The 57,671-nt window shown below is 41.7% G+C and carries 54 protein-coding genes and 1 tRNA gene (2 of these 55 running past the window's edge); 6 read left to right on the forward strand and 49 right to left on the reverse strand.

The window, feature by feature from the left end:
* The 7 genes in view from NQ488_12180 to NQ488_12210 are tightly spaced (at most 56 nt apart) and all read right to left on the reverse strand, a layout consistent with a single transcriptional unit that may run on beyond the window.
* A protein-coding gene (locus tag NQ488_12180) for a hypothetical protein (protein ID UWN95296.1) crosses the window boundary here: on the reverse strand, nt 1-576 show its 5' portion. Its footprint begins 21 nt before the window's first position; only the first 576 of its 597 coding nucleotides appear in the window; it begins with the start codon at nt 574-576; the stop codon falls past the left edge of the window.
* 56 nt (nt 577-632) lie between these two features.
* Nucleotides 633-1,544, reverse strand: coding sequence for a ribonuclease Z (locus NQ488_12185; GenBank protein ID UWN97161.1), 912 nt, complete (start codon nt 1,542-1,544; stop codon nt 633-635).
* A gap of 16 nt (nt 1,545-1,560) precedes the next feature.
* Nucleotides 1,561-2,001: a ribosomal protein S18-alanine N-acetyltransferase gene (gene rimI / locus NQ488_12190; GenBank protein ID UWN95297.1), complete on the reverse strand. Its 441-nt coding sequence runs from the start codon at nt 1,999-2,001 to the stop codon at nt 1,561-1,563.
* On the reverse strand, nt 2,002-2,715 hold the full coding sequence (tsaB, locus tag NQ488_12195) for a tRNA (adenosine(37)-N6)-threonylcarbamoyltransferase complex dimerization subunit type 1 TsaB (GenBank protein UWN95298.1): 714 nt from the start codon (nt 2,713-2,715) through the stop codon (nt 2,002-2,004).
* Nucleotides 2,712-3,146 carry a tRNA (adenosine(37)-N6)-threonylcarbamoyltransferase complex ATPase subunit type 1 TsaE gene (gene tsaE / locus NQ488_12200; GenBank protein UWN95299.1) on the reverse strand — a complete coding sequence of 145 codons (435 nt, stop codon included), beginning with the start codon at nt 3,144-3,146 and terminating at the stop codon, nt 2,712-2,714. The genes tsaB and tsaE overlap by 4 nt, the downstream gene beginning before the upstream one ends.
* A 32-nt stretch (nt 3,147-3,178) precedes the next feature.
* A complete protein-coding gene (locus NQ488_12205) occupies nt 3,179-3,682 on the reverse strand; it encodes a YcxB family protein (GenBank protein ID UWN95300.1) in 504 nt (167 codons plus the stop codon).
* A gap of 32 nt (nt 3,683-3,714) precedes the next feature.
* Complete coding sequence (locus tag NQ488_12210) at nt 3,715-6,072, reverse strand: RNA-binding transcriptional accessory protein (GenBank protein ID UWN95301.1); 2,358 nt, start codon at nt 6,070-6,072, stop codon at nt 3,715-3,717.
* Between the two features lie 134 nt (nt 6,073-6,206).
* Between NQ488_12210 and NQ488_12215 the strand changes: the two genes are divergently transcribed.
* A complete protein-coding gene (locus NQ488_12215) occupies nt 6,207-6,719 on the forward strand; it encodes a DUF4190 domain-containing protein (GenBank protein ID UWN95302.1) in 513 nt (170 codons plus the stop codon).
* Nucleotides 6,720-6,867: 148 nt separating this feature from the next.
* Here NQ488_12215 and NQ488_12220 read toward each other — a convergent pair whose 3' ends face one another.
* From NQ488_12220 to NQ488_12235, 4 genes are all read right to left on the reverse strand, one after another.
* The gene (locus tag NQ488_12220) at nt 6,868-8,181 is read right to left on the reverse strand and encodes an aspartate kinase (protein UWN95303.1); all 1,314 of its coding nucleotides are present in this window, start codon (nt 8,179-8,181) and stop codon (nt 6,868-6,870) included.
* Between the two features lie 30 nt (nt 8,182-8,211).
* The gene (locus NQ488_12225; GenBank protein UWN95304.1) at nt 8,212-9,429 is read right to left on the reverse strand and encodes a homoserine dehydrogenase; all 1,218 of its coding nucleotides are present in this window, start codon (nt 9,427-9,429) and stop codon (nt 8,212-8,214) included.
* 29 nt (nt 9,430-9,458) lie between these two features.
* The gene (locus tag NQ488_12230) at nt 9,459-9,899 is read right to left on the reverse strand and encodes an ACT domain-containing protein (GenBank protein UWN95305.1); all 441 of its coding nucleotides are present in this window, start codon (nt 9,897-9,899) and stop codon (nt 9,459-9,461) included.
* Nucleotides 9,900-10,168: 269 nt separating this feature from the next.
* Nucleotides 10,169-10,345: a hypothetical protein gene (locus tag NQ488_12235; protein ID UWN95306.1), complete on the reverse strand. Its 177-nt coding sequence runs from the start codon at nt 10,343-10,345 to the stop codon at nt 10,169-10,171.
* Nucleotides 10,346-10,893: 548 nt separating this feature from the next.
* Between NQ488_12235 and thiW the strand changes: the two genes are divergently transcribed.
* Together thiW and thiM are read left to right on the forward strand one after the other, a co-directional pair.
* Nucleotides 10,894-11,616, forward strand: coding sequence for an energy coupling factor transporter S component ThiW (gene thiW, locus NQ488_12240; protein UWN95307.1), 723 nt, complete (start codon nt 10,894-10,896; stop codon nt 11,614-11,616).
* A 13-nt stretch (nt 11,617-11,629) separates the two neighbouring features.
* Nucleotides 11,630-12,463, forward strand: coding sequence for a hydroxyethylthiazole kinase (gene thiM / locus NQ488_12245; protein ID UWN95308.1), 834 nt, complete (start codon nt 11,630-11,632; stop codon nt 12,461-12,463).
* On the opposite strand, the gene NQ488_12250 is transcribed toward thiM, so the two are convergent.
* From NQ488_12250 to secA, 6 genes are all read right to left on the reverse strand, one after another.
* On the reverse strand, nt 12,376-13,104 hold the full coding sequence (locus NQ488_12250; protein UWN95309.1) for a zinc dependent phospholipase C family protein: 729 nt from the start codon (nt 13,102-13,104) through the stop codon (nt 12,376-12,378). The genes thiM and NQ488_12250 overlap by 88 nt on opposite strands.
* A 105-nt stretch (nt 13,105-13,209) precedes the next feature.
* The gene (locus NQ488_12255; protein ID UWN95310.1) at nt 13,210-13,800 is read right to left on the reverse strand and encodes a thiamine phosphate synthase; all 591 of its coding nucleotides are present in this window, start codon (nt 13,798-13,800) and stop codon (nt 13,210-13,212) included.
* Nucleotides 13,778-15,301 (reverse strand): 4-alpha-glucanotransferase, encoded by a 1,524-nt coding sequence (gene malQ / locus NQ488_12260; GenBank protein ID UWN95311.1) that lies wholly within the window; start codon nt 15,299-15,301, stop codon nt 13,778-13,780. Before malQ ends, NQ488_12255 begins: the two co-directional genes overlap by 23 nt.
* Nucleotides 15,302-15,303: 2 nt before the next feature.
* Entirely contained in the window at nt 15,304-15,783 is a 480-nt protein-coding gene (locus NQ488_12265) for a chemotaxis protein CheW (GenBank protein UWN95312.1), read from the reverse strand.
* Nucleotides 15,784-15,813: 30 nt separating this feature from the next.
* Nucleotides 15,814-16,936 (reverse strand): peptide chain release factor 2 gene (gene prfB, locus NQ488_12270; protein ID UWN95313.1). Its coding sequence is split into 2 segments (ribosomal slippage): nt 15,814-16,860 and nt 16,862-16,936, totalling 1,122 coding nucleotides; the frame shifts between segments, so codons are not numbered across the junction.
* A 32-nt stretch (nt 16,937-16,968) separates the two neighbouring features.
* Nucleotides 16,969-19,536, reverse strand: coding sequence for a preprotein translocase subunit SecA (gene secA / locus NQ488_12275; protein ID UWN95314.1), 2,568 nt, complete (start codon nt 19,534-19,536; stop codon nt 16,969-16,971).
* Nucleotides 19,537-19,817: 281 nt separating this feature from the next.
* Between secA and NQ488_12280 the strand changes: the two genes are divergently transcribed.
* Nucleotides 19,818-19,964, forward strand: coding sequence for a hypothetical protein (locus tag NQ488_12280; GenBank protein UWN95315.1), 147 nt, complete (start codon nt 19,818-19,820; stop codon nt 19,962-19,964).
* 387 nt (nt 19,965-20,351) lie between these two features.
* Here NQ488_12280 and NQ488_12285 read toward each other — a convergent pair whose 3' ends face one another.
* The 15 genes from NQ488_12285 to NQ488_12355 all read right to left on the reverse strand — a co-directional run bounded on the left by NQ488_12285 (nt 20,352) and on the right by NQ488_12355 (nt 36,846).
* A complete protein-coding gene (locus NQ488_12285) occupies nt 20,352-21,428 on the reverse strand; it encodes a hypothetical protein (protein ID UWN95316.1) in 1,077 nt (358 codons plus the stop codon).
* A 10-nt stretch (nt 21,429-21,438) separates the two neighbouring features.
* Nucleotides 21,439-22,527: a hypothetical protein gene (locus NQ488_12290; protein ID UWN95317.1), complete on the reverse strand. Its 1,089-nt coding sequence runs from the start codon at nt 22,525-22,527 to the stop codon at nt 21,439-21,441.
* A 10-nt stretch (nt 22,528-22,537) separates the two neighbouring features.
* Nucleotides 22,538-23,629, reverse strand: coding sequence for a hypothetical protein (locus NQ488_12295; protein ID UWN95318.1), 1,092 nt, complete (start codon nt 23,627-23,629; stop codon nt 22,538-22,540).
* 23 nt (nt 23,630-23,652) lie between these two features.
* On the reverse strand, nt 23,653-24,462 hold the full coding sequence (locus NQ488_12300; GenBank protein UWN95319.1) for a hypothetical protein: 810 nt from the start codon (nt 24,460-24,462) through the stop codon (nt 23,653-23,655).
* 341 nt (nt 24,463-24,803) lie between these two features.
* Entirely contained in the window at nt 24,804-25,334 is a 531-nt protein-coding gene (gene raiA / locus NQ488_12305) for a ribosome-associated translation inhibitor RaiA (GenBank protein ID UWN95320.1), read from the reverse strand.
* 489 nt (nt 25,335-25,823) lie between these two features.
* The gene (gene fabG, locus NQ488_12310; GenBank protein ID UWN95321.1) at nt 25,824-26,588 is read right to left on the reverse strand and encodes a 3-oxoacyl-ACP reductase FabG; all 765 of its coding nucleotides are present in this window, start codon (nt 26,586-26,588) and stop codon (nt 25,824-25,826) included.
* Nucleotides 26,578-27,750 (reverse strand): DUF3880 domain-containing protein, encoded by a 1,173-nt coding sequence (locus tag NQ488_12315; protein ID UWN95322.1) that lies wholly within the window; start codon nt 27,748-27,750, stop codon nt 26,578-26,580. The genes fabG and NQ488_12315 overlap by 11 nt, the downstream gene beginning before the upstream one ends.
* Before the next feature lie 174 nt (nt 27,751-27,924).
* The gene (locus NQ488_12320) at nt 27,925-28,305 is read right to left on the reverse strand and encodes a PAS domain-containing protein (protein UWN95323.1); all 381 of its coding nucleotides are present in this window, start codon (nt 28,303-28,305) and stop codon (nt 27,925-27,927) included.
* A 74-nt stretch (nt 28,306-28,379) separates the two neighbouring features.
* Nucleotides 28,380-29,702 (reverse strand): M18 family aminopeptidase, encoded by a 1,323-nt coding sequence (locus NQ488_12325; GenBank protein ID UWN95324.1) that lies wholly within the window; start codon nt 29,700-29,702, stop codon nt 28,380-28,382.
* Nucleotides 29,702-30,856 carry a DUF4317 domain-containing protein gene (locus NQ488_12330; GenBank protein ID UWN95325.1) on the reverse strand — a complete coding sequence of 385 codons (1,155 nt, stop codon included), beginning with the start codon at nt 30,854-30,856 and terminating at the stop codon, nt 29,702-29,704. Before NQ488_12330 ends, NQ488_12325 begins: the two co-directional genes overlap by 1 nt.
* Nucleotides 30,857-30,934: 78 nt before the next feature.
* Nucleotides 30,935-31,005, reverse strand: a tRNA-Gly gene (locus tag NQ488_12335).
* Nucleotides 31,006-31,044: 39 nt separating this feature from the next.
* Nucleotides 31,045-32,388 carry an MATE family efflux transporter gene (locus NQ488_12340; GenBank protein ID UWN95326.1) on the reverse strand — a complete coding sequence of 448 codons (1,344 nt, stop codon included), beginning with the start codon at nt 32,386-32,388 and terminating at the stop codon, nt 31,045-31,047.
* 30 nt (nt 32,389-32,418) lie between these two features.
* Nucleotides 32,419-33,027, reverse strand: coding sequence for a cytidylate kinase-like family protein (locus NQ488_12345; GenBank protein ID UWN95327.1), 609 nt, complete (start codon nt 33,025-33,027; stop codon nt 32,419-32,421).
* A 99-nt stretch (nt 33,028-33,126) separates the two neighbouring features.
* On the reverse strand, nt 33,127-35,283 hold the full coding sequence (gene nrdD / locus NQ488_12350) for an anaerobic ribonucleoside-triphosphate reductase (protein ID UWN95328.1): 2,157 nt from the start codon (nt 35,281-35,283) through the stop codon (nt 33,127-33,129).
* Between the two features lie 165 nt (nt 35,284-35,448).
* Nucleotides 35,449-36,846: a deoxyguanosinetriphosphate triphosphohydrolase gene (locus NQ488_12355; GenBank protein ID UWN95329.1), complete on the reverse strand. Its 1,398-nt coding sequence runs from the start codon at nt 36,844-36,846 to the stop codon at nt 35,449-35,451.
* A gap of 284 nt (nt 36,847-37,130) precedes the next feature.
* On the opposite strand from NQ488_12355, the gene NQ488_12360 reads away from it, so the two are divergent.
* Complete coding sequence (locus NQ488_12360; protein ID UWN95330.1) at nt 37,131-38,306, forward strand: cation:proton antiporter; 1,176 nt, start codon at nt 37,131-37,133, stop codon at nt 38,304-38,306.
* Here NQ488_12360 and NQ488_12365 read toward each other — a convergent pair.
* The 15 genes from NQ488_12365 to NQ488_12435 form a co-directional block, all read right to left on the reverse strand.
* Nucleotides 38,278-40,788 (reverse strand): hypothetical protein, encoded by a 2,511-nt coding sequence (locus NQ488_12365; protein ID UWN95331.1) that lies wholly within the window; start codon nt 40,786-40,788, stop codon nt 38,278-38,280. The two genes, NQ488_12360 and NQ488_12365, sit on opposite strands and share 29 nt — an antisense overlap.
* Nucleotides 40,789-40,805: 17 nt before the next feature.
* Nucleotides 40,806-41,792 carry a Gfo/Idh/MocA family oxidoreductase gene (locus tag NQ488_12370; GenBank protein UWN95332.1) on the reverse strand — a complete coding sequence of 329 codons (987 nt, stop codon included), beginning with the start codon at nt 41,790-41,792 and terminating at the stop codon, nt 40,806-40,808.
* Nucleotides 41,793-41,794: 2 nt separating this feature from the next.
* Nucleotides 41,795-42,754, reverse strand: coding sequence for a DnaJ domain-containing protein (locus tag NQ488_12375; GenBank protein ID UWN95333.1), 960 nt, complete (start codon nt 42,752-42,754; stop codon nt 41,795-41,797).
* 23 nt (nt 42,755-42,777) lie between these two features.
* Nucleotides 42,778-43,176, reverse strand: coding sequence for a hypothetical protein (locus tag NQ488_12380; GenBank protein ID UWN95334.1), 399 nt, complete (start codon nt 43,174-43,176; stop codon nt 42,778-42,780).
* Nucleotides 43,177-43,210: 34 nt separating this feature from the next.
* The gene (locus NQ488_12385; GenBank protein ID UWN95335.1) at nt 43,211-43,468 is read right to left on the reverse strand and encodes a heavy-metal-associated domain-containing protein; all 258 of its coding nucleotides are present in this window, start codon (nt 43,466-43,468) and stop codon (nt 43,211-43,213) included.
* Between the two features lie 166 nt (nt 43,469-43,634).
* A complete protein-coding gene (locus tag NQ488_12390) occupies nt 43,635-44,489 on the reverse strand; it encodes a TPM domain-containing protein (GenBank protein ID UWN95336.1) in 855 nt (284 codons plus the stop codon).
* Nucleotides 44,476-46,128 carry a Trm112 family protein gene (locus tag NQ488_12395; protein ID UWN95337.1) on the reverse strand — a complete coding sequence of 551 codons (1,653 nt, stop codon included), beginning with the start codon at nt 46,126-46,128 and terminating at the stop codon, nt 44,476-44,478. The genes NQ488_12390 and NQ488_12395 overlap by 14 nt, the downstream gene beginning before the upstream one ends.
* Before the next feature lie 118 nt (nt 46,129-46,246).
* Complete coding sequence (locus NQ488_12400) at nt 46,247-47,548, reverse strand: TRAP transporter large permease (GenBank protein UWN95338.1); 1,302 nt, start codon at nt 47,546-47,548, stop codon at nt 46,247-46,249.
* Nucleotides 47,548-48,531 carry a TRAP transporter substrate-binding protein gene (locus tag NQ488_12405; GenBank protein UWN97162.1) on the reverse strand — a complete coding sequence of 328 codons (984 nt, stop codon included), beginning with the start codon at nt 48,529-48,531 and terminating at the stop codon, nt 47,548-47,550. Before NQ488_12405 ends, NQ488_12400 begins: the two co-directional genes overlap by 1 nt.
* A 648-nt stretch (nt 48,532-49,179) precedes the next feature.
* Nucleotides 49,180-49,779 carry a hypothetical protein gene (locus NQ488_12410; GenBank protein ID UWN95339.1) on the reverse strand — a complete coding sequence of 200 codons (600 nt, stop codon included), beginning with the start codon at nt 49,777-49,779 and terminating at the stop codon, nt 49,180-49,182.
* 7 nt (nt 49,780-49,786) lie between these two features.
* Entirely contained in the window at nt 49,787-50,929 is a 1,143-nt protein-coding gene (locus tag NQ488_12415; protein ID UWN95340.1) for a DUF262 domain-containing protein, read from the reverse strand.
* Between the two features lie 12 nt (nt 50,930-50,941).
* Complete coding sequence (locus tag NQ488_12420) at nt 50,942-53,308, reverse strand: N-6 DNA methylase (GenBank protein ID UWN95341.1); 2,367 nt, start codon at nt 53,306-53,308, stop codon at nt 50,942-50,944.
* 446 nt (nt 53,309-53,754) lie between these two features.
* Entirely contained in the window at nt 53,755-54,606 is an 852-nt protein-coding gene (locus NQ488_12425; protein ID UWN95342.1) for an IS3 family transposase, read from the reverse strand.
* Nucleotides 54,603-54,971 (reverse strand): hypothetical protein, encoded by a 369-nt coding sequence (locus NQ488_12430; protein UWN95343.1) that lies wholly within the window; start codon nt 54,969-54,971, stop codon nt 54,603-54,605. The genes NQ488_12425 and NQ488_12430 overlap by 4 nt, the downstream gene beginning before the upstream one ends.
* 292 nt (nt 54,972-55,263) lie before the next feature.
* Nucleotides 55,264-56,532, reverse strand: a complete 1,269-nt coding sequence (locus NQ488_12435; protein ID UWN95344.1) for a plasmid recombination protein — start codon at nt 56,530-56,532, stop codon at nt 55,264-55,266.
* Between the two features lie 61 nt (nt 56,533-56,593).
* Here NQ488_12435 and NQ488_12440 point away from each other — a divergent pair, with 61 nt between their 5' ends.
* Complete coding sequence (locus NQ488_12440) at nt 56,594-56,728, forward strand: hypothetical protein (GenBank protein UWN95345.1); 135 nt, start codon at nt 56,594-56,596, stop codon at nt 56,726-56,728.
* A 183-nt stretch (nt 56,729-56,911) separates the two neighbouring features.
* On the opposite strand, the gene rpsI is transcribed toward NQ488_12440, so the two are convergent.
* Both rpsI and rplM read right to left on the reverse strand, forming a co-directional pair.
* Nucleotides 56,912-57,322, reverse strand: coding sequence for a 30S ribosomal protein S9 (rpsI, locus tag NQ488_12445; GenBank protein ID UWN95346.1), 411 nt, complete (start codon nt 57,320-57,322; stop codon nt 56,912-56,914).
* Between the two features lie 28 nt (nt 57,323-57,350).
* On the reverse strand, nt 57,351-57,671 hold the 3' portion of the coding sequence (rplM, locus tag NQ488_12450) for a 50S ribosomal protein L13 (protein UWN95347.1). It continues 108 nt past the right edge of the window; 321 of the gene's 429 nt are visible here — the last part of the coding sequence; the start codon falls outside the window, past its right edge — the gene reads right to left on this strand; the stop codon is at nt 57,351-57,353.

The raw sequence follows: 57,671 nt of genomic DNA on the forward strand, positions 1-57,671 counted from the left end.
AGAAGTTGCAAGCTCCCAATACAGAATCTTCCATCTGCCATCGTCATCTTTTCTCATCTTATAGCTGTGGTATGCATTATTAAGGCTGTTGCCCTCTCTCACAAAATAAAGAACCGTACCTATTGCATATGATTTGCCCGCAATAGTCTTATATTCAAAATTAACAGAACTGTCAACCTTATAATCTGACACATATCTTCCAAGCGACCTGTAATTATCTACATCAGCCTTGAGGGCATCAATATACTCCTGATCCGTCTGCTTTCCCTTAAGTTCATTATCAAAAAGCTTACGTGCCTGCATTCCCAGCTTTTCAACCTGTTCGTCAGTTGTGCCGGATGCATAAAATGCCTGTGTTATACGGGCATAAAGCTTAAGCACGTCCCTAGGTGATTCAGGATAATTATTATCAATATCAAGCGTTACAAGCTCCGCTGCTGATGAATTGCCTGATGTCGCAACAGTATTCTCCTGCTTGCCTGAATCTGAGTTACGGTTGGAAAGATAATAATAGTATCCGAGAACAAGTGCAGCCATGATAACCACAAGTACTATCGTTTTAACGTGTTTTTTCATACAAACCTCCGTTCTGCAGGATCGAATCCTGCACAAATCCTGCGTATGTCCGAATATTATTCCTGTTCAAAACCAAGCTCTACGGACAATCCGTCCTTGCCTGCTCTTGTGGCAGGAAATATATCGGTTGCGCTGCGTATATATTCTTTCGGTCTGACAAGAGACGGACTGTAATGTGTAAGCCACATCTGCTTCACTCCCGCTTCCTTTGCGAGCTTTGCCGCCTCTGAGAATGTCATATGCTTATATTTGCGTGCATTGCCGTCTTTGTCATTATCTCCGTACATTCCCTCACATATGAACAGATCCGCACCCGATGCATTCTCCGCAATAGCTTTCACAGGTCTTGAATCAGTACAGTACGTTACTTTAATTCCTTTTCTTGACTCTCCCATTACCATGTCAGGCGTATATACATTTCCATCTGATTCAACCGTCTGTCCATGCTGGAGTCTGTTCCAGCAGCTCTTTGGTATTCCTCTTGCTACTGCCTGTTCAACATTGAATCTTCCGGTCCTTGCTATGCTTACCGAGTAGCCATAGCATGTAACGGCATGATTAACCTTAAATGCATCGATTATATATCCGCTGAGTTCAAAATGCTCCTGTGGATTCTCAAGCTCGATACATCTGATCTCAAACGGCAGTTCAGGCGCAATAACTCTCAGGGCATTCACGACTTTGGTAAGCCCCTTTGGACCTATTATAGTCAAAGGCTCCGTCCTGTCAGCATTGCCCATGGTCAGCAGCAGTCCCGGAAGACCGCTTATGTGATCCGCATGAAAATGTGTAATGCACAGAATATCAATAGGTTTAAAGCTCCAGCCTTTCTCTTTTACCGCCACCTGCGTTCCCTCACCGCAGTCTATCAGAAGACTGCTGCCGTTGTACCGCAGCATAAGCGATGTGAGCCACCTTCCCGGAAGTGGCATCATTCCGCTCGTTCCGAGCAAACATACATCAAGCATCATTACTCCTTCATTCTTATAATATCTTAGACATTACATATGCGTCTTCTACCGGCTTTTCGTAGAAATTCTTTCTCACTCCTATATTGTGGAAGCCTTCTGTCTCATACAGATGCTTTGCAGCCTCATTACCTGCGCGTACTTCGAGGAAGAATATATTAACATTCTTTTCAAGTCCGCGTTTTACAAGTTCCTGCATAAGCGCACGCGCAATGCCATTCTTTCTGTAATGTTCATCAACTGCGACATTGACTATATTTCCTTCTCCGAGTACCGTCCACATACCGCAGTATCCGGCAATTCTGCCGTCTGTTTCGCATACAATATAAACATTGTCAGGTGTATTCATCGCATCCTGAAGTGATTTTCTTGACCACGGAATTGAAAAAATGCTTTTCTCGATTGCCGAAACCTCATCAAGATCTCTCTCTTCCATCTGCCTTATAGTCCAGTCCATCTATGCCTCATTCCTGTCTGCGCGCTCACGTTCCGCCTGTGAAGGTCTCAGATAGTCAGGAACATGTTCAGCCGCATCTGCCGCAAGCCCCATATTGGCAAGCTGTACGCCTCGTACGGCAACACTTGCTGCTCTCGGCATTACATTGTGATCCGCCGCTATTATTGCATCAATGTTAAGTGCTGATTCTATCAGTTCTCTGTACATATATACGGCATCACCTGCAAATACGACCGGACGCCCAAGCTGATTAAGCTTTTCCATAACCTCCTGCGCTGCAAGCAATGACTGATTCATTATAATCTCCAGGTTTCCGCCATCATTGTAGTTGAAGCGGTATATTCCCGCGTATACATTGCCCCTTCTTGCATCCATTATAGGACATACAATACGGTCTGTTCCGGATACATTCATAGCCAGTCCCTCAAGCGTCGGGACAGATACCACCGGCTTACCCAGAGCAAGACCTATTCCCTTGCCTGTAGCAGAGCCTATTCGTAATCCCGTAAAAGACCCCGGTCCTGCAGATACTGCAATAAGGTCTATGCTCTCAACGGGTGTCCCCGTCATAGTACAGATACTGTCTATCATCGGAAGCAGTGTCTGCGAATGCGTCTGTTTAAAATTAGTACTGTATTCAGCCGTAACAGTATTATCCGTAAGTATTGCTGCAGATGCTGTTACCGATGAACTTTCAATTGCTAATACTCTCATAATTCATTAAGTCCTCTGACTGTTATTTTACGATAATCAAATCCTTTATCAAGCACTTTTTCAATAGTTATCATTATCGTCTCCTGCGGAAGCAGTTCCGCAATAAGGTGCCCCCATTCAACAAGGCATACGCCGTCTGAGAAAAAATATTCCTCATAACCTATCTCATCCATCTCCGTCACATCACCAATGCGATAGACATCAAAATGATAGAACGGCAGTCTTCCTCCATTATACTCCTGCACAATTGTAAATGTAGGACTGTTGACAGGCTCCGTTATTCCAAGCCCGGCTGCAAATCCCTGTGTAAATACCGTCTTGCCAACCCCCAGGTCGCCATCCAGACAGTATATCTGTCCCGGACAGGCTCCGACCGCAAGTTTTTTACCAAGATTGTAAGTATCTTCTGAACTAAACGATTCAATTATCATTATCTGTCAGCCCCGTTTCTATTCCACATAAACTATTTTATTGAAACTTTATATCTGCCAATACCATCAGTCATGACCTTACGTATATCCGCAAGTTTATCTGTAACTTCATTCTTTGGTATTATATTGGCTCTTGTAGGTGTAAAGTAGATAAGTATACATCTGCCCGTATCCTTCACCCTGTATACACGTTTCCATTCAACATGTGCTTCATCTTCACCCATCTTCACCGTTATTCCGCTCTCATCAAGCAGATAATGCATAGGTTTTGCAAACTGCTCCGAAGCAGCTGCCTTCTTAGAGTGAGTTACCAACTGCAACGGTATCACCACAATGAAAACAATTCCAAACAGCAGTGCAAGCAGTGCAAATGTCAGACTCATTGTGTCCTGATGCATAACGGCGTATACGCCAAGTCCAAGCATCATAAGCCCCAGAATTATCTCACACCACCCACTGAGCGAGTGATATTTGTGGTAGAACTTATAGTTCATAATATCATCAGCTTTAACATTTATATCAAATTCAACCTTCACTATTAATCTCCATTCTACAGGCACGTATCCTGCTATTTAAAAAACTTGCTGAGTCTGCTTAAGTCAAGCTCGCCGTTACTGCCGGACCGGTTATTGTTACCGCCATTGCGTCCGTTGTTCCTTCCCCTTGTGCCATTCTTAGAGTTACCGCTGCCCTTATGTCCTGAACGCTTCTGCTCTCTTGCAGCATCAGCCTTGGCATAAGCAGCTTTGGCAGCTTCCGGTCTTCCGGTAAATGCATCCGTATTCTCGTCAATCCGCATTGTAAGTGAGATTCTCGCCTTGGCTGCATCTACATCAAGCACCTTGACATCTACTATATCACCGACGCTTACGGCATCAAGAGGATGCTCTATTCTTCTGTTGGAAATCTGTGATATATGTACAAGTCCGTCCTGATGCACTCCTATATCAACAAACGCACCAAAATCAATCACATTGCGAACCGTTCCCTTGAGTATCATTCCCGGCTTAAGGTCCTTCATATCAAGAACATCCTTACGCAGAATAGGCTTCGGCATAGACTCTCTCGGATCTCGTCCCGGCTTTTCAAGTTCCTTTACAATATCTTCAAGTGTAATCTCACCTACCGAAAGCCGCTCCGCCATCTCCTGCATGCTGTCAATCTTACTGTGAAGCTGCGCAAGTTCGCCGGACGTAATTGCATTAACATCATAACCAAGCAGCTTAAGAAGCTGTGCCGCAGCGTCATAACTCTCAGGATGTACACTTGTTGAATCAAGCGGATTATCTCCTCCCTGTATTCTCATAAATCCTGCACACTGCTCGTATGCCTTAGGTCCAAGCTTCGCCACCTTAAGAAGCTGCTTTCTGTTGGTAAATCTTCCGTTCTTCTCTCTGTAGTCTACAATATTCTTAGCTACCGTCTTGGATATACCCGAAATGTATTCAAGCAGTGAAGCTGATGCCGTATTAAGATCAACTCCGACCTGGTTAACGCAGTCCTCTACAACTCCGGTAAGTGCTTCTCCGAGCTTCTTCTGGTTCATATCGTGCTGGTACTGTCCGACACCTATTGACTTAGGATCAATCTTAACAAGCTCTGCAAGCGGATCCTGAAGACGGCGTGCTATAGAAACCGCACTTCTTTGTGCAACATCAAAATCAGGGAATTCCTCTGTTGCAAGCTTACTTGCCGAATATACTGAAGCTCCGGCCTCGTTAGTTATTACATACTCTACACTGTCATCCAGTTCCTTAATAAGGTCAACTATAATCTGTTCCGACTCTCTTGATGCAGTTCCGTTACCTACCGATATTACAGAAACTCCGTATTTTTTGATGAGCCTCTTAAGCTCTGCCTTCGCTTCTGCCACCTTATTATGTGGCTCTGTAGGATATATCACCTTCGTATCAAGTACCTTGCCCGTAGGGTCTACAACTGCAAGCTTGCATCCTGTACGGAATGCAGGATCCCAGCCAAGTACAACCTTGCCTGCAATAGGCGGCTGCATGAGAAGCTGGTGAAGGTTCTTACCAAACACCTTAATAGCTCCCTCCTGTGCATCATCTGTAAGGCTGCTCCTTATCTCCCTTTCAATCGCAGGTGCTATAAGTCTTGAATAGCTGTCAGCTATTGCTTCTGTTATAACAGGAGTTGTAAATTCATTCTCACCCGTCAGTGTCTTTTTCTCAAGATATCTGAGTATTCTGTCCTCAGGTGCTTCTATCTTAACTGTAAGGAACTTCTCATCTTCTCCTCTGTTAATTGCAAGGACTCTGTGTCCTGCTATTCTGCTGAGAGGCTCCGAAAATTCATAATACATCTCATATACAGACTCCGCCTTTTCATCCTTGGCAGCCGTAACAAGAGTTCCTTCCTTCATCGTAATATCTCTTATATATGTTCTGTAATCCGCCACATCAGAAATGCGTTCCGCAATTATATCCTTAGCTCCATCTATTGCATCCTTAACACTCTTGACCGTATCGTCATTAACATAGCCTGCTGCATTCTGCTCCACAGGCTCTGCTGCATTCTGCTCCATGATATAATCTGCAAGCGGTTCAAGCCCTTTCTCCTTAGCTATTGTTGCTCTTGTTCTCTTCTTCTGCTTATAAGGTCTGTAAAGATCTTCGACAAGAACCATCGTCTCTGCCTGAAGTATCTGTGCCTTAAGTTCATCAGTAAGCTTTCCCTGCTCCTCTATTGATGAAATAACAGCTTCTTTTCTATCTTCAAGATTGCGAAGATACTTAAGCCTCTCGTCAAGATTACGAAGCACCTCATCATTCATGCTTCCCGTAACTTCTTTACGATATCTGGCTATAAACGGAATCGTACATCCTTCATCTATAAGTCCGACAGCCGCTTCAACCTGGCTCACTTTAACATTAAGTTCTTCCGCAAGTTTCTTATTAATATCCATTATGTCCTCCAGTGCCGGATAGCTCCGGTAATTTGCATATATTATACCAAAAACACCGATTGTTTGCAATCAATAGCCATTTTTGGTATAATACATGGAAATAACACCGGATTTATCCCCGGTGCAGAACAGACATGCCCATAAAGCGGACAGGAACGGAGATTAAGATGGACGATTATAACTACGATGAGAATGATAATACAATAAACCAGCAGCCACAACAGACTCCACCACCAATGCAGCAGCCACAGCAGCCTTTTTACCAGATGCCTCCACAGATGCAGCCGGTTCCTCCAAGACCTAAGAATGGTTTTGCAACTGCTTCGCTTGTATTCGGTATACTTGCAGCTCCCGGTTGTATGACCGTGTGGTTCGGAATCATATTTGCCGTTATTGCAATTGTATTTGCAATCATATCCAGAATTAATGTTGGTCATTTTGATGGCAAGGCAACCGCCGGACTGACACTCGGAATGATATTTCTGATATTATCACTGCTCCTGTTCTGGATGGTTCTTGTAATGTTACAGAATCCCGAATTCATGGAACAGATGAATTCTATTATGCAGCAGTACCAGCAGGAATACAGCATTCCATATGATGGTACATCAGGCAACACACTTCATATTATGAATATTTTCAGATAATATCTAATATCCATTCCGGTATTTAACATATTATGCAAAGCGTGCCATATAACAAAAACAGCAAAAAGCTTCCGCCGCCGGCAATTCATCAATCATGAATCGTCCGTGCAGCGGAAGCTTTTTAATTTAGATTTTTATTTTGACTGATTTACTTCTGGATGAAGAGGTCATAGATAGCTCTGATTGCATCCTCAAAATATCTGTTGCGCACACCAATGATGATATTAAGCTCACTTGAGCCCTGATCAATCATCTTAATGTTAATCTTAGCATTGGCAAGTGCTCCAAGAATATTGCTTGCAATACCTGAGTTATTACGCATTCCGCGTCCAACAACAGCAATAAGTGCAATGTCTGCCTCAAGATCTATTGAATCAGGCTGCACCGCTCTGTGCAGCTCAGCAAGCACCTTCTGCTCCTTATCAATAAATTCGTCCTTATGTACAACAATTGTCATTGTATCAATTCCTGAAGGCATATGTTCGAATGAGATACCGTTTTCCTCAAACACCTGAAGGACTTTACGTCCAAAGCCTATCTCAGAATTCATCATGTCCTTCTCAATATTGATTGCAACGAAGTCCTTCTTACCTGCAATACCTGTGATGATGTGCTCAGGATTATGACATGTATTCTCAACTATCATTGTTCCTGCATCCTCAGGTGCATTAGTGTTACGGATATTAATCGGAATTCCTTCCTTACGCACAGGGAAGATGGCATCCTCATGAAGTACTGAAGCACCCATGTATGAAAGCTCACGAAGCTCTTTATATGTAATTATTGTAATTCCCTTAGGATTCTCAATAAGTCTTGGATCAGCCATAAGGAAACCTGATACATCCGTCCAGTTCTCGTATACATTAGCACTTGCAGCCTTAGCTACAATTGAGCCTGTTACGTCTGAGCCGCCTCTTGAAAATGTCTTAACGCTGGCATCAGGCTTTGCACCATAGAAGCCCGGAATAACTGCACGTTCTGTCTTTGCAAGCTTTGCTGAGAGCACCTTCTGTGTCTTATCAGCATCAAAAGCTCCATTCTTATCAAAGAAAATTACTGTAGCTGCATCAATGAACTCATATCCGATATAATTAGCCATAACTATACCATTAAGATATTCACCTCTTGATGCTGCATAGTCCTTACCTGCCTTAGCAGCAAAATTCTTCCTGATAACAGTAAATTCTTCATCAAGTGAAAGCTTAAGCTTAAGTCCATGGATAATCTCCATGTATCTTTCCTTAATCTCCTTAAGTTCCTTATCGAAAGGCTTGCCTTCCTCTGCAAGCGCATAGCACTTGTAAAGCATGTCCGTAACCTTTGTATCTTCCTTAAAACGCTTACCCGGTGCAGAAGGAACAACATATCTTCTATCCGCATCAGCCTTAATTATGTCTCCGACCTTCTTGAACTGCTCAGCACTTGCGAGTGAGCTTCCGCCGAACTTTACTACCTTTATCATCCTCATATCCTCCTGTTTATATGTTCTCAATTAACCCTCAATACGGATTCTGTTAAGAACACCTTCTACCTTTGACTCTGCATCTGCAAATGCCTTCTCGCTCATAACCTCAGTAACAAATCCAAATTCATTATCAAGTCCGTCGACCATTACTACATCTACATTGCCGAACGCATTCTTGACCTCTGTAAGCTTATCATTAACTGTTCCTGAAACTCTTACAAAGAACTTTCTCTTGAAATCCGATATATCGCCAAGCTCAAGCTTAGTTGAACTCCATACCGTCATTACATTCTTGCCCATATGCTTTGCGCAGTCCACGATATCCGACACAACAGCACTGGCTGTAGGAAGCTTTCCTGCACCTGCACCGAAGAACATTACATCTCCAAGGACATTGCCATTGATATAGATGCCGTTAAGCACTCCGTTAACGCTGTAGAGTGGATGTGATTCACTTATCATAAACGGTGCTGTCATTGCATATACAACATCATCTACCTTATGGCTTGTAGCAAGAAGCTTGATTGCGTATCCCATCTTATCTGCATATTTGAAATCCGTATCCGTAATCTTTGTGATACCTTCTGTGTAGATATCCTCAAAATCAACCTGTGAACCAAATGCAAGTGATGTAAGAATTGCAATCTTACGGCACGCATCATAGCCTTCTATATCAGCCTCAGGATTACGCTCTGCATATCCTTTCTCCTGTGCATCCCTAAGAGCCTCATCAAACTTAACTCCCTTTCTCGACATCTCTGTAAGCATGTAATTGGTTGTACCATTAAGAATACCTGTTATCTGAGTAATCTCATCCGCAGTAAGTGACTGGTTAAGAGGACGGATAATCGGAATACCGCCGCCAACGCTGGCCTCAAACATGAAGTTAAGGTTGTTCTTCTTGGCTATCTCAAGAAGTTCTGCACCATGCTTTGCAACAAGTGCCTTATTAGATGTACATACACTCTTGCCTCTTGCAAGTGCTTCTTTTACAAATGTATACGCAGGCTCAATTCCGCCCATTACCTCAACAACAACATTAACTTCCGGATCATCAAGAATTATATTAATGTCATGCACAATCTTGCTCTGTATCGGGTCACCCGGGAAATCCTTAAGGTCAAGCACATACTTTATCTCGATATCCTGACCTGCTCTCTTATTAATAGCTGCCCCATTCGTATTGATGACCTCGACAACTCCTGAACCAACTGTGCCATAACCTAAAATTGCTACTTTAACCATACTACTACCAAAACCTTTCATTAATATTATTACTCTCTTGAAAGTATCTTAAGATACCTTACGCCTTCCATCTGCTCTATATCTTCTATCATCTTAGAAGAATCACCGGTGATCGGAAGGATATCAACACTGAGTGTAAGTGAAGCAACACCGTTAATCGGTATTGTCTGATGGATCGTAAGTATGTTAGCTTTGTACTCCGCCACCTTACCGAGCACTTGTGACAGCAGCCCCGGTGTATCATCCATCGAAAGGACAAATGTAATTGTTCTTCCACGCACATTGTCACGGAACGGAAAAATGTCTTCTTTATATTTGTAATAAGAACTTCTGCTTATTCCAACCTGTTCAGTTGCCTCAGCTATGGAAATCTTCTTATTCTCAAGCAGGCGGTTAACCTTGGCTACTTTAAGCAGCACCTCGGGCAGAGCCTTCTGCTTTACAACATAGTATTTAATATCTTCTGGCATTGCACCCTCCATTAATGTATGCAGTAGAAATACATTTGTCTACCTGAGAAAGAATGATACCATAGATTGTATACAAATGCAAGTTTTTAGTTGGAATTTGCAATGTATTAAAACGCAAACAAGCAGATGACCCTAATCTGTTAAAGATTAGGGTCATCTGCTTACCTCTACGCGCTACGTTACTTAGACATCCATGTTCTGCAATATTCCGTTACTCATCCCGGTCCGGTGAAGCTCTCGCCGCCTTCCCTGATTACATATCCGATAATTCACTTCAGTTCAATGAAGCTCTCGCCATTGTTCCTGTTCATTATTGTTATTGCCTGAATATAAGATTCTCTCAATCCGATGAAGCTCTCGCCATCTTCTCTAATCATCCTATCTTCTACCGTTCCTAAGTCGGATGAAGCTCTCGCCATCTCTCCCGGTCTTGTATTCTTGAACACTTTGTTGTGATGTCCTTTTGTGATTATAATAATACACAAAGCAATTTAATTTGTCAATATATTTTTTAAATATTTTTAATTAGTTATTTAATTAACAAAGATATTGCATATTGTGTATACAATATTCAATTTCAGCCATTTATCACTTGACATTCATTCCTTTTCCAATATAATTAAATATGTCTTCTATCCGCACACTATACGGATGCAATGAAAGGGGGAGCGCCCTGGCATTGTTACAGAAGACAGTCATAAGCGTCAGCTTTGTGATTGCAGCGATGGGAGTCTGTGTTTCAGATTGAGAGGAAGCTTTCAAGCTTCGACCGGCATTTATAATAATATTATCTGCAGTGCGTTGGAGAAGATTTCCTCTACATTTGCCGCTAATCACACGTAAGACTGTACAGTCTGATATAACTTCCGAAGCAGGACCTGACACATTGAACAGGATGCACGGATTTCCGGTTAATGTATTTTAGTGAATGTAAGAATATTTTCAGCGTGCCGCACAGGCACTTTTTTTGTGCCGGAAGAAAGGAAGGTTTGTTATGGAAGGAAATCAGAAACTGTTCAAGATGGTATTTTTGGCCTTTATGGTCGCATTGGGTGTCGTCATATCGCCTATTCTGCGTGTTGAGGGAATGTGCCCGATGGCGCATTTTATAAACGTCACATGTGCTGTGCTTATGGGACCTTATTGGGCATTCCTTTGCGCACTTCTTATCGGTATAATAAGAATGGCTGTTATGGGAATCCCTCCTCTTGCTCTTACAGGTGCAATATTCGGTGCATTTCTTTCAGGAATGTTCTATCGTCTGTCCAAGGGTAAGCTTGTATGGGCTTTCCTCGGTGAAGTTATAGGAACAGGAATTATCGGCGCTATTATATCTTACCCTGTTATGACATTTATATGGGGACGTTCAGGACTGACATGGTTCTTCTATGTTCCGTCATTCATAGCGGGAACTCTTATCGGTGGAAGTATAGCTTTCATTTTCTTAAGACAGCTTGTAAAAGCCGGACTTCTCACCAAGTTCCAGAGAGCTCTCGGATCGGCTACATACGGCAATGAATCAGACGTAAAGAATAATGCAATTGCAATTGGATTACTGGGATTCATCGCAAGCCTTGTAACAGTTGTAATCGTTCACAATTTTGTACCAAATCCATCAGCACTGGTAAACAATCTCAAATATATAATAGCTGCTGTGTTCATAGTTATCGCCGCAATTTATTATGCCCTTAACTTCAGGAAGGAAGCAGTTCAGTAAAACGGAGACTTTCATGAATTTTCAAAATGTTGACATTAAGAAAATAAAAGAAATAAGGGAGCACACGTTATCATGTGCTCCTCTTATTCATTGTATAACCAACCCGATATCTATTAATGATTGCGCCAATACGGTGCTTCTTACGGGTGCTAAGCCGATTATGGCAGAACATCCTGACGAAGTCGCCGGGATTACGGCAATCGCAGGTGCTCTCGCAGTGAATCTGGGCAATATAACCGACGCACGCATGAAGTCAATTATCATAGCATCGCAGGCTGCCGCAGATAAAGGCATTCCTGTAATTATCGACATGGTAGGAATTACATGCAGTACGTTAAGGCTTAATTATGCCCACAATTATCTTGAACGCTTCCGTCCATCAATAATAAAGGGAAATCTCGCCGAGATTAAGGCTTTGTGCAACGAGGCATTTGAATGTATAGGGATTGATGCCGTTGGTGATGAAGACGTGACAGATTCCGACTGCTCTATAGTATGTTCTCTGGCTGCCGCAAGACATTGCGTCGTAATGGCAACAGGAAAAACCGATATAATCTCTGACGGAATTAATGTATGGCTGATAAAAAACGGAAGCCCGAAGCTTCCGCTCATAACAGGAACCGGCTGTATGCTCAATGTCCTTACAGCGAGTTTTCTTCCGTCAGCAGCTCCCTCTGATGCAGCAGTTACGGCATGCATCATGCTCGGTGTGTGCGGAGAGATTGCCGAGAGAACTGCCGGCAGCTTGCTTGGCAGCTATCATATCGCACTGCTGGATTCACTTTCATCCGTAACTGACAGTGATTTAGCGCAGAGTGCACGTGTTATACGTTCAACAGCCCGCTGAATGAATTCATAATTTTCTTCATATGTGAACACCTTTGGCTCCTCATTTTTATGGGGAGCTTTAAAATTTTTGTCTATTATATAATTCTTGCTTTTTATCAGTTCTTCTTTCGTAATATATCCTTCTATCATGTAATTATTTTCCGATTGTATTGCTTCAAGGATGCTGCATGAAAAATCATATTTCCTCAAAAGTCTCCAATCGTTAAGATCTACATCGTGTCCAAACATTGTAAAATATTCTTTGTAATCAGGCACAGCCTGTTCACGCCTGAAAGCTTCAACATGTCTGTCACGCACAGTAAGAATAAATATCTCATCCGCCAGCATATGTGTCACATAGCCGAGATACAGCTCATAATTGCTGTGATTATCCACAAGAAAATGTCTTGCAAAATTCTCAAACCTGCTTCTGTAAAGTCTGAAATTCTCAGGTTTTGCAAGTTCATCCTCTGGAATTCCGTCTTTAAAATGCGTATGCTTTTTCATCTCTCTTACATAGCCTTCTCTTGCCATTATGGCATCCGGCGCAAGATTGCCGCAATAAAAAAGCGCCCTGTTATGAATACACGATAATATGTCCTCAGGCATCGTCTTGAGCAGCATATCCGCAATAACAAGATGTGTTATAGTTCCAGCCATCAGCCCTCATTTCCGCACACTTTTCAGACGTAAGGAATCTGTGCCAAGTGCGCACAGGCACAAATCCCGTGTGTAAAAAATCAGGTGTCAGGCTGATTTTTTATGCTAGAGCCTCATCATGTGTGACATCATACACACTGCCGATGCCCCGGCATCAAGTGCACTCCTGTAATTATCAGGAGATATTCCGCCAATAGCATACACCTGTACTCCCTTTGGAACACATATGCTGCATATATTCTTAAGGAAATCCAGCCCACGCGGTGTTAGCCCTTTTTTACAGTCTGTTGCAAATACATGTCCTGCCGTTACATACGACGCACCAAATCTGCAGGCCTCTAATGCCTGCTCTGCCGAATGTACGGATGTGCCTATCGTGTCAAACCGGCATTGCCTGAATTCCTGTTTATCATAACATTCTCCCAGCACATCCAGTGGCAGATGTATGGCACCAGAACCGCATTGTGCTGCCTCCCGCCAGAAATAGTGCGGTATTGCTTTAACTTTGTGCACACTGCATATATCCCTGACACGGACAAACAGCTCTTTGTATTCCTGCGGTGCAAGGTCTTTTTCTCTCACAATAATCTTATTCACACCACTCGATGCAACAACCTCAATCTGTTCAAAATAGTCTCTAACGCACAAGTGGCGGTTAGTAACCGCCACTACATCACTCATTATTAATTCTTCCATAAATACCTGCCAGATGTCTCATATTACGGGCATGCTCACTTGTTAGCTGTCCCTTGACCAGTCTCCATTGCCAGTTACCCCCCATAGTTGAAGGAGTATTGATTCTCGCTGAATTATCAAGGCACAATATATCCTGAACCTGGAATATAACAGTATCCGCTACGCTTGCATAAGCTGCACGGAAGCTTGCCCTGACCATCTCTTCCGGCGTGTCTGCATCGAGATATTCCCGTGCATACTTAAGTTCATCATCAGAATGTTCCGTAAAATACCCATACAGTGTCTCATTATCATGAGTTCCGCCATATACAACCAGATCTCTTGTATAGTTATACGGCAGATGCGGATTCCTTCTGTTACCGTCAAATGCAAATTCAAGAACCTTCATTCCCGGATAACCGTTATCCTTCAGGATGCCGGTAACCTCCGGCATCTCAACACCAAGATCCTCAGCAATTATTCTCTTGTCACCGATTGCCTCATTGATTGCATCAGTAAGAAGCCTGCCCGGTCCCTGCCTGTATTCTCCCTGCTTAGCATCAGGGTTAAGCGGTGGAATCGTGTAATACTTCACAATGCCAAGAAAATGATCTATTCTTATCACATCATAAAGTGCCGCCTGCGCCTGCATCCTGCGCTTCCACCATCCAAACCCGTCAGCAGCAAGATTATCCCAGTTGTATATCGGATTCCCCCACTTCTGTCCGAGATCCGTGAATGCGTCAGGCGGAACGCCCGCAACCTTGAGCGGCCTTAAGTTCCCATCCAGAAGAAATACATCCGGATGTGCCCATACATCTGCACTGTCCGGCGCGACATATATCGGTATGTCACCGATAATCTGTATGCCTCTGGCGTTAACGTAGCATTTTAACCTGTTCCACTGTTCAAAGAACTCATACTGGCAGAAATTCCAGAATTCAATTCTGTCAGCCAGCTGCTGCGCATACTTTGTAACAGTCTCCGGTATGCGGAGCCTTATATCATCATCCCATTCTGTCCATGAGACATAGCCAAAATGTTCCTTGCATGCCATATACAGTGAATATTCATCCAGCCATGAATGGTTAGCCTTCTTGAATTCCTCATAGCGGCCGCTAAGTTCCCCATCCGAACTGCACTTTGACATGAAGTTCTGAAATGCCCGGTCAAGAACTATATATCTGGATTCAAACAGCCTTCCGTAATCAACATACTTCTCACTGTCACCCCAGTCAAATTCCGACGCATAACCTTCCTCAAGAAGCCCCTCATCTGTAAGCATATCAAGATCAATAAAATATGGATTGCCTGCAAATGCAGAGAAAGACTGATACGGACTGTCACCATAGCTCGTCTGTCCTAGAGGAAGTACCTGCCAGTATGAATGTCCGCTCTCTGCCACAAAATCCGCAAATTCATAAGCCGCCCTGCCAAAAGTTCCTATTCCGTACGGTGACGGAAGAGAACTCACAGGCATTAATATTCCTGCACTTCTGTCAAAATGCTGCACTCTGCCCATAATTACTTCTTAAGCTCCTCTGTCATGCTCTGAACCGCTTCCTGCTCAGCCTGTGTAAGAAGATAATCTATGTCGATAAGAACTATAAGACGTCCTCCCACATTGGCAACACGGTCAAAATAACTTACCTCTCTGGTCTTAATCATTGAAGGCATATCAACTATATTCTCCGGTGCAATGTCATCAATCTCATTAACTTCATCAACATCAAGAGCAATGCTTACCTCGCCGACCTTAACTATTATCAGATTACCGCCCGGTACGCCGTCATTCTTCATATTGAACTTCTTCTTAAGGTTCATTACAGGTATTACCTCACCTCTAAGGTTGATAATCCCCTTAATATATGCAACAGAATTAGGAACAGGAACTATACTTATCTCCTTCTCTATTCCTCTTACTGCATTGATATCTACTCCATAATATTCCTCACCTAGCTTAAATACTACAGGTTTTACATAAGATGCCATATTAATCTCCATTCCTGCCCCGCCTCCCGGGGCATCATGCGCTTATTCACGTGCGTCTGCCTTAACAGCCTGCCACTTAAGGTATGCCGTTATAAAAGGATCTATATTGCCATCAAGAACGCTCTGTGCATTGCCTACCTCTTCATTCGTTCTGTGATCCTTAACCATTGTATATGGTTGAAGCACATAGCTTCGTATCTGGCTTCCGAAATTAACATCCTTGACATCACCACGGATATCAGATGTCTTCTCAGCATTCTCCTGCTTTTTAAGGAGATACAGCTTAGCCTTCAGCATCTGCATGGCTTTATCCTTATTCTGATGCTGTGAACGCTCATTCTGGCACTGTACAACGATTCCTGTAGGCAGATGTGTTATTCTTATAGCTGATGATGTCTTATTAATATGCTGTCCGCCGGCACCGCTTGACCTGTATGTATCAATTCTAAGATCATCATCATTAATCTCAACATCCACATCTTCCTCAATATCAGGCATAACATCACATGATACAAATGATGTCTGACGCTTACCTGCCGCATTGAACGGAGATATTCTTACAAGTCTGTGGATACCATGTTCTGAGCGGAGATAACCATATGCGTTCTCACCTTCAATCTCAATCGTCACAGCCTTAACACCCGCTTCATCGCCTTCAAGATAATCTACTACTTCTGTCTTATATCCCTTAGACTCTGCCCAGCGTGTATACATCCTCATAAGCATCTGGCACCAGTCGCATGCTTCTGTACCACCGGCTCCCGCATGAAGTGTAAGTATGGCATTATCCCTGTCATACTCGCCTGAAAGAAGCGTTCCGATTCTTAATGCATCAAACTTCTTCTCAAATACATTGAACTCTTCTTCAACTTCAGGGACAAGTGACTCATCATTCTCTTCATCAGCCATGGCTATAAGAGTCTCTATGTCATCCATCCCCTGCTTAAGTTCGTTATATTTTTCGAACGAATCCTTAAGCGACTTAAGCTCCTTCATTGCTTCCTGTGACTTATCTGCATCATCCCAGAAGCCGGGAGCTTCCATATCAGCTTCTATCTCTTCAATCCTCTTCTGCTTATTAGCGAGGTCAAAGTGAATCCCTGATTTCTTCTAATGGTTTCTTGTAGTTGGAAAGTTTGAATCTGTACTGATCTAATTCTACCATTATTATCACATCCCTTGTTATATATTTTTTGATTACTTTCTTCCACAACAATTCTTATACTTCTTACCGCTGCCACATGGACATGGGTCATTAGGATAAATCTTCTTATCCGTTCTTCTTACAGGTCCGCGCACGCTTGTCTCTTCCTCACGGTTAGTTGTGAGCTTCTCTGTGTTCTCTTCGCGCTCTACCTTGTGCTCTATTCTTACATTCATAAGAAGCCTTACTGTATCTTCTGCAATTCCTTCTGTCATGGCATCAAACATATCATATCCGGCCATCTTATACTCAACCTTAGGATCTCTCTGTCCGTATGCCTGAAGACCAATACCCTGCTTGAGCTGTTCCATATCATCAATATGGTCTCTCCAGCGTGCGTCAATTACACGAAGCAGAATAACTCTCTCAAGCTCCCTGAGCTGTTCAGCCTCCGGGAACTCTGCTTCCTTACTCTCGTAAAGCTTAATTGCACGTTCCTTAAGGACATGCTTGAGCTCATCTATAGTCTTAACTGATGCATCAGACTTAACAGGTTCGATAGGAATTACAGGGAGGAGCATCTCATTGAGTGACTTGTAATCCCACTCTTCCTGATTATGTTCTCCGCTTATATTAAGGTCCACAGCCTTCTCAACAAAATCTGTTGTCATCTTAATGATAGAGCTTCTCATGCTCTCACCGTTAAGAACCTTCATTCTCTCGCCGTAGATAATCTCTCGCTGCTCATTCATTACCTGATCATATTCAAGAAGATTACGTCTGATACCATAATTATTAGTCTCAATCTTCTTCTGAGCCTTCTCAATGGCATTAGAGAGCATCTTATGCTCAATCTGCTCGCCTTCCGGTACGCCCATTGCATTGAACATTCCCATAAGCTTCTCTGATCCAAACAGTCTCATAAGGTCATCTTCAAGTGAAATGTAGAATCTTGACTCACCCGGATCTCCCTGACGTCCTGAACGTCCACGGAGCTGGTTATCAATACGTCTTGACTCATGCCTCTCAGTACCGATAATCTTAAGACCTCCGGCTGCTCTTGCCTCATCATCAAGCTTAATATCCGTACCACGTCCTGCCATATTAGTTGCAATAGTTACCGCCTTATGGCGTCCTGCCTCTGCAACTATCTGTGCCTCAAGCTCATGGTACTTGGCATTAAGTACATTATGAGGGATGCCTTTTTTCTTAAGCATCTCACTTAACATCTCTGATGTATCAATTGTAATAGTACCGACAAGTACCGGCTGGCCCTTCTGGTATGACTCTATTACCGAGTCTACTACTGCGTTAAACTTCTCTTTCTTAGTCTTATATACAGCGTCTTCGAGATCCACACGCGCAACCGGTTTATTAGTAGGAATCTCTACTACGTCCATGTTATAAATCTCTCGGAACTCACGCTCCTCTGTGAGAGCCGTACCTGTCATACCTGCCTTCTTCTCAAACTTATTGAAGAAATTCTGGAATGTAATGGTTGCATATGTCTTGCTCTCCTGCTGTACCTTAACATGCTCCTTAGCCTCAATCGCCTGATGAAGTCCGTCTGAGAAACGCCTTCCCGGCATGATACGTCCTGTAAATTCATCTACTATAAGAATCTGTCCGTCTTCACTTACAACATAATCCTTATCTCTGTGCATCAGATTATGTGCACGGAGTGCGAGAATTATATTATGCTGTATCTCAAGGTTCTCAGGATCTGCATAGTTCTCAAGGTGGAAGAACTTCTCAACCTTGGCTACACCATTAGCCGTAAGATTAACAATCTTGTCCTTCTCATTAACAAGGAAATCGCCGTCTTCTTCCTTCATCTCACCCATAAGGGCATCCATCTTGCTAAGCTCACCGTCACCAGTGCCTCGCTCCATCTGTCTTGCAAGGACGTCACATGCCTCATAAAGCTTAGTTGACTTAGAACCCTGTCCTGAAATAATAAGCGGAGTTCTTGCCTCATCAATAAGCACCGAATCGACCTCATCAATAACAGCATACTTAAGACCCCTGAGTACAAGCTGTTCCTTATATATAGCCATATTATCACGAAGATAATCGAATCCAAGCTCATTATTGGTTACATATGTAATATCACATGCATATGCAGCTCTTCTCTCATCCTGTGTGCTGTCATGAAGAACAATACCCACGCTCACACCGAGGAACTCATGAAGCTGCCCCATCCACTCTGCATCTCGCTTGGCAAGGTAATCATTGACTGTTACAATCATTACGCCCTCACCTGTAAGTGAATTAAGATATGCAGGCAGTGTGGAAACAAGTGTCTTACCTTCACCGGTTCTCATCTCAGCTATACGTCCCTGATGGAGAATTATACCACCTATAAGCTGTACCCTGTAGTGCTCCATTCCAAGCACCCTCTTGCCTGCTGCCCTTACAGTTGCAAATGCTTCCGGAAGTATATCATCAAGTGTCTCTCCCTTGGCAAGTCTCGCCTTAAATTCCTGTGTCTTAGCTTTAAGCTGCTCATCTGAAAGTGCATCATATTCATCATGCAGAGCCTCAATCTTATCGACTATAGGCGTTATTCTCTTCAGTTCGTGCTCACTGTGTGTACCAAATAACTTCTGAACAAATCCCATTGTGAATCTCCTTAAAAATCGTGTAATCTGTGTAATAATTACACTTATACATTCTTGATTGTAACACTTTAGCGCCATATTGTCCACAAGCTTAAGAAATTACATGCTGTTTTTAGCCGTTTATATGCCGCGCATATTTCTTTTAATCCCAAACTGCGTTATTCCAGCCCCAAACTGCTTTCGTGATAATTGACATTTCTATATGCACAATTTGTACTATATATAAATAATTTTTACATGTTTTTATATAATTTTAATCATATCTGTGTTGAGGGGATTAAATGAAAAAGATACTTATAATTGATAATAAAAAAGAACAGGTTGCCGCGCTGGGCAGAATTGTATCAGAATATTATATTACGCCATCAGAATACTGCATATATACATACGATAACAGCATCAGCAGACTCAGGAGTATAATTCCATAATCATCAATGATATCCATTGCTATGGAGTAATCTCCTCTCCTTACCAGCCGGAGGATATCAACAAACTTCTTTATTCAATCAGCACATTATTTCCAGAGCATTACAAATCACTTATCTTTAAGGATTTGTATGGTGTGAATCTGCACATAAATTTTCAGGAGATTCTTTATATAGAAAATCACAATCACACTATGTATATTCACACTATCAATGATGACACCCACCTGACAAAGGCTTACTCTTTGACAACTCTCTCTGAAGAGCTTGATAATGACTTTATACGCTGCCACAAAAAATATATCGTTGCCCTCAGGCAGATACAGGCTTATGATAAAGCTACTGCCATGATAAAATTAGGCAATGTTTATCTGCCTGTAGGCAGAACATTTATGCATGATTTTGAGAAGCGCTTTCTTCCTCGCCGGACATTCTGATGAGTTCGTCTATTATTGCAAAACATTCCTCATACTGTTTCTGCATTCCTGCTTCGTAATACTGCTGTGCACGCATCTTAAAAAAATCTATACAGTTCATCTGTACCGTATCTCCCATCAGTATGTCAGCAACATCAGCACACCCTCCGAGATAGTTATTCCAGCTGTCGCGTATTCTGTTCCATACGCTTGGCGCACGATGGTTCTCATAATGCTCCGCATAGACTTCATTGTAATCACATGCCTTCAGCAGATGCAGCATGCTCATATCTGCCGGCTTGGTTGTGTATTGTATATCCGTATAGCTAATTCTGCCCTTACCTGCATTTCCACGGTAATATGAATTAAATCGGAGCCCCTGTCCATTAATATACATCTCTTTAGTATAATCAAGATTAAGATTAGAGCACTCAAGCACTTCTCTCATTCTGCCCCATTCCAAAGCTCCAACCGTATCCTGCGTACTCATCTGTCCGTTTGAAATTCTGATAAGCTTATCCAAAGCATCGCAATAGTCACACATCTCACTTACAACGCCTCTAAAATCAACCGTAATATCTTTGCATTGCTCTATTACTTCCGGACCTGTGCCCGCCTGATTAAGAAGCTTATACAGATATCTGCTTGCCCCTGCAAGATATCCGTCATACTCGGCAAGCACTCCTTCATTGGTTATTCTAAACGTAATATCCTTAGTCATGCCAATACCCTCCAGTGGCAGCTTGGCAGTAAATGTCATGCCGGGCAGCAGGGTTACAGAATTCTCATGCTGCGCAAGCAGACGTTCTCTCGTCACGGCAGCATATGTTGTCATCTGAGATTCTGACAATATAATTTCATCGACATTACTTTTATCCAACATATTCATGTATTGTCTGTCATCGTCCGTTACAGGCACATAATATTCTCCCTCATACTCATAGCAATCTGTTGTAGTTAATTTTGTCAAATCAGCCTTGTTTGCCTCAGTATGTGTCGGAATATAATTATTGAAAATTCTGTTATCCCCTACCATTGTTATACCTGACATAGCTTCCTCCTCAATCCTTGGTATCAGTCATATTCTTTAGAGGAACATCTTCGTCCTCACCGGACATCCTGATAAGTTCGTCTATTATTGAAAAGCATTCCTCATACTGCTTCTGCATTCCTGCCTCATAATACTGCTGCGCGCGCATTTTAAAGAAGTCTATGCAGTTCATCTGTACTGTGTCCCCCGCAAGTATGCCAGCGATATCAGCACACCCTCCGAGATAGTTATTCCAGCTGTCGCGTATTCTGTTCCATACGCTTGGCGCACGATGGTTCTCATAATGCTCCGCATAGACTTCATTGTAATCACATGCCTTCAGCAGATGCAGCATGCTCATATCTGCTGGCTTGGTTGTGTATTGGATGTCGGAATAACAAACCCTATTATCAAAATATTGAGAATAATAAGAGTTAAACTGAAGTCCCTGACCATTAACAAACATCTCCTTACTGCCGTCCACATTCAGATCAGAACAATCCAGCACCTCTTTCATATACAACCACTCTCTTGGACTAGTAGTATTCTCAGGGCTCATCTGACCATTAGATATCCTTATCAGTTTATCGATTGCGTCACAATATGTACACATATCAATTATAACACCTCTGAAATCAACCGTAATATCTTTGCATTGCTCTATTACTTCCGGGCCTGTACCTGCCTGATTAAGAAGCTTATACAGATATCTGCTTGCCCCTGCAAGATATCCGTCATACTCTGCAAGTACTCCTTCATTGGTTATTCTAAACGTAATATCCTTAGTCATGCCAATCCCCTCCAGTGGCAGCTTGGCAGTAAATGTCATGCCGGGCAGCAGGGTTACAGAATTCTCATGCTGTGCAAGCAGACGTTCTCTCGTCACGGCAGCATATGTTGTCATCTGAAAATCAGATTCTATGTATACCGGTTGATTATACTTGCATGCAATGTCCATATAGCGCCTGTCATCGTCTGTTACCGGCACATAATATTCTCCCTCATATATGTAGCAATCTGTTGTAGTTAATTTTGTCAAATCAGCCTTGTTTGCTTCCGTATGTGTCGGAATATAATTATTGAAAATTCTGTTGTCCCCTACCATTGTTATACCTGACATAGCTTCCTCCTCAATCCTTGTTATCAGTCATATTCTTTAGAGGAACATCTTCTTCCTCACCGGACATCCTGATAAGCTCGTCTATTATCGAAAAACATTCCTCATACTGCTTCTGCATTCCTGCCTCATAATACTGCTGTGCGCGCATTTTAAAGAAGTCTATGCAGTTCATCTGTACTGTGTCCCCCGCAAGTATGTCAGCGATATCAGCACACCCTCCGAGATAGTTATTCCAGCTGTCGCGTATTCTGTTCCATACGCTTGGCGCACGATGGTTCTCATAATGCTCCGCATAGACTTCATTGTAATCACATGCCTTCAGCAGATGCAGCATGCTCATATCTGCCGGCTTGGTTGTGTATTGGACGTCGGAATAACTCATTCCTACCTTACCGCCATTCTCCCAATAATACGAATTAAATCTAAGCCCCTGTCCATTAATATACATTTCTTTAGTATAATCAAGATTAAGACTTGAACCTTCAAGAGCTTCTTTCATTAAGTTCCATTCCAAAGCACCAACCGTATCCTGCGTACTCATCTGTCCGTTTGAAATTCTGATAAGCTTATCCAAAGCATCGCAATAGTCACACATTACATTTATAACATTCCTAAAGTCACATGTAACATCTTTGCATTGCTCTATTACTTCCGGGCCTGTCCCCGCCTGATTAAGAAGCTTATACAGATATCTGCTTGCCCCTGCAAGATATCCGTCATACTCTGCAAGTACTCCTTCATTGGTTATTCTAAACGTAATATCCTTAGTCAGTCCCATATCATCCACCGGCAGCTTAGCAGTAAATGTCATGCCGGGCAGCAGGGTTACAGAATTCTCATGCTGTGCAAGCAGACGTTCTCTCGTCACGGCAGCATATGTTGTCATCTGAGATTCTGACAATATAAATGCGTCAACATCAAGTTTATCCATCATATCAAGATATCTTCTGTCATCGTCAGTCACGGGTATATAATATTTTCCACCATACTCATAGCAATCAGTTGCACTAATCTTCGTAATATCAGCTTCATTTGCCTCCGTATGTGTCGGAACATAATTATTGAAAATTCTGTTATTCCCTACCATTGTTATCCCTGACATAGCTTCCTCCTCAATCCTAGATATCAGTCATATGGATATATATAATCCAATACCGCGTTAAAATCATATGTTGATGTTCCCGTTGTAACATTCTTCGCAACGAAGTCTACTCTGAGTAACGGCTGATACATAGGTTCTTTGCTATTCTTTATCTCTGTATAGCTAACATTGTTAAGCTTTATCTCCGTCTCATCACTCAGTGTCATCTTCATTGTCGGTTCATTGCATGTATTATTGCATGCTCTCTTATCAAGATTTGCTCTTACTCCGACAAGAATTGCACCATCAGGCAGAGCCTCTCCGCGCACTGTCTTGGTTACAGAATACGCCTTTCTCATTGCAACTGTTGTTGTATAATTACTGTTATTGGTAAATCTTATAAGATCTCCTATTGCAACACTGCCTCCCTTATATCCTATCTGATATGTTATAGTAAATGCAGCATTGCTTCCTGTACTTCCTGTCTTATTCTCTACAGTAACCGTATATTCTCCCGATGCACATGTAGTTCCTATTTCATTTACACATGTTTCATTACCACCTTTTCCAAGTGCATCTGATGTATATGTAGCATTAAGTTTATCTACTTTTAATTTTATATCGGCATCATCCGATACATTCTTAACACATACTTTCCAGCCAAATGTAGATCTTGCCATCGATTCACTAAGGTTGAACGTATATGTCTTTACCTCATTGGCATACGAGAAGCTGTCATTCACAGGCTGATTATATACCAGTTCTGTAGGTGTGGCACTTTCCGCTGCCTGTACATCCTTTGGCAGGCATACCATTGATGCCACCATCATTGCTGCTGCCAGAATACCGCTCATTACCTTTTGTACTTAACCATATTAATCCTCCATTCCGCAGGCACAAAGTGCCGGAGGAATCGCGAGCCAAATGTCAGATTTAGCTCTGCGATAGATGCTATTTGCGGTGCCTGCATATGGTATTGTAAATACAATATAAAACATTTAGCCTGACATGCGTTTATATAGTCCTGAATGCATGGAATATTCTGTAAAAATATATTTTATACGTCAAGTGTGCAAAAAAACTGCCGCCCAATGGACATCTTACGATATATCCATAAGGGCGGCAGCCTCTGATTCTTATTATTAATCCCTAATTATTATTTAATTGTTCATACCGAATTGCAATTATATGTTAATTAATACTCCGGCTCAATGAGACCATATGTATTGCCTTTTCTCTTGTAGACGACATTAATCTGCTCTGTCTCTGAATTAAAGAATACATAGAAGCTGTGTCCGAGAAGCTCCATCTGTACGCATGCTTCTTCAGGATCCATAGGCTTAACATCGAATCTCTTGGTACGGATAATCTTAACATCCGCATCATCATCCACATATTCCTTATCTATATATTCCTGAGCAAATGCTGCTGCATCCTGCTGCTTGTCAATCAGCTTATTCTTATACTTCTTAAGCTGTCTCTCAATTACCTCTTCTACGAGGTCAATTGATACATACATATCGTTGCTTACCTGCTCTGAACGGATTATGCTTCCCTTAACAGGTATTGTTACCTCTATCTTCTGTCTCTCCTTCTCAACGCTTAATGTTACTTTGACTTCTGTATCAGGTGCAAAGAACCTGTCCAACTTACCGAGCTTCTCCTCTACAGCTTCCTTAAGTCCATCTGTTACCTCGATATTTCTTCCTACTATTACGAATCGCATGATGTCCATCTCCTTTACCAGTAGATTTTACTTGAATTTATTATAACACAATTAACAAAAATAACAAGCTTTTTTCAATCAATTTATCGTTTTTGTCATTTTCGACAGGCATTTTATTGTAAATGTTGTGTCAAGTCTAAATTTGTTTTTTATTGTCATTTTATGTATTTTTTACATATTACACAAAACTAATGTTTGTTTTTTGTCTCAAAAATTCACCTCAATCCACAGCATTTTTTTGTGGATAAAGTGGATAACTTAGTGCATAACTATTTTATAGCGTAAATATCGCACTTTTCAAGGGTGTTTTTTGTGGATAACTTGGTGACTTCTTTGGATAACTTTGTGCATTTGTAAACAGTGCAAAAAATTAGCGCTTTTTTTTGGGTATGATGCACAATATTACAAAAGTCAACACTATATGACAAATATAAATTTTCTAATAATTCATGTATATATTCTGAAAAATCAGGATAATCAGGCCGGCAGTTATATCTGCCACCCACCATCGAGTGTTATTATCTGGCCTGTCAGATATTCCGGAGCCTGCGCTATAAGCCTTATCATTGCCGCCGCTTCTTCAGGTCTTCCAAGTCTTCCAGCCGGAATCTCATTGATAAGCGCCTGCATTTCATCAGCTTCAAGGAATGCATTCATTGATGTGTCAATCGCTCCGCATGCCACTGCATTTACCCGGATATTACTCGGAGCAAGCTCTTTTGCAAGTGCCCTTGTGAATGCATTCAGCCCTCCCTTGGATGCGGAGTATGCTACCTCACATGATGCTCCGATATTGCCCCACACTGAGGAAACATTTATAATACATCCTCTGCCGCTCTTAAGCATCATAGGTATCGCGCGGCGGCATGTATTGTACGCTGCCGTAAGATTGGTCGATATCACGGCATGCCACTCTTCAGGTGTCATGTCCTGAAGCAGTCCTATATACGATATTCCGGCATTGTTCACAAGTATGTCTATACCCCCAAGTCCTTCCTGTGCCGCAGACATTACCCTGTCGGCGTCTTCGGCACTGCCGACATCTCCCATGCACATAACGCATCTGCACCCAAGCTCTGTTATCTGCGCATGCAGACTTCTAAGTGCCTCTTCGTCATGCGCACAGTTGACTGCAACATCATATCCTTTTTTTGCAAATTCCAGTGCAGCGGCACGTCCTATTCCTCTTCCTGCTCCGGTCACAAGCACCCTTTCCCGTGCTTCTTCCTTCACGCTTCCGGTATTACTGTTCATAAATTGCTCCTTCCTTTTCCAATATATTAAAGATAACTTCTATTCTATTCCTGTATGTGTGATTCTGCATGACAAACCTGCGCCCCTGCTCTGCAATCTGCCGGCGCTCATCATCATGTGCCAGATAATAATCCGCCTTACGGCGCATGTCATCTATGCTTCCAAACCACGCCATATGCACACCATCCTCAAAATACGCCGGAAGCTCCGCCTGAAAGTTAGTCAGCACAAATCCTCCGCATGCCATTATATCCCAGACTCTCAATGGAATTCCGCTCCTTATATTGCGTATTGTGAAGTTCATGTTGATATCAGAACCGCAGAATACACGCGGCATATCGTTATGGTATTCTACACTTCCCATATTATGCACACCTTCAATAGGAAGATGGCTGTCTGTATACAGCTTCACCTCATGATTCATCCCAAGCAGTGAAAGGCAGCCGATTCTCTCACGCTGTGCCATCTTAAAGCCGAGAAAGGTTGTATTAAAAACAAGTCCCATATCCGACAGCGACCGTTCCGAATTCTTAAAATCTATAAGCTGCGAAAGCTGTGCAAGTATATCCGGCGTCAGCAGCCTGTCGAATATATTATCTCCGAATATATCAGCCTGCGCATTCATTGCAGCGTCAAAATACCCTTTAAGGTAAGGTGTAAGCCTGTCTTCAATTCTGTCATAGGAATTCTTCTCATAGAGGCTTCCCACAAACGATATCTCCGACTCAAATCCCGTTGTATCTATATTTTCTGCCCTTGCCGCCATAAGCTCATCCGCTGCGAGAGGAAGGTAATACACATGCCTGACACCTGCATTTTTAAAATAATAATACTGAACCTTATCAAATATAAATATAAAATTCACATCATTAAATACCGACTCATGATACATTGCTATAAGAGGGCTGTCACATGTCCATGATATATATGGGATACCGCACGTCTGGCATGCGTCCGACAGCTCGCCAAAATAATTCACCGTGAATACAATATCCGGTGTAAAGTCATTTATCTCATCTGCAAATCCTTCCACAACCGCCTGCCTTGACTCACCTGAGTCAGTATCATATTCAATAGTCTTTGTCCGGTGCCCCATGCTCTCGAACGCAGCGGTTATCGCGGGATAATTGTATACTTTCCATTTGTATATGAGAACCTTCATATTAATCTCCATTCCGCAGGCGCAAAGTGCCGGAGGTATCGCGGGCCTGATATCAGATTTGGCTCTGCGACAGATGCTATTTGTGGAGCCTGCGTCACAAACAGCGTATACAGAAAAACGCATCCGAAGATTGTTATGTCTTACAGATGCGTTCTATCCTTAACCAATATTATATTATTTGAACTTTGCTTCTGTATCAAGCTCTATAATGCTTGCAAGTTCTGTAGATGATACTCTTATCATTCTGTGTCCCTTAATCAGTGTGTTCTGAATCTCAAGCATTGAACATACTGCTTTGACTTCTCCGTTCTTGCACATCACTGTGTGCTCATAACAGATGTTGCTTGAGAATACAAACTCTTCTCTAAGCTTGCCAACTATCTGCTTAATATCAAGACATGGAACAAGGTCCTTATATGTAACCCCCTCCGCTATATCTTCTCTTGTATATCCGAACATCTTCATGAAGCCCTCATCTGCCGTAATAATTCTTCCTGAACGGAGCTCCATTAAGCACTGTGAACACTCTAACTTGTGTACCTTTGTCTGATCCATGATTCCCATCTCCCATTAATAATCGATTAACTCTATGCTGTCATTATATATCAATAAGTGTATTTGCGCAATGTCTAATGTTGTGCAAGGAATGCGGCAGCAAGCCTGTCAAGGTTCCTCTGGTCAGATACTGACATTGTCTCCATCGCAGAATGCATTGCAAGAATAGGTATTCCTATATCTGCACTTCTCATCGGAAGCTGTGATGAGAGTATTGAACCAATCGTACTGCCGCCCGGAATATCCGACCTCAAGTAATTGACACTGCACTTCACCCTGTTATTACCGGCAAGTTCAAGGAGCTGTGCCGTCATATCGGCATCAGTGCAGTAATTCTGTCTGCTGCTGCACTTAATGGTAACACCGCTTCCCAGGCTTACTCCGGATGTCGGGTCGTATTTTTCGGGATGATTAGGATTATTGGCATGTGCAACATCAAGTGAAAGGAATTCTCCATTCATAACCATCGCCAGATATTCATTCCTGTCATACCCAAGCGATATGCATATTCTCTCTATTATATTGGCAAGAATGGTGCTGTCTGCACCATTCTTACTCCTGCTTCCGACCTCCTCATGGTCAAAGAATGCACTGATGACTATTCCCTGATTGTCCTCTATTCCTGTTATTGCATCAAGACATGCCTTTTCAGAGCTTACATTATCAATTCCGCCAGCCATAAGAAGTTCTCTGTCTCTTCCGACATACACGGGCTTCTCAGCATTGTAAATGCTTATATCATAGCTTAATATATCTTCAGGCTTAGCACTCACATTGTGTATGCGGTGTATATGATAAGCAAGCTCCTCCCTGAAGCTGTAACCCTTCTCATTGCTGTCATTCTGCGCATGTACTTCCTGTGCATATGCAAGAGGCAGCATGTCAATCTGCTTATTAAGCTCTATCCCTTCATTAATCTTGCGGTTCATGTGTATTGCAACATTGGGAATGACAAATGCAGGTCCATCAAAGTCAACAAGGAACTTTGCTGCCCTGCCATCCTTACCTCTTACCCATGCGCAGCCTGCCGCACCAAGCGGTCTGTCAAGCCACGTATTAAGAATCGCGCCGCCGTAGCTCTCTACATTAAGCTTTACATAGCTTCCCTGCTTAACTTCCGGATTCTCCTTTACCCTGAATCCCGGATGGTCTGTATGTGATGCAATTATCCTGAGCTTATCCTGTTTATCCGGCATGCCCACAGAAGCTACAGCACTTCCGGTTCTGAAAGCAATAACTGTTGTACCAAACGGACACACATAGTATCCGTGTCCCGGTTCGAGCTTCCACGCTTCATCTGTCTTAAGCTCAGTAAATCCACCGGTCTCATTAAGCTTTTTTATTATGTAATCCGAGGCATGGTATACTGACAATGCATTGGTAAGGAAATCAATCATCACTCTTCCTCCTGCTCTTTGCTTCCCGGCATTCTTACATCAATGCCGTTGACCTGTACACTGTCGCTTAATGTAATAAGAAGATACGGAACGTTGTCTATCATCCTTGTCTCCACAAGGTCGGTTCTGTCAGGCTTTACCTGAACAACAACATCCGGTGTCTTAATCTCAAACTTACGTGTACTTGCCACATTGGATGCAAGCAGAGGCTGTGTCATTGAACCGCCCGCTGCTTCTTCAAAATTATTCTCGAGCTCTTCTATCTTCCGGTTGTCAACGCCGCTTGCTGCGAGCAGATTAACAACCTCCTTTCTGCCAAGTTCAAGCGGTGTCTCATCATCCTTCTTTTCCTCAATAAGCTCTGTAAGCTGCTCGTGAATCTCCTTAACAACTTCAAATTCACACTCATCACCAAGCGTATCCTGAATTATCGCCTGGAAGGTCTCCTTCTGTCCGCCTGCTGTCATCGGAAGTGTACAGCCAAGCACTGTCTCAACGAAGTCGAACTTGAGCTCCTCTGCCTTGGAGGAATAATACAAAATGCTGTTCACATCTGCGCTTCTCTCGTTAAATGCAGGATAAAGGAAGCCCATTGCCGGCATATCCACTACCCAGTCACGTATTCTCTCATGAAACCCATTCTGCTCACTGTTATATGAAAGTCCCGGCTTGGACAGCTTAACAGGACATATGCAGCAGAGTATATGTCTGTATATCTCGTCCGATGCATCCTCCATCTCAATTCCGTCAGAGGTTCTGCCCGGAACGTCATACACTCCGTACACCAGAAGTATAAGATAGTTATCAGCCGTGTTGTAATTAGCTATAATCTCATCATAAAATGTCTCCAGCACCGCATCATCCTTAAGCTCACTGTCACGCAGATCCATAAGCTTCTGTTGTGATACCGTAACTTCGGTTGCTGCATCGGCAAATTCCATGTTGAGGATATTCCTGCCGAGTGTTCCCGTCATGCATTTTCTGAATATAGCCATATACTTGTGCATCTCATCCTGTGGAAGCGATAAAAATGCCTCGCGCATCATGGACTTTTTATTCTTGTCACCATCAACATAGCATCCGCAGATTGTTGATATGACACTGTTCTCGTTGGCAAAAAGCTTCTTAATCTCTGAAATCTCTTTTTTGTTCATTGCTTCTCCTTACCGTCCTAAAAATACAGGGCGCAAGCCGCAATCAACAGCCACGCCCTATAAATGATAATTTCATTAAGCAGATAGCGGGAATCGAACCCGTCTCTCCAGCTTGGGAAGCTGGCATTCTACCGATGAACTATATCTGCAGATATCATTAATATGATATCACTATAGAATCGCAATTGTCAACCAATCCCGAATCTCTTCTTAAGCCTTCTGCTGCAATATATAAATGCAGGAATCAGGAATATATCTGCTGCCACCCACGCACACGGATTAGCCATGCATGCTCCGTTGAACCGGAATACCGGAACAAGCGTGAATGCAACGACAGTTCTTGCAACCATCTCAAACACACCGGCAAGAACAGCAAAGCCCGCAAAGCCCATTCCCTGTATACAGAAACGTATGATATTAACGAGTGCAAGCGGTATGAAGAACAGCGCATTGACGATAAGAAATGTATGTGTCATCGCTATTACCTGCGTCTCCGATGCATCAACAAACAGCAGTGCTATGTAGCTTCCGAACAGATACTGTACCACAAGTGCCGCAATACTGTATACTGAACCCACTATCACGGCTGCACGTATTCCTGCACCTATTCTGTCGACCTCCTTGGCTCCTGCATTCTGGCCGCCGTATGTTGCCATTGTTGAACCAAGTGCATCGAACGGGCACGCGAAGAACATCTGAAGCTTACTTCCTGCCGTCATCGCAGCAACACTTACAGAACCGAGTGTATTAACCGATGTCTGTAAGATTACGCTTCCTATCGCTGTTATCGAATACTGAAGCCCCATCGGGACACCATTTACAATGAGGTTAATCGCATGCTGTCTGTGAATCTGTTTCTCACCCTTTTGGAACTTAAGCACGTCATACTTCTTATTCATGTAAATGAGACACAGAAGACCTGACACAAACTGTGATATATCTGTCGCCCACGCAGCTCCTGCAACTCCCATCTTAAGGCCTGTTATGAACCATATATCAAGGAATATATTCATAACCGCCGAAAGCACCAGGAATATTACGGGAGTCTTACTGTCTCCGAGCGCTCTTATTATACTTGATACGATATTATACAAAAATACTGTAGGTATTCCGGCAAATATTATTACTATGTAATTATATGAATGCCAGAAAATATTGTCCGGAGTCTTCATAAGTCTGAGAATTGACTGTGTGAACACAACCGAAAGTATAGTAAGTACTATCGAAAATACAATGCTCAGAATATAGCTGTTATAGACATATTTTCTAAGTTCCGAATACCTGCCCGCTCCGAACTGCTGGGCTATAGGTATTGCAAATCCACCGCATACGCCCATGCAGAAGCCGATTATCATAAAGTTAATTGAGCCTGTGGCTCCTACACCGGCAAGTGCCTCTACGCCAAGCGTCTTACCTACTATCATTGTATCTACAAGATTGTAGAACTGCTGAAAAAGCATTCCGAACAAAAGCGGAATGGAAAAACCGAGAATAAGCTTCATCGGCGAGCCTTTTGTCATATCCCTGACCATTGTTATTACCTCATGATTGTGATATTGATATTAAGACTGCCCTGTTCTTGCCTTTATGTAAGCCTCTATGACATCCGCAGTCTTCTCAAGCCCAAGTCTGCTGCTGTTGATGAGCAGATCGTAATATCTCGAATCGCCCCACTTGCCATCACTGTAATAATTATGATATGACTTGCGCTTTTTGTTCTTAGCCCTTATCATTCTTGCAGCTTCAGCCTCCGATACATTCACAATTCTGCTGATCCGCTCAATCTTCCTGTCATCATCCGCCGTCACAAATATAGTTATAAGTCCCTTATTCCCCGCGAGTATAGCATCTGCACAGCGCCCTACTATTACAAACGAATCTCCTCTTGATGCCATTGCACGTATGTAGTCAAACTCCATATTGGCAAGACCGTCTTCGGGAGCATTGCTGTAACCGCGAACTGTCTGCGATACAAATGCACGTCTCGGAGATTCATCATACTTCTCAATTGCCGAAACGTCAATACCTTTTTCACGGGCAACTTCACTAAGAAGATTCCTGTCATAAAATGGAAGATTCATTCTCTCAGCAATCATCTTTGCAATCTCATGTCCGCCGCTTCCGTATTCGCGTCCTACTGCTATAATCACCTGTCTGTCTTCATGTTCCATATCTGTCTCCATTTCTGCACTTTACATGCATAAAACCGAACTTTCCACGAATTATCCTACTTAGATTATAACATATCCGGAGCTATTTTAAAGCCAATATTACAAATGCAGAACACGCTCTCTTATCTCCTGTGTTCTTCCCTGATTCCAGAACTGCGTGCCGATATAGCCGCAGGTTCTTCTTGCGACATTAAGCGTATTCTGGTCCCTGTTATGGCAGTTAGGGCATTCCCATACAAGCTTTCCGCCATCCTCAACTATCTGTATCTCTCCGTCAAAACCGCACTTCTGGCAGTAATCGCTCTTGGTGTTAAGCTCGGCATACATGATGTTGTCATATATGAACTGAAGAACCGTTATGACTGCATTTATATTGTTCTGAAGATTAGGAACTTCCACATAGCTTACAGCGCCGCCGGTTGACAGTGCCTGGAACTGTGATTCAAACTTAAGCTTTGCAAATGCATCTATCTTCTCTGTAACATTAACATGGTAGCTGTTAGTTATATATCCCTTATCGGTAACGCCCTCAATAATGCCAAATCTCTTCTGAAGGCACTTTGCAAACTTATATGTAGTGCTCTCAATCGGAGAACCGTAGATGCTGAATGCGATGTCGGTCTCCTTGGTCCATCTGTCACACGCTTCATTCATGTGCTTCATGACTTCAAGTGCAAACGGTGTTGCCTCCGGGTCAGTATGTGACTTGCCGGTCATATAGCGAACACATTCGCACAGTCCCGCATAACCGAGTGATATTGAAGAATATCCGCCATACAGGAGCCTGTCTATCTTCTCACCCTTCTTAAGTCTTGCAAGTGCTCCGTGCTGCCAGAGGATAGGTGCTGCATCCGACAGTGTTCCCTTAAGTCTCTCATGTCTGCACATGAGTGCCCTGTAGCAGAGCTGAAGCCTCTCGTCAAATATCTCCCAGAATCTGTCATAGTTCCTGCCTGATGAAAGTGCCACATCTACAAGATTAATTGTAACAACACCCTGATTGAATCTTCCGTAGAACTTGTAATTGCCATTCTCATCCTTCCAAGGTGCGAGCGCACTGCGGCAGCCCATAACAGGGAAGCAGTTGCCTTCCTTAAGTTCTTTCATCTTCTTTTCAGATATATAGTCAGGTACCATTCTCTTAGCCGTGCATCTCGCAGCAAGCTCCGTAAGATAATAGTATGGCTCTCCTTCACGGATGTTGTCCTCTTCAAGAACATATATAAGCTTAGGAAATGCCGGTGTTATCCATACACCCTTTTCGTTCTTGACACCCTTTATTCTCTGTCTTAGCATCTCCTCAGTTATGAGTGCAAGGTCCTTCTTCTCGCTCTCATTCTTTGCTTCATTAAGATACATAAATATAGTCAGGAAAGGTGCCTGTCCGTTAGTTGTCATAAGGGTGATTACCTGATACTGTATTGTCTGGATGCCCTTCTCTACTTCCTTGCGGAGTCTCTTCTCAACTATCTCGTTAAGCACTTCCTCTCCCGCATTGCTTCCAAGCATCTTAACTTCGTCAAGCACCTCCTTCTTAATCTTATCTCTCGACACCTGTACAAACGGCGCAAGATGTGCAAGGCTTATACTCTGTCCGCCGTACTGGTTGCTTGCAACCTGTGCTATTATCTGCGTGGCAATATTGCATGCTGTTGAGAAGCTGTGCGGCTTTTCGATATATGTTCCGCTTATGATAGTTCCGTTCTCAAGCATATCTTCAAGATTAACGAGGTCACAGTTATGCATATGCTGTGCAAAATAATCCGAATCATGGAAATGTATTATGCCCTGCCTGTCTGCTTCAACGATATCCGGCGGCAGCAGTATTCGCCTTGAAAGATCCTTGCTTACCTCTCCTGCCATATAGTCACGCTGTACACTGTTTACAACAGGATCCTTATTGGAATTCTCCTGAAGGACTTCCTCATTATTACATTCTATAAGTGAAAGAATTCTGTCATCTGTCGTGTTGGACTTACGCACAAGCGAACGCGTATAACGGTATCTTACATATCCCTTGGCAATCTCAAATGCGCCCTTGGCCATTATCTGGTTTTCTACAAGATCCTGAATCTCCTCCACAGATAATGTCCTGTTCATCTTCTCGCACTTGTACTCTATATAGTCCGCAATATCATCAATCTGCTCTTCCGTCAGCTCTTTTCTTATTCCTGCATCATTGGCTTTCCTGATTGCCATTATAATCTTATCAATATCAAATTCTTCTTCCGAGCCGTTGCGCTTTATTATCTTCATTCCTGCTTCTCCCTTTCCCTGTATGATAAATCCGGTTCAATATAATGTCCCCGCCCGCGTGCATTATTGACTAACCTTTAATCATTAAATGCATGTAGCCCTTATAGTATAACCACAATATATAGATAATTCAAGTGGTATTTTTACCAAATATTGCGTCTGCTTTTATACAAACAACCCATTGTAAAGCCGCTTCGCATAGCTGTCCGTCATGCCGCTTATGTAGTCAGTTACCATAAGTATCCTGAGATAAAGCTTCTCACTTTCGTCCCTGCCATCTGACTGGGCTTTGTACATTGATTTGTAGAATCCCGATATTATATCAATCGTCCGGCAGTCGATAAATGTCATTTTATCGTCTGTGTCAAAACGCACTGCTGCCGGCATAAACTGTCCAAGCAGTGATTCTATTACTCTTCTTCCGAACAGCTCTGTCTTAATCTTAACGGGACTTGTATATATCATCTGCTCGCTAAGCTGTGATATTGCTCCGATTATGTGGCCTGATGATGTATTTTCAAAAAGCCCGCCTTCAAATGTTCCGTTTATTATTGCATCATAATTCTTTACAAATGAATCCGAGGCCTCTTCTATCATTAACCTCTTCATGCGCTTATTCCACATCTGAAGTGCCGTCAGTTCAGGATTTCTGTGCCCGCTTCCTATCTCTTTTGCACACAGTTCCTTAAGTATACCTATATTCTTATACATGTTGTCATATCCATTGGCTTCTGCATACACTTCCAGCGATGCTTCTATCTGGGAATAGCTGATAACTTTCTTGACCATTGCGTCTTCTATGTCGGATGTTCTGTACGCTATGTCATCTGCTGCCTCAAGAAGATATGAGAGAGGATGCCTGCTGCCATTCATTCCCGTCTTTGACGATATGTCGTCAAAAAGCGCCTTTTCAGCAGTATTATAGCCGAATTTACGATATTTTGATGACGATGCGACTGCAACAGACGAGACCGGATATTTGATTATTGCCGCAAGCACCGCATATGACAGGTTGAACCCTGCAAGTGTTCCCAGATATGGCGTTGCAGACAATATTCTCAGTGATTGCGCATTGCCTTCAAAATGGTACAGGTCTCCGAGCTGTTCGTCTGTAAGTATTCTGTCTATGCTTACACCTTTAAGCTTAAGGCTGCTTATATTATTCTGAAACCATTCCCTTATTGCATATTCGCCAAAATGTCCGAATGGCGGATTGCCTATATCATGAACAAGCCCTGCACACAGAAGCACATCAGAAAAATCTTTTTCCGAATGCGTATCAAACCACTCATCCGCACCGGCATCACGTAACTTTCTGAATACATACTCTCCGAGCTTTTTTCCTATGGCCGAAACTTCCAGTGAATGCGTCAGTCGTGTTCTTACATAATCATCTTCCTCAAGCGGAAACACCTGGGCTTTATCCTGAAGTCTTCTGAAAAGCGTGCTGCTTATTATCGTGTCATAATCATTCTCATATGTAACTTCACCGCATTCTGCAGCATCCGCACTATCTTCATGATATCGTGCATCTGACATAAGCATATTCCAGTTCATTGCCATAGAAAATCCTCCATCTGTAATTGTGTTCAGGTAATAATTATTGTTCATAGCACCATTGATTTAATAATAACACATGCAGGAAAGCAATTTAATAATCCTTATTACCCATTTTCATGACCTGTAAGACATGCTATCATCGTCATCATGGGAGGAACGGTTATGTACTATGAAACAAAATACAAAACAGGCAAAGGTGCTATTCTTCCTTCGGTTATTGGAATAATGGCTGATGTGATTCTCATAATTGTACTGTCATTCAATCTGCTTTAGGAGGAATCACTGACATGTTACTTAGTATCGCACTCATTATGCTTATCGGCATGGCATCGGGATATATATGCCGCCGTCTGAAGCTGCCGGGTCTTCTCGGCATGATTATCACGGGAATTATATTAGGTCCGTATGTGCTTGACCTGATAGACCCGTCAATTCTTAACATTTCCGCTGACCTGCGTAAGATTGCCCTTATAATAATTCTTACAAGAGCCGGACTTACGCTTGACATTAATGACCTTAAGCGTGTCGGAAGACCTGCCATTCTTATGTGCTTTGTACCGGCAACCTTTGAGCTTGCGGGAATGCTTCTTCTGGCTCCCCGTATTCTTGGAATAAGCCTGCTCGAGGCCGCCATTATGGGTGCTGTTGTTGCGGCAGTATCTCCTGCCGTCGTTGTCCCTAAGATGATTAAGCTTATTGATGAAGGCTACGGAACTAAAAAAAGCATCCCGCAGCTTATTCTTGCAGGTGCTTCCGTGGATGATGTGTATGTAATAGTTCTTTTCAGTACATTTACAGGGCTTGCAAAGGGAGACCGCGTCTCTGCAATGAGCTTTATTAATATCCCCGTATCCGTAGTGTTGGGAATAGCTCTCGGAATTGCGTCAGGATGGCTTCTTGCCGTATACTTCGAGAAAGTTCATGTGCGCGACACTATCAAAGTTATTATAGTGCTCAGTATATCATTTATTCTTGTGTCTGCCGAAAATGCCCTGAGTACTCCGATTACATTCTCGGCACTGATAGCTGTTATGTTCATGGGAATTGCTCTTTCAAGATACCGCAATGAAACTGCGGTACGCCTGTCGGGAAAGTTTAACAGACTGTGGGTTGGGGCCGAGGTTGTCCTGTTCGTGCTCGTAGGCGCTTCTGTCGATATCGGATATGCGCTGTCTGCCGGAGCCGGTGCAGTCATTCTTATATTCGGTGTGCTGATATTCAGGATTGCAGGCGTATTTGTCTGCCTGCCCGGTACGAATCTTAATATGAAAGAAAGATTATTCTGTATGCTTGCATATACTCCAAAAGCCACTGTCCAGGCTGCAATCGGAAGTGTTCCTCTTGCAATGGGACTTTCATGCGGAAGCATAGTGCTCACTGTAGCGGTGCTTGCAATATTAATAACAGCACCGCTCGGAGCATTTATGATAGATCTTACTTATAAGAAACTTTTAAGCCTGTAAGGGTTGTGGTGTTCTGCCAGCCGCCGGTTCCCGTGGTTCCGGTGTGCTGGACTGCAATTCCACCATGCAGATTATCGGGAACATCTGCCTTAAGATGGACTTCCTGTAATGCATGCTGCTCTGCCGTAGTCCTGACATCAGCCGTAAGACTTCCATCCATGTATTTCACATCTATGATACACTCTGACACAAAGCAGCCGGATATTACTTTGTCAGATATAAATGTCGTTGTTCCCTCTTCATATTGCACAAGTACAAATACACACGCGTTGGATGCCTTTGGACTCCTGTAAATTCTTAAGCCGTATCCGGTAAGATTCTCCGTATCAAACTTAATGCATACATCCATATACTGATATGCGCTTCCAAAGCCCTGACATGACGTCTTGGCAGGCTCTGCCGTAAGGTGCAGGCTCATACCTCTATATATCTTAACCCGGTCATTCTGTCTGTAGGTCGGTGTATACATAATTCTTGCGCCCTGCGTTCCCTGATACAATCCGGGATGCGTGCAGCCGTCACCTGTTATGCCGTAATGCCACGGCTCTGTACACTCTTCACCGTGCCAGCTTCCGAAGCTGCAGGTATCTGTCGGACGGTAATAATCCACAGACCACATGCCTTCGGCTATATTTTTCCCCATATTGAGAGGAATATCTGAAAAATCTGTGCAAATGTCATAGCCATCAGTATCCGTATCTGCAATTCTTCTGTCTGTAACCGCAACAACTTTTGCACCATCACAGCTTGATGTGCATCTCGGAATGACAGAGGCTCCTATATAACTGCCGACATCTGCTGCCGTTATCTTATATGACAGTTTAGGGCTGTTTCTTGTAATTGCAGTCAATCTTGCACCCTCACCCCTGCTGCCGTCACAGCGGTACCATGAGACAACCGACCTGTCCGTATGACCGTTAAGTTCAAGCTCATAGCTAAGCTCTGCATTACCATTGCAGATTGACAACTCCGGGTATTTAGTGAATTGCGGTGCTTCCGTTACAGGAGCATCTATTCTGAGCTTATATGCTCCGTGCAGTCCGATTGCCGTCACAGCCTCTATTACAACATCCACGTATTCTTTATCGATATTGCAAAACGCTTCCGGTCTTCCGGTAACAGTGCAGCTTCCGTCATTATTGTCATTTACATTGACAAAGTCCTTATAAATATCATCGACATAGAATGTTATATTGCCGGCATCACCGATGCCGCCCCAGAAGCACAGTGCCCTGGATGATACAACCGCCTTGGATGATGCAGCCGCCCCGGAAACTGTTCCTGCGGACAGGCCACTGTTCTGCACGCTGTCAGCATCTGCCTGTATACACTCCGCATCTGACGACAGTATAAGCTGCACCGGAATATTATCAGCCGAACATGCGCCGGACTGTACGCCAACATTCAACGGATCCCAGCCATCACTGCCTCTTAGCAGGTTGTAGGTATTATAGCATCCGTAATCATCAAGCCTGTATGCCTTAAGAAGCGGCAGTCCTGACATATCAACGGTTGTCTTTGACCGTAGTCCGCCAATCACAACACTCTCTTTGTTATGCGTATTATCGCACTGGTAACATCTGAGCTGCGGGTCAGGGTATCTTGTCCAGCCGATTCCGAACGGAACATCAAAATTGCTGTGATATCTGCACCCAACAGCCGCCACCTGTCCGCCATCCTTTGTAAAATACTGCATTCCCTCAACCCGCGGGTCTGCCTCAAGGCAGTTAAAATCGCAGTCAAGGAAAACGGCACCTGTCCGGGTCGCTGAAAAAAGCGGTCTGCTTCCGTAAAAGTCAAAATCACAGCCGACAAAAACAGCATTGCTTGTTATTGCATCATTAGTTGATTCAAAATGGCAGTTATGGTACAAGGCTCTGTCGGCACCCTCAACAGGCCTTAAGTTAAGCCTGCCGATAAAGCGGCAGTTATCGGCGAACATTCTGTCACCCTGCATTATTGCAAGCTGTGCCTGTGTTATCGCATCTGTGCGCCTTCTGTGATTCCTGGATGCATCACGCTTATATTCAAGGTCTGTACTGCAATAATTACCTATCGTCAGATTCTTTATAGTCAATGATTCACACTCAAAATGAAACATTGTGTAGTTGCCGTTGGCTCCGTGCGACTGTCCTCTGTTGCCTGCAATCACAACATCCTCTGCATCGTCTGTAAGCCCGGCAAATTCAAGGCTGTGCGCTGTAACAGCTATTCCGTAAGGTACGTCATAGCCGCCCCACGGCTGCATAGTGTCGTCTGCCTCAGGGTCATCAATCCAGTATACGCCGGGCATTATGTACACTGTCAGCTTCTTATCCGCCATCTTTTTTGAGTTAATTGCATCCTCTGTGGGCGTGGGTCTGAGCATGCTTTGTATATTATTGTAAATGTAGCTGCCTGCCTGCACCTCTGTATCTGTGAGTGATGCATCAAGAAGCACATGCTCGCTGTCAAGTGGTAATTCATAACCTTTGTAATTCATTCGGTGGTCTCCTTATATCACTTACTTATCTCTATGTGAACGTCATCCTTCTGCCATTCTGTCATTATGTCATTCATCAGCTTTAACACCGTAATGCTGTCCTTTGGCGTATATATCCTGCTTGACTGCATATGATGCTTTACACATGATGACACTTCGCGTATCTCATACTCAAATCCATTAATATCCACAGGGCTCTCAACCGTGTATTCTTCATCATTATCCGGCTTCACAGTCATTGATACTGCATGCTGGAAGTCATCTATATATATGCTTCCCTTTGTCCCGAATATTGCAGCATGCCTGTCAATCTTCATTCCGATTGTCTGTATACATTGTGCTGTTCGTCCTCCCGGATATGCCAGCTGCAATACACTGTAATCATCTGTGCCATACTCATTCATATGAACACAGGTATCAAAGCTCTCCGGTGCCGCATTCATAATCATATGAAGAAATCCGAGATTATATATGCCTATATCCAAAAGTGCGCCTCCGCCAAGCTCTGCCTTGAACTTACGCTCACGTCTTGCTCCTGTCGCAATAAAGCCATACTCACATCTTGCATGACGCACATCACCTATTACACCATTTTCGATTAAACCGGTTAATTCCCGGTAGAGCGGCAGAAATCTTATCCAGAAGGCTTCCATTATAAACAGTCCCTTCTGTGCAGCGTAATCATACAGCTTCTCAGCCTGCGATGCCTCTATCGTAAATGGCTTCTCACATAACACATGCTTTCCTGCATCAAGACACATCACACAGTTCTCATAATGCATACTGTTGGGTGTTGCAATATACACTGCATCAACTCCCGCATCCTTAAGCATGGCTTCGTACGAACCATAATATCCCGGTATTCCGAACTCATTGGCAAATGCCGCTGCTTTCTCTTCACTTCTTGAGGCAACTGCCACGAGCTTCTCCTCTCCTCCCATACGATTCACGGTATCGGCAAACTTCCGTGCAATTGTTCCTGTTGCAAGTATTCCCCAATTCATCGCTAATATCCTTTCTTATATCTGTTCCTGTATCTGTTAAGCAGGTCTTCTATCTGCAGGCTTAGATTCTCTGCAAATGTTCCTTCACGTCCATGCACTATCTTAACCCAGAAATCAAGTTCTGTATACACTGCATCTGTCTTTTTTACCTGAATCTTTACCTGCGCGCGTCTGTGTTCGAGCATCGGGATTATAATGTAATACATTCTGTCATCTTTAAATGACAGGTAGCCTGCACTCTGGCCTTTTTCATTTTTCAGATACAGCCTGTGACCGGATATCTTTTCAGGATACAGCAGCGCTCCGGGAACTATATTGAGCCTCACGCGCCTTGCCGGTATCTTCTCAAGCATGCACAACATATGATATATATCCGCGTCGTCATGTGCTGCCGGTTCTCCGACAATCAGCGGGAGCGTCCCTCCGGCATCGATAAACTGCTGTGCAAGCAGATATGCCAGCTCTGCCTGAAACTTAAGCTTCGCTTCCATATCAGCGTCTGCCTGTATGTCATCAAGAATCGCAGCACTGCATTCCAGCATGCTTTTAAGAAAAAGACTGAAATCCTCCTCAGGTTTCCATATGTATCTGCCACTTGCTATAACTATATCTCCAAGCCTGTTGCCGTCCACATCCTCTACACTGTGGTATACATTACGTGCGGCATATGCATTGGGATTCTCCGGTGCATCCCACGCCAGAGCCTTACTGCGCTCATCACCGGAATGTCTGCCGGCACGTTCCTGACGGTTATGTGAATTATCTTCCGGTGTCACATATCTGCAAATGACTTCGTATGCCTCATTAATCTCCTGAGCAGTATACGGATAACCTCCTGTTGCTTTTGCGGCATTGGAATCCGGGTGTGCCATATGCATAAGCTGTCTGTATCTCTTTTTTATCTCTGTTCTGTCTGCATTCCTGTCTACACCAAGAATCCTGTATGCCTGAGCCCTGACCAATTCTTTCTCCTGCTATCTGTTATTTATTCGCGGTATTTTTTGTAAACTGCTGTTATATTACCTATAATAACTGCTATTGCAGCAATTAGCCACGACGGCGATATCACAGGCTTTATACGTGCCACATGTGGTCTTGTATCTGCACTGTAAGCAACAATCAGTGTATCTCCAATACGCTCACCTATTCCGGCAGCAACATATCCCCTGCAATTCCCTGTGCCATCAGGCTTTTTAACGATTACCGCAGCCTCTTCGCTTCTTCGGACACTATGGTCATAATACCCCTCCGTCAGCTCATAATGTGACGTATGCGGAAAATACCCAAACAAAAAGCCTCTGTTCTCCCATGTCCATAAGCCTGCCAGAATAAATATACTGAATATAACTGTTGTCAGTATATTCCCGTAATCTTTCTTCCCCATACTACTCTCCATATATGTATATGATATTGCGCTGTTACTTACGTCCCCAGCCAAACAGCCCCTTCTTCTCATAAGGCTCTGTTGTATATGAGACAAGTTCATATCCGATGCCTTTTATCTCCTTCTTGGCCCATGGAATATCAATCTCTTCCTCACTTATGATAACACACTCTCCGTCTTTTGCGGATGAATTAACCTTCTTTACCTTAAAATTGCTGCGAATCAGATCATTCATGTGTGATTCACACATTCCACACATCATACCATCAATCTTCAATGTTGTCTTAACCATAATAATCTCCATTCCGCAGGCTCTGTATGCTTCTGATAATGTCTGTAATGCCTGCTGCACATATAATCAATTATTATATATACCCCTGTGGGGTATTTGTCAATTCGGTATGTGATTGATTTTTCTCAATTGACAGCCTTAACGCCGCCGCGTTAAGGCACAACTGTCAGAAGCTGTGTCCGCCTCCTGAGCTTCCGCCGCTGTCTCCGCCACCACCGCTGCCGCCAAATCCGCCTGAAGAATCTGAGCTGCTCTCGCTGTAACGGTATGAATACTGGCGTACGCATTTTTTCTGAATGTCAATAGTCATGCTGTTGTTATCACCATATGCTGATCTGACCGTATCCTTATGTGCTCCGTTTGCCTTCCGTGACACAAGAAGGAAAATATAATTTGTAAGAAAACCAAGCATTACCGCCAGAAGCGCGTTGGTTGCAATCTGCATCGGACGCTTTATCGATAATCCGTTAATTCGGAGCTGTGCCTGATTAAATGCCTGAACCGCACACTGTGCATACTGCTCCTTGGACGCAAGCTTATATATATTGTCCGTAATCGCAAGTGCATCCCTGCTGCGGATTATCTTGCGCACCGGTCCCGTACAGTACATATATATCTCACGGTGATACATATCTATCGTAAACATCACAACCGGAGCTGTCTTTTTACTGCCAAAATATGATGCACACACATTGGCACATACATCTGCCGTCTCACCGGCTTCATTTCTGTCAGTTGTATAGAATATAACATTGGAATCGGCTGATATTGCCTTCATTGCCTCTATTACATCTGCTTTGCCTGAAGCGTCAACTATCTGCGCCTTATCATAATATATGATTCTGTGACCATCTGCTTCCGTAATATCTTCTGTAACACTTTCCGTAATACCTTCGATGTCCTGCGCTGCTGCGGCTGTTAATGTACCGCATGTCAGCATTCCGCTTCCTATGGCAAGTCCCGCGATAACGGCAGATAATGCAATAATCATGCATATTATTTTCTTTTTAATCCCTGTCATGCTCACGCCCTCCCTTATAAAGCTCAAACTGCGGAAGCGGTCTGGTACAGGACAGATTATAATCCCTTATTATTCCGAATATCGTAAATATATCAACCGCATATGTTCCGAGAACCACTATGTAATACCATATGTCATCAACAGGATTTATAAATGCCGTCACGATAAGGACTGCTGTTGCGAGCAGTGAAAGCACCGATACAGGAACCGATTTTGTGGAATTTTTAAAAAGTACGGCATACCTCGGAGCACTGACACTAATCATAATAATCTGTATAAATGCCGTTATTGCACACACTGCAACCTTAAAGGAAACACCGCTCTCGCGGTACTCGCTTCCTGCCGCCACTGCTGTCATACCTGCCTGCGCTGCCGCATTTACCGCCTGTGCCGCCGCATCTGCCTGCTGCAGCCTGTCTGTTATCATCGGTACCGCAACTACGGCGAGTACTGAAAGTACAGCAAATACCGCAATTGCCGTAAGACTTCCCGCAAGCCTGCTATTAGCAAGAGTTACCGCACCTTGGGTGTGACGCGCCTTATATCTGTGCTTTATCTCATGGTCATACATTTTACTTATATTCATATTATACAGCACTGAAAGAGTAAGATTTATAAATGCTGCCATTACGATTGAGCTTTTTGCCGTAAGTATAAAGCCCTGAAGCAGATTCAATACGATAAACAGCACAGCCGATACAGCCAGTGATATCCCAAAAAACCATTTGATATCCACAGGCAGGTCACAGCTTATCTTACCGGTTTTTCCGTTTATTACCGAATACGCCATACGGTTATTATTTCTATATGCCATAAACCACACCGGCTTAAGAACATCGCCGGTATTGGTGACCTTAACATCCGGTCTTGTATTGGGTGATTTGGTCTTAATACTTCCCGGCATCTTAACGCTGACACTCTTCTCCGCCCGCTCATATGCCGTATCCTTCACAAATTCCGTATACTCCTCCGCCGGCACATCCGCTGAGTCTGCATAAAAGCCGCACAGGTATCCCGGTGCAAATTTTCTGAACTCTTTACAGTTATCGTTAATCAGCTCACTCTGATCATCATCAAATGCATCTGATGCGTCATGCGTGATTTTATTTATGCTGCCGGACACAACCGCATTAATATCCCATATCTTTACGTTGCATTTTTTCTTATCACCGCTGCCGCTTACAGTCTCTGACCTGCCCTTCATATGATAGGCTCCGTCAAATTCGGCATCATATACGTGATACGGCACATAGATTCCCCTGAATTCGTGAATACCGTCCTCAAGCCTGTAGTCATTCGGAACATAATTGTTCTTATCCACAAATTCTTCAAATATCTTCTTACAGCCTTCCTTATCAACCTTAAATGGTATTATGTAATGCGGTACTTCAATCTTATCTGTTCCCGAATGCCTTACAGCCGGCGCACCGCAATAGCTGCAGAAGCCCGCTATCGTATTATCATTGGAGTATACTTCTCCGCCGCACTGTGAGCATCTGAATACGTTAAATGTATCAGCACTCTCTGTGTTATCCTTAACCGATGTAACCCCATATTCCTGCCTGCATGACGGACACTTGAGCTTCTGCTTCGCTACGTCAAACTCCAGTGCGCTGCCGCAATCCGGACATGCTATCATGGTTATCCCTCCCCTTTTTATATCTGCTGCCTTGATTGTATCAGAAAACAGGGAGACGTGCAAAAAGGATTTTGCACTGTCTCCCCGAATACCCACTATTATTTTCAGATTGTTATTTTCAGATTAGTCCGGCAAGTGCCGGAAGTGCCATTGTAAGCGCCGGAATATAGGTTACAAGCAGAAGCCCGAGAAGTATCGCCACATAATACAGCAGCATGTAGGGCAGTGTCCTGGCAAGTGTACTTCCGCCCACCCTTATTGCGACAAAAAGAGTGTTACCAACAGGCGGCGTTATATTGCCTATACAAAGATTATATACAAGAATCAGCCCAAACTGCACGGAATTCATCCCAAACGACTTGACAATCGGCAAAAAAAGAGGTGTGAATATCAGAATTGCCGGAGTTACATCCATAAATGTTCCTGCTACAAGCAGTATTAGATTCATTATCAGAAGTATAAGCACCGGACTTTGCGTCACTCCGAGAAGTGCCGCCGATACTGCCTGAGGTATCTGCTGGAATGACATTACCCATCCGAGTACATTGGACACGCCGATAAGAAATACAACAAGTCCACTCATGCGCGTGCTTTCAATTACAATTCTCCAGAATTTTTCCAGCGTTATATTGCGGTAGCATATTCCGAGAATAAGTGCATATACAACTGCTATTGCCGAACCTTCCGTTGCCGTGAATATCCCTGCGACAATTCCTCCTATTACGACTACTATGAGTGACAACGCAGGAATTGCCCTGACGGTGCATATTCCGAGATTCTTCCAGTCAAAGCTTCCCGGCACACCCCTGTAGCCTTTTTTAACCGCAAATATTATTCCGACGGCAATACAACACAGCGCCCACACTATTCCCGGAACATATCCGCCGAGGAACAATGCCGCAACAGATGTTCCGCCCGATGCCAGCGAGTATGTTATCAGCGCATTGGACGGAGGAATAAGAAGTCCTGACGGTGCAGATGCTGCATTGGTTGCAGCACATAATGCCGGATCATAGCCAAGCTTCTCCTCACCGTCCCTGACCATACTGCCAACCGCCGCACATGCCGCTGCCGCTGAGCCTGATATTGCTCCGAACAGTGAATTGGCTGCTGCATTGGTTACCAGCAGTGCGCCCGGAAGCTTGCCGAGTACCGCCATTACAAAGTCAACAAGCCTTTTGGCTATTCCGCCCTGATTCATCAGGTTACCGGCAAGTATAAAGAAAGGTATTGCCGTCAGACTGAACTTGCTCATTCCGACAAAGGTTCTCTGTGCGGCAGTTATGACCGCCACATTCATATCCATTGTGGCAAGAATCGCCGCAAGAGCTGAGATTCCTATTGAATATGCAATCGGCACTCCCAGCGCCAGAAGCACAAGAAGGACAGCAAGTATTATGATAAGTGACTGTACCGCCATTATTCCACCTCCTCATTGAGCATTTGTATTACATTATAGATATCACGCAGTTCTTCATGCTCTTTCAGAAAATTCTCATGCATCGGCAGACATATCTGTCTGAACAGCTCCGTATCCGGATAGAGAAATGTTACTCCCTGCTCCTTCTGCGCCCGCTCACGCGATGCCTCAACTGCATGGTCCCATTCTTCTCTCTCAATTCTGTTAAACAGCTCAAATCCCTCATCAAATACCGCTCGCTCCTCTTCCGTAAGCGATTCAAGGAATTCACAGTTGCCAATCAGAATGTCGGGTATCATCTGATGCCTATCGTAAGAATAGTATTTGCACACATCTCCGTGTCCGTTAGAAGTCAGCGCAAGCTCATTATTCTCTGCTCCGTCAATTACATGTGCCTGAAGCGCCGTGTATACATCCCCAAAGCCCATCGGTGTAGCAGAGCCGCCAAGCAGCTTCATCATCTCAACATTAGTAGGTGACTGCTGGACGCGTATCTTAAGCCCTTTAAGGTCTGACGGGCTGTTAATCTCTTTATTGACCGTATAAAAATTTCTCGTTCCTGCATCAATCCACGTCACCGCCTCAAAGCCCGCCTTTTTTGTTGATGCAAATATACCAGACGTTATATCCTCATCATCCATTGCAGCATGATAGCTTGAGGTTGAAGCAAACAGATACGGAAGGTTAAAAAGTGTGTACCTGTCCGAAAATGTCTCAAGTATTGAATTACTTGCAACACAGAAATCTATTGCCCCGGTCTGCGTAAGCTGCACCATATCAGTCTGTGCGCCGAGAAGCTCATTTGGAAATATCTCTATGTCAAATCTGTCACCAAGCCGCTTCTCAACGTATTTTTCAAACTCTGCCAGCCCTATGTTAATCGGATGGTCAGTTGCCTGATTATGTCCGATTCTTACTATGCGCCTTCCGCTGCCACTCTGTTCTCCATGCCCGATATCACAGGCGCATGTCACGGATGCCATTATGACAATAATTATAAATGCTGCTATTTTGCCCGATATTCTTCGCAGATTTTTTGCTGTACTGTTCATTTTTGCACAATCCCCATTCTGCAGATGCATTCCGCAATACAGATGCACTCTGCAATTTTAGATTCCGCACTAAAATTGCACGTCTTCTTATAGACATTATCTGCAACAGAACGTGGATTTATTCTAAAATTTCTATAATTATTTCCAATTCTGTTTTTGTATCCCCATCCTTTGGTACCATACCAAATTTTTGAAATACAAATCCAGTAAATATGTCACAATCTTCTTCTGTAAATGCAACGCCTACAAATACAAAAATATCTTTTCAATCGTACTTAATACTTAACTATTATTATATATTTTATCAACGCTTTTTAAAAAAACACCTCAGAACCGAAGTTCTGAGGTGTAATATACTTTTCTGAAACGCCATAAGACGCTTTGAATTGTAAAATATTATCTCTTTGAGAACGTTTGTATATCCTGAAAAGCCCTTAAATAGGGGATTTGTGTGCACCAGTGTTGCATATGTGTTGTATACGGTTGGCTCCCCACACATTCCCTGAACTACTACTATAAAAATACATTCATCCACATATACATATAATATGTGAATATGGTTAAAATTTTAATTACTATTCACTTATCTTTTTCCTCTAATAATAAAATTATTTCACACATATAATAGTAATTACTAATTATTGACTTAGTCATGTCATCCATCAAATCCGTATCATAATTAGTCAAAAATTCAAATTGAGCATCTCGTATCTTTTCTTTTGATAATAATTCAATAATGTCTTTGTCCTTGAATGAACATTCATATATTTCATGAGCCATTACATTTCTCATGTTAATAAGTTTAATAATACAACTTTGTAAATCAAATACAGTTGATTCTCTTTGCACCGATTTTATGCTATCATTATATTTTTTAATGATATTTGATGATTTGTTGATTTTTATTATTTGATTGATTTTTAATAATCCAAACTCTTCTTCTCTTTTAAACTTAATCTCATTCAATTTTAAAGCTTCAACATCATTGTCTATATATGTACTAATCAATCCTCCATAATAAAAATACAATTTATTTAAATTTTCTTTATCAATACACTTCAAACTTTTTTTAAAATCATATTTCACCATTTTTTCAAGTTTATTAAATGTATCTAGAAACTGATATACCACCAACGATTTCAACTGTAAAACCAATATTTCTTTACTCTGTTTAAGCATTAGTATTCTACTCCTGCATAATATTTATCACACGTTCTAATCTTTTATTAACATTACTTGTAGTTGGTGATGATTTTTCAAATGTTTTGCTTATTTCATCATCAGACACTATATTATCTAATTTATTATAAAGTTTTTCCTTGTCTGTAATTACAAAAGGAATACATGCATCAACCAAATAATCTTTATTAGGGTTGTCATACAATTTATCTAACAATTCAATTGTTGCTTGCAAAATAGATTTTACTTTCTCTTGATCAATTTTTTCTTCCCCCTTTTGTATTTTTTGTAATACCATATTAATCATATCTCTAGGTCTAGAATTATATGACTGCACAATACTATTTGATAAGTCTGATTGAATATAAAATGCTAAACTTCTATAAAATCTACCATAATCTTCAAACCTTTTAATATCATTTTCTGTAAAAAGCTTTTCATACTGCTGTTTTAATACTGAATCTGCTCCTTGTGCAACCCTATCATTAATAAATTCTTCTATTGTATTTGTGACGTCAGAACGATATATAGCTCTTCTAATTTCATTTACCTTTAATTTTTCAGCACCCTTATTTAACCTAGCAAATATATCGTATTTAGTAAACTCTGGTGAATTGGCAGTTATTACATATATATCCAACACAGATGATAACATTTGAGTTGTCTGCTCACTATCAACTTCTTTTATTTCCAAAAAATTTTTTCCACCAAAAATATCTTTATAATATTCTAATGATTTTTCTGCCAATACCAATTTCCCATTAATAAAATCTAAAACAGCAGTTAATCGTTGTTTTCCGTCAACCACTTCATACTTATTTTCAGATAATAAATCATCTCCCGGAATCTCTACAACATAAATAGGCGGAATCATAATTTCCATATACAAAGACTCTATAAAGGCTGTTTTTTTATCATCTTTCCATATTTCTCTTCGTTGATAGTTTGGATCTAATATTAATTTCTTGTCTTTTATTTTTTGAAATATTTCCAAAATTGACCATGTCTGTTTTACAATTTTTGTTTTTTTCAAAAGCATGCGTTTATTTTCAAACTCATTTGGTACATTTTTTTCGTCTTCAACATATTCATTCTCAGCCAACTGAAGATCCTCTTCTCTACCATCAACTTCCATTGTATGTTTTAGCATTTAATAACCTCCCTATATTTTGTCACTATATGGCAATGACATCATATAACTTCTCATATATTCCAAATCGATTTTGCCTATTCTATTTACAGGCAATTTTATTATTTCCAAATTCAGCCTAGTTTTTGTCAGCTTTCTGCCATATATATATTTATATGAAAATTGTTTCATTACAGTTGCTATAAACAACCCAGTATATATATCCATATTAAACTTTGGAATTAAAACACCACAATCTGCATTTGCATTAAATCCATATCCATGATATGTAACATATCCAGTCTTACTACCATTCATTGAAGCAGTCAAACAGTTAGAATATCGTGGTTCCTCATCTGCAAAAAAGGCAATTCCTTGATTTTCTCCATATGCCGAAACAATTGGACAATCTCCCTCAGCCAAACCTGTTATATTATTAATTTTTCCTCTTTCAACTATAAATAAATCTTCCACTTTAAATTCTTTCCACTTTTTTATATCCAATTCTACTGGTACATAACTATATTTGAACTTGTCTTCAAGTAAAGTAAGTCCATGTTTAATTTCAAAAGCTAAATAATCACGAATAGTTTGCTCAAAATTACGTTTAGTTAGCTTAGTAAAATCCACTTTCATATATGCCTCACATAACCATTCGTCATTATATGAAACGCATTTTCTTGCACTTAATCCATCCTTTATATCTCTATTTCTATACAATGTTAACCATTCATTTTTTATACTATTCCACTTATTATTTGCATCAACCCTTCCAACATATTTTCTTTTTTCGAAGCCATCATCTTTACAATATCCAAAAAAAGTTTCCACCATTTCATTGTGTGGATTATGTGCTTCCCATACCATTACACAAACATTCGTTGCTGTTGGATAAAAAATCTCATCAGGCATCGAAAATACAGCTTTTAAAGTATGTTTTTTTAACAATCTTTCTCTAACTTCTTTAAATTTCGTACCTATCGCACAGCTCATAGGTACTACAACAACACCTATCCCTCCTATCGTCAATATATCTAAAAGATGTTCAACAAACTCTAATTCAACTACATCTTTTTGAGAATACGGAGGATTAATAAGTCCAATATTAATATTTTTTTCTTTTAATTCTTTTACAATTTTGCTATTAAAACAATCCCCTTTATAAATATTAGATTTTCCATCTTTTCTTATAATCATATTAGCAATAGCCAGTGTATATAATCCATCATCAAATTCAACACCATATAATCCGTTTTTTCTTATATTTTCTACTTCATCTGGATTTGCATCTTTAAACATATGACTCATAGCAGTTACCAAAAAAGAACCTGAGCCACAGCATATATCAACCACTCTACTATTTTTATTCACATTTGCTAATTCACACATAAATTCTGTTAAATGCTGAGGTGTCAAAACAATCCCTAGTCCACTTCCATCTCCACCAGAATATTTTATAAACTCATGATAAAACACTCCCAATGCATCTACTGTACTATCTGCATAGTCCATCATAGGCTTAATTTTTAATTCAAGCTGCTCTATATACCAAGTTATTGATTTAAAATGTCCCAGCGGAATGTCTGCAAATTTTGTATTTTCTTGTAAAGTGCTGAATACTTGTTTAATATAATTAATTCTACTACTTTTAATATCACTTTCCTTAAGAACATTTTCAATAGCATTTTGTATATTTTGCATTACTAACTTATAAGATGTCAATGCAGCATATGTTTTTGAAAAATCAGAATCATTTAATGCAATTAAAATTCCAGCAATAAATATAGGCTTATGCGCTTCTGTTATTTTTATTTCACGTAAATAATTATGCATATCTATTGCTGTAGTTCTAATTTCATCAAGAGAATATGCCTTTTGTAGTTTATTTCCTTTTACTAATTCCAAGTAGTTCTTTGGTTCTAAAATAATATCTTTAGCTTTAATCATTTTAGAATACATTTCCATTCTATATTGCCAATAAAATGTATCAACCTTCATATTACTAGTTGAGGTTCCACTTATAGCTACTGCAATTACATTGTATTCTTGTTTTAAAAATTTAGCATAATAAAGTGCACCATCAACAGCATAACCATTTGGTTTGTTTAACCCTTCACTTTGATGTTTTTTTACAGAATTTTTACACTCAACAACTATAATTGTATTAATATCATCATCAAATGTGATAACAAATTCTGGCTTTGCTTTGCCATTTCCTCCTTTAGAATAATCATCTAAATCACACTCTTTTGGCTTACCGCCAGCCTGTTTTAATAACTTTTCTATTTTATCAACTTTCGAAACATCCCCCTGAGGAAATACATATCCAAAATCGTTTTTTCCAATTGAACAGTTCATTTCCTTCATCGTCAAATTTTCTGTATATTGTTCAATAGCCATATTTGCACCTCCTAAATTTTATATTTTCCACAAATATTATTCATCTTTATTATTTACTATTTTAGTGTAGGTAACTTTGGATACACCCCATTCCTTATGCTCAATTAATCTATCGTTTTTCACAAACTTGAAGATAATACACAATCTATGAAATAGTGCTAATATAACTATCCATTTCATTTCTCAATAGTATTTTATTATACCACATCCTCATTTATTTTACTATTAATTTTCATCCTCTAATTTGCACCCTAATTTAGACTTAAATATCAATATAGAATATACATAAAGTCAACCTTACTCTTGCACTAGTCAACATATTTTGGACACAAAATTATAAAAATTATTCAGTTACAGCGTAAGGTTGTACAAGCCGTACGCCATCCTTGACATCGCTCCCGAAAACGCTGGTCGGCTTTCACCGACGGTATGAACTCATGAACAGATTATACTGCATATTTCTCACGGTATTGTTTCGGTGTAAGATAACTGAGCGCATAAGCAGGGCGCTCCTCATTGAAAAATTTTATATATTCATTCACTTCTTCGTAAACTGGTCGTTCACCTGTGACATGAAAATCCATAAATAATTCTGCTTTGATCCATCCGTTGATAGATTCCATCGCACTATTATCAGTAGGTGTTCCAGCTCTGGACATGGATCTTACCACATACATAGGAAGAAGATCATTGTATGCCTTTGAAGCATAGACGGATCCTTGATCTGAATGAAGAATCATTTGGTATTCTGGATGCTGCTTCTTTATTTCAAGGAGATTTTCCAGACCACTTATATAAGTCATTCGATCACCACGTTTTGATGATAGAGAATGACTTAGGATTTCATTATTCCAAAGATCCATATATAAGGTAAGTTCATAATAGATACCTTTTACCCAAAATGCAGTCATATCACTTACAATACATTGAAGTGGACCATCAATCTGAATCTCTGACATAAGAAGATTTGGAAAAATCTTAAACGGAGCACCAGGTTTCTTGTATTTATAATGTTTAGCTTTACTCTTTATACCAGCAGACTTGCAACATTTATGTGCATAAGGAGCAGACATCTCTATTCCTTTATCCAGACGAATTTTAGCATTTAACCATCTGTATCCATGAGATGGATATTTTAAATGGTATTCCTGGAATAACTGGATATTTTCAATCAATGCCCTTGTTCTTGGAGCTGGATTGCTGAGCATCTTCTTCCAATAATAGAAGCTGCTTCTATTGATGCCCATAGCATCACAAAGAAGATTGACCGGAAACTTTCCTGAGAGTTCCAAAATCACTTGATATTCTTGCTGCTGTAATGAATTACCGAACCATCCCCCTTCACTTCGTAACCTTTTTTTAATCGTGCCTCTGTGATACGTGCCTGGATAAGCGCTTGAATTAATTCTTCCTTTGTCATAGCTTCATATGATTCAAAATCAGGTTGTTTTGCTTCGATTGTTTGTGGAGTTTTGGAAACATACGTTGTTCTTTTCCTTCCGACATTTTTAGGTGGAAGATGGTTGGTATCTCGATATAGCCACATATAATTGCGAGCCGTATTGTCATTGATACCATACTCCTCAGCTGCTTGAAATCTTGTTAGTTCGCCTTCATAAATACGGCGCCCAATGTCCAACCGTTGTTCTAAAGTGTATTTCATGGTAACCCTCCTGTTAAATACGAAATCAATTAAGACTAAATATGAGAATTCCTTGTTTGAATTATAACTCATTTATGTCTAGAAATTGACCCCTCTGTGTCCAAAATTAGTTTACCACTTCACTCTATATAGAATTTACTCTTATATTTGTTATCAAAATCTAATAAATAATATATTTAAGTTTATTTTTATAACCTTTTTTGTTATTATATCATCTAGTACAATCGAACACAAGTTCTTTTTATTAAAAGGCTTTCATCCGATTTTAATTTTACCAAATGTAAGCCTTTCCCTACCTTTCTCCATACACCTCCCACAATCTCTTCTGCTCCGCTCCTATCCTCAATATTTCCTGCAAATCTCTTGCCATCGCCTCAACATTAGCATCCATCTGTTCAACTGTACCAGTACGATTACCTGCCGTAATCTCCCATTGAACACTCTCTTTTGAGTAATATTCCTTAGTCTCCACATTCATATATCCATACACCAAATATGAATAACCATCACTTTTCTCTAGAAACACCGGTACCACTTCTCCTTTAGAAGTTTTCCATCTCATCAGCCTTGGAAACCAACACAAGCCTTCTTTTATCAGTTCTTTGAATGCTTCAAGCAGCTTGCCCAGCTCATTCAATATTCCACGGAATGAGTTTCCTGCCTCTATTATCTTATCTGCTTCGACCTGATTAGCATATTCTTCTATTGTAGGTGCAAATAATCTGAATGACGATACAAAATTCTTGATTCTATCAAGTAATATCGTAGCATCTTCTGCTTTTTCAATAGCACTTGCCAACTCTTCATTTACCGATTGAAGTTCTGACCTCTTTTCGTCAAGTTCAATTGATATCTGTTTTGATTCTCTACTATCCATTTCTAATAGTGACTTAGTAATCCGCCGCATACTTTCCAGGCATGAAATATCAGACTCCAGTTTTTCTTTTTTATACGTATATTCTTTTTCAATAGCTTTATTTGCCTTAACTGCCCTATCCGATTCTTCCACCTGCTTTTGTAATTGTGTCAAATGCTTTGTCTCCTGAGCCACCTTATACTCTGCAACGGATAAATCGTGATTTCGACCTTTCGACTTTTCTTTTATCTGTTCTCCAAACCAGTCATCAACTTCTTTATTTGCCACCTCACGAAGCTCATCCTGCAGCACTCTTGATAACACATCTTTAGTGAATACCTTACGTTTTGACACCTGCTTGCTAAAACCTTTCTTATATCCATCTGCCACAGGAACTCCAACAATGTGCATATGCGGGCTATCCTCATCAAGATGAACCACAGCATTTGCAACTACAAACTGTGGAAGCCTCTTTCTAAGCTCGTCCAGAATTATCTGATATGACAATTTCATATATGACTTCATATCATCAAATTGCTTCCAGAACTCCCTGTCGCCTATTTGAATTATTATTTCAACTGCCATATCCTGTTCCTTACCTGCCACATGTTCAAAATAATCTTCGATTTTCCGGTCTTGTCGTGTCTGCTTTTTATTATATTCTTCTAATGCCTCATCGAATTCTTTATGATATACTGTTTTCACATCATCAATAAGATTTGATGTTAATCGTACACCGCATTGCTGCAGACACGCATGCATCTCAATGTTAGCAGAAGCTGGTATTAACCAGACGATTATCAAAAAGATTGCGGGGCACTCAGGTGCAATGACACTCACAGAGAAAGTGTATACCCACTTTGATATAAAGGAGCTTGCAGATGCGATTAATAAGATTTAAACAAAGAAAAGGACATTCCCCAGTATCTCTACTGAAAAATGTCCTATACATATCAATATCTTTGTTGCATACCTGCTGCATATGTGTTGCATTCGATGTAAATTCCAGCACATCTGACGGCATTCCACAACTTCTGTAACCCTTGAAAAATGGGCTTTTCTTGATATCTTCGTTCTTGAAAGATTATCTCTTTGAGAACTGTGGAGCACGACGTGCAGCCTTGAGACCGTACTTCTTTCTCTCCTTCATTCTTGGATCTCTTGTGAGGTATCCTGCCTTCTTAAGAAGTGGACGATACTGCTCTGAATCTACCTCAAGAAGAGCTCTTGAAATACCGTGACGAACTGCGCCTGCCTGACCTGTGTATCCACCGCCGTGAACATTAACGATTACGTCATACTTGTCTGTTGTCTCTGTGAGAACTAATGGCTGACGTACAACAACCTTAAGTGTCTCAAGACCAAAGTAATCTTCGATATCTCTCTTATTGATTGTGATATTACCTGTACCAGGTACTAAATATACTCTAGCAATACTGCTTTTTCTTCTACCTGTTCCGTAGAACTTTGCCTTAGCTTTGCTTGTTCTAGCCAATGTTATATCCTCCTTATTCGTTCCTTAATTAAAATGTCAGTACTTCCGGCTTCTGTGCAGCCTGCTCATGCTCTGGGCCTGCGTATACGTGAAGCTTCTTGAACATTTCTCTACCTAAAGGTCCCTTTGGAAGCATACCCTTAACTGCAAGTTCGATAACTCTCTCAGGCTTCTTTGCCATCATTTCCTTAAGTGTAGTCTCTTTCATTCCGCCTACATAATCTGAATGGCTGTAATAGATCTTCTGATCCATCTTCTTACCTGTAACCTTAATCTTATCTGCATTAATAACGATTACATAATCGCCTGTATCAATATTAGGTGTATAAGTTGGCTTGTGCTTTCCTCT

Source organism: [Bacteroides] pectinophilus (genome assembly GCA_025146925.1).
In the GTDB taxonomy this organism is placed as follows: domain Bacteria; phylum Bacillota; class Clostridia; order Lachnospirales; family Lachnospiraceae; genus Bacteroides_F; species Bacteroides_F pectinophilus.

Coding starts and splice junctions, on each gene's coding strand:
- NQ488_12430 (UWN95343.1), bottom strand. CDS start 54,971: ATGAAATACACTTTAGAACAACGGTTGGACATTGGGCGCCGTATTTAT.
- NQ488_12300 (UWN95319.1), bottom strand. CDS start 24,462: ATGAGCGGTATTCTGGCAGCAGCAATGATGGTGGCATCAATGGTATGC.
- NQ488_12440 (UWN95345.1), top strand. CDS start 56,594: ATGTTAGCAGAAGCTGGTATTAACCAGACGATTATCAAAAAGATTGCG.
- NQ488_12265 (UWN95312.1), bottom strand. CDS start 15,783: ATGGAGATTAATATGGCATCTTATGTAAAACCTGTAGTATTTAAGCTA.
- NQ488_12330 (UWN95325.1), bottom strand. CDS start 30,856: ATGAACAAAAAAGAGATTTCAGAGATTAAGAAGCTTTTTGCCAACGAG.
- NQ488_12395 (UWN95337.1), bottom strand. CDS start 46,128: ATGATAGCATGTCCGGATTGCGGCAGCGCACTGGAGTTTGACGTAGCG.
- NQ488_12210 (UWN95301.1), bottom strand. CDS start 6,072: ATGGATATTAATAAGAAACTTGCGGAAGAACTTAATGTTAAAGTGAGC.
- NQ488_12215 (UWN95302.1), top strand. CDS start 6,207: ATGCCCATAAAGCGGACAGGAACGGAGATTAAGATGGACGATTATAAC.
- secA (UWN95314.1), bottom strand. CDS start 19,536: ATGGGATTTGTTCAGAAGTTATTTGGTACACACAGTGAGCACGAACTG.
- NQ488_12370 (UWN95332.1), bottom strand. CDS start 41,792: ATGAATTGGGGAATACTTGCAACAGGAACAATTGCACGGAAGTTTGCC.
- rimI (UWN95297.1), bottom strand. CDS start 2,001: ATGGACTGGACTATAAGGCAGATGGAAGAGAGAGATCTTGATGAGGTT.
- NQ488_12400 (UWN95338.1), bottom strand. CDS start 47,548: ATGGCGGTACAGTCACTTATCATAATACTTGCTGTCCTTCTTGTGCTT.
- thiW (UWN95307.1), top strand. CDS start 10,894: ATGGAAGGAAATCAGAAACTGTTCAAGATGGTATTTTTGGCCTTTATG.
- nrdD (UWN95328.1), bottom strand. CDS start 35,283: ATGAAGATAATAAAGCGCAACGGCTCGGAAGAAGAATTTGATATTGAT.
- thiM (UWN95308.1), top strand. CDS start 11,630: ATGAATTTTCAAAATGTTGACATTAAGAAAATAAAAGAAATAAGGGAG.
- NQ488_12285 (UWN95316.1), bottom strand. CDS start 21,428: ATGTCAGGTATAACAATGGTAGGGGATAACAGAATTTTCAATAATTAT.
- NQ488_12325 (UWN95324.1), bottom strand. CDS start 29,702: ATGATTGATTTCCTTACCAATGCATTGTCAGTATACCATGCCTCGGAT.
- NQ488_12390 (UWN95336.1), bottom strand. CDS start 44,489: ATGACAGGGATTAAAAAGAAAATAATATGCATGATTATTGCATTATCT.
- NQ488_12405 (UWN97162.1), bottom strand. CDS start 48,531: ATGGCATCCGTGACATGCGCCTGTGATATCGGGCATGGAGAACAGAGT.
- NQ488_12320 (UWN95323.1), bottom strand. CDS start 28,305: ATGGATCAGACAAAGGTACACAAGTTAGAGTGTTCACAGTGCTTAATG.
- malQ (UWN95311.1), bottom strand. CDS start 15,301: ATGGGCAGAGTGCAGCATTTTGACAGAAGTGCAGGAATATTAATGCCT.
- NQ488_12290 (UWN95317.1), bottom strand. CDS start 22,527: ATGTCAGGTATAACAATGGTAGGGGACAACAGAATTTTCAATAATTAT.
- NQ488_12250 (UWN95309.1), bottom strand. CDS start 13,104: ATGGCTGGAACTATAACACATCTTGTTATTGCGGATATGCTGCTCAAG.
- NQ488_12295 (UWN95318.1), bottom strand. CDS start 23,629: ATGTCAGGGATAACAATGGTAGGGAATAACAGAATTTTCAATAATTAT.
- NQ488_12345 (UWN95327.1), bottom strand. CDS start 33,027: ATGGAACATGAAGACAGACAGGTGATTATAGCAGTAGGACGCGAATAC.
- NQ488_12355 (UWN95329.1), bottom strand. CDS start 36,846: ATGGCAATGAACTGGAATATGCTTATGTCAGATGCACGATATCATGAA.
- tsaB (UWN95298.1), bottom strand. CDS start 2,715: ATGAGAGTATTAGCAATTGAAAGTTCATCGGTAACAGCATCTGCAGCA.
- NQ488_12340 (UWN95326.1), bottom strand. CDS start 32,388: ATGGTCAGGGATATGACAAAAGGCTCGCCGATGAAGCTTATTCTCGGT.
- NQ488_12315 (UWN95322.1), bottom strand. CDS start 27,750: ATGAAGGTTCTCATATACAAATGGAAAGTATACAATTATCCCGCGATA.
- NQ488_12380 (UWN95334.1), bottom strand. CDS start 43,176: ATGGGGAAGAAAGATTACGGGAATATACTGACAACAGTTATATTCAGT.
- NQ488_12415 (UWN95340.1), bottom strand. CDS start 50,929: ATGCTAAAACATACAATGGAAGTTGATGGTAGAGAAGAGGATCTTCAG.
- fabG (UWN95321.1), bottom strand. CDS start 26,588: ATGAACAGTAATACCGGAAGCGTGAAGGAAGAAGCACGGGAAAGGGTG.
- NQ488_12360 (UWN95330.1), top strand. CDS start 37,131: ATGTTACTTAGTATCGCACTCATTATGCTTATCGGCATGGCATCGGGA.
- NQ488_12220 (UWN95303.1), bottom strand. CDS start 8,181: ATGATAAAGGTAGTAAAGTTCGGCGGAAGCTCACTCGCAAGTGCTGAG.
- tsaE (UWN95299.1), bottom strand. CDS start 3,146: ATGATAATTGAATCGTTTAGTTCAGAAGATACTTACAATCTTGGTAAA.
- NQ488_12280 (UWN95315.1), top strand. CDS start 19,818: ATGAAAAAGATACTTATAATTGATAATAAAAAAGAACAGGTTGCCGCG.
- NQ488_12185 (UWN97161.1), bottom strand. CDS start 1,544: ATGCTTGATGTATGTTTGCTCGGAACGAGCGGAATGATGCCACTTCCG.
- NQ488_12225 (UWN95304.1), bottom strand. CDS start 9,429: ATGGTTAAAGTAGCAATTTTAGGTTATGGCACAGTTGGTTCAGGAGTT.
- NQ488_12255 (UWN95310.1), bottom strand. CDS start 13,800: ATGGAAGAATTAATAATGAGTGATGTAGTGGCGGTTACTAACCGCCAC.
- NQ488_12410 (UWN95339.1), bottom strand. CDS start 49,779: ATGCTTAAACAGAGTAAAGAAATATTGGTTTTACAGTTGAAATCGTTG.
- raiA (UWN95320.1), bottom strand. CDS start 25,334: ATGCGATTCGTAATAGTAGGAAGAAATATCGAGGTAACAGATGGACTT.
- NQ488_12365 (UWN95331.1), bottom strand. CDS start 40,788: ATGAATTACAAAGGTTATGAATTACCACTTGACAGCGAGCATGTGCTT.
- NQ488_12230 (UWN95305.1), bottom strand. CDS start 9,899: ATGCCAGAAGATATTAAATACTATGTTGTAAAGCAGAAGGCTCTGCCC.
- NQ488_12420 (UWN95341.1), bottom strand. CDS start 53,308: ATGGCTATTGAACAATATACAGAAAATTTGACGATGAAGGAAATGAAC.
- NQ488_12385 (UWN95335.1), bottom strand. CDS start 43,468: ATGGTTAAGACAACATTGAAGATTGATGGTATGATGTGTGGAATGTGT.